A 55,287-nucleotide genomic window follows, 5' to 3' on the forward strand; every position below is an offset into this window, starting at 1 on the left:
CCATCACACCGCCGATGCAGAAGAACGCGAACGACGTGACCAGATAGAGCGTGCCGATCGTCTTGTGGTCAGTGGTGGTCAGCCACTTGATGACGGCGTGTCCGGGGCGACGGGGCCGGGGCGCCGAACGCACGGGCACGGAATCGGGGTCTGAGGCGCGCGCGGGCGGCGGCACCACGGTGTTGCTGTCCATGCCCCGCCTGTGTCCGGCGGGGCCCGTTCTGTGACAGGTGAGCGAAGCGACATGGATCACACCCCGGGGGTGTGACGATCACGGCGGTGCCGGACACTTCGTAACCGTGAGCGACGACGAAACCTTCGCCGCTGCCTATCGCGAGCACTACTGGGCGGTCAGCCGCTACGTGGCACGGCGGCTCGGCGGCCCGACGAACGACACCGAGGAGGTGGTGGCCGACGTGTTCGCCGTCGCCTGGCGGCGCCGCGCCGACCTGCCACCGACCCCCCTGCCCTGGCTCTACGGGATAGCGCGGCGCTGCCTGGCCAACGCGGTCCGCGGCTACGGGCGTCGCCGCCGCCTGCTCGAACGGATCGGCCACGACGAGAGCCGCCACCGCAGGGACGTCGTGGCGGGACCCGACGCCGAGCGCCCGGGGGACTGGGTGCACGACGCGCTGAACCGGCTCTCCACCGCCGACCAGGAGGTGCTGCGCCTGACCGCCTGGGAGGAACTGGACACCGACGAGCTCGCGACCGCCCTCGGCTGCGGCACCAGGGCGGCGGCGATGAGGCTGCACCGCGCCCGCCGCCGGCTGAGAGCCGAGATCGACCGCATGCGGCCCGCACCGGCCGCACGGCCCGCCCCTGAAGCGACCCGCGCCACCGTTCCGGAGGACCACGGCCATGGCTCATGACGACGAACTCGCCCTGCTGCGCGGCGCCGACCCCGTCCCGGGCGACGACATCCGGTACCGCGACCGGCCCCTGCCCACCCACGCGGAACGGCAGCTGAACCTGCTCCTGCACAGCGCGCCCGCGGCACGCCGCCGGCCGGCACGCCAGGTGCGCCGCCTGGTCTGGGGCATCGAGATGGTCTCCCTGGCTGTGGCGGCCGCCCTGGCCCTCGTCCTCGCGGGGTCGAGCGGCGCACCCGCCGCCGCGGCCCCCCACCCCCTCACCCCGCGGGCCGGATCCACGCCGCTGTCGCTCGACCGGATCGCCGACCGGGCGACGGCGTCGGCGGCGGCCGACGGCGCGCCGCGGCTCCGCCAGGGGACGCACGTGCGGACATGGAGCCTTGCGCTGGGGTCGGGACCCGGCGCCGAAGCGCCGATCACCCTGCCCGAGGAGCGGATCACCCGCTGGCGGCCGGACGGCAGCCACACGGAACTGGTCGTGGCCACCGACCCCCGCCGCCCCGGCAGACCGGTCATCGCCGACAGCGACGAGGGGCCGCGCACCGTCCACGACGGCAAGGTCCTCAGCGACCGCACCTACCCCCCGAGCCGGGGCACGGCCCCTCCGCGGTCCCGGCCCCCGCACACGCCACGGGCCCTCCGCGACTACCTGGCCGAGCTCAGCCACCCGAGCGACCCCGCCCCGCTCACCGGCACCCGCGAACTCCTGGACGCCGTCGCGATGTTCCTCCGCCACTGGACACCGGGGGCCCGCGAGAACGCCGCGCTCGCCCGCATCCTCGCCGACGCCGACGGCCTGCGACCGGCGGGGACGGTCACCGACCGGCTCGGCCGCACCGGTCAGGCGTACGTCCACGAGAGCGGCGGTCTGCGACGGATGCTGATCCTGGACCCGGCCGGCGGCGCCGTCCTGGGCCTGGAGGACACGGTCACCAGGAACGACCGCACGTACGGAATCAAGGCGGGGGACGTCATGTCGTACAGCGCCTGGGTGCGCTGACCCCGGCTCTACTCGGGCGCCGCGAGCGGGGCGCCGAGCGGGCGCGCCAGACCCACGATGCCCTCGTCGAGACGTTGCAGATGCCGGAGCACGCGGAACGCCACCGAACCGGTCCGCAGCACCTCGTGGCGGCCGCTGTCCAGCATCGAGGCGATGCTGGACCCGGACTCGATGACGCCGTCGGTCTCCTCGTCACGCACCTTCGCCGCGATCAGGTCGATGTTGTGCGTGATCCGCCGCCCGGCGAGCGCGAGGCGCGCGTCGGCGGCGACGCTCTTGCTGGAGGGCACCAACTCGGCCGTCGCCGCCAGCGAACGCGCGTGGTAGGCGCACGTCTCCAGGAGCGCGACGATGTAGCGGGCCGTCTGCCGACGGGCCCGCAGCGGCGCGATCGGATGCGTCAACGGCTTCGTCGAGCTGCGCAGGTCGTCGAGCGCGGTGTCCAGGTCGCGCGCCAGGTCCACGAGGTCGACCGGTGGCCCACCGCTCAGCTGGGCCACCGCCGCCGACACGACGTCCCGCAGCCGTGCGAGAACGGTGCCGAGCTCCTCGTCGGTCCGGTGCGACGTCCGCACCGGAAGCACCAGGACCGCCGCGATGATCCCGCAGGCCGCGCCGAGCGCCGTCTCCTCGATCCGCAGCACGAGGACGTCGAGGCTGTAGGTGTTGAGCAGCGTGTACAGCAGGCCCAGCATCGCCGTGACGAAGAACGACATCATCGCGTAGGAGAGAGGTGCGGTGAAGAACATGCCGAACACGCACAGGACGACCAGGGCGAACGCCGCCCACGTGTGGTTGCCGACGGCTCCGGCCAGCGCCACTCCGGCCACCACACCGAGCACCGTGCCGACCAGACGGCGATAGCCCTTGACCATGATCTCGCCCGTGGACGCGGTGTTGAGGAACACCACCCAGCAGGTCAGCACCGCCCAGTACCACCGCTGCGTGGACAGGAACTCACCGCCCACGATGGCCAGCGCCGAGCCCACCGCCACCTGCACGGCCGCCCTGGTGGTGGGCCGCCGCAGCCCGGTCTGCTCCTCCGCGTCCGAGTCCGCGGCCTCACCGGAGATCGAGATCTCCTCCGCCTCGAACTCCTCACGCGAACGCAGGACCTCCGGGCTGTCGTACTCCTCGTCCGGCGCCCCGTCCGTCGCGAGGCGCAGACCCAGAATGGCGCGCGCCGCCTCACCGATCGCACGGAAGCAGTCCTGGATGGCGGGGGAACCCTGCGGAAGGCCCTGCTCCTCGCGGTAGCCGAGCAGCCTGTTGCGTACGTAGGGGAGCGCCGTGCCGTGGTCGTCGGGCACCAGGCGCACCACGAGCAGGTGCAGCGCCCGCAGGTCGCGGCGGAGCGCGGTGCCCGCGTCCGGCCCGATCCGGCCGCGCCGCGACAGAGGCACGTGGGCGCTCGGCAGGTGCAGGGTGAGGGTCTCCACGCGCTCCGCGCTGCGGGCGTTGAGGAGCAGGACGCCGAGGCGCTCCGCGGCGATCTCGGCGTCGGCCACCCTGCGTTGCAGGAGCGCCGCCGCCGCCGCGTCGCGGGTGCCCTCCTCCAGGCGGCCCTGGATCATCAGCGCGGCCTCGTGCAGCCGGGCGGTGCTGCGCCGCAGGTCGTCCAGGATCTTCTCCGGTCCTTCGGCGGAGCCGACGTCCGCTTCCAGGAGCTCGATCTGGTGGGCGATCAGCTGGGCGAGCCGGGCCCGGAACGCCTCACGCAGCCGCGCCAGGGTGCGCTCCGGCGTCTCCGGCACCACGGCGAACCGTACGACCGCACTGCACACGAAGGCGACCGTCAACGTCAGGTAGAGCGTGGGCAGCGCCGACGTGGACGCGCTGACGAAGAGCGAGACGAAGTAGACCTGAAAGCCGATCAGGCCGAGCGCGGTGCCCCGGTCGCCGAAGCGGCGGCAGTAGACGGCGCCGAAGATCAGGAGGACGAAGAACAGGTCCCCGGCCACCACACGGGAGTTGAGCAGCGCCCCCAGGGAGATCGCCGTCAGCGCCACCGGCAGCCCGAGTGCCAGCGTGACGGCCTGCCCCCGGACCTCCTTCTCCTGGATCGCGAACGTGGCGACCATCGCTGTCATCGCGCCCGCGACGAGATGGGTCACCGACGTGCCGAGCGGAGCGAGCACGGCGAGCGCGAGGAGGATCGCCCCGACCGTGCGCAGTCCCGCCATGAGCCGCAGGAGTCCCGGGTCGGATGCCGAGAAACGGTCCCAGACGCCCTTCGCTGTCCGTCGTGCCGATGCCATCGTGATGCCGTACTCCCCGTCTGTCTCTCGGTGCCTCCCGGCGTGCCCCAGCATTGCACGAGGACGTTTCAGGAGGTCAAGGGTGGTAGGGAGGGCAGCCGTCGGCGGCTCCCGCGCATCGAGTAGGGTTTCGCTCCCGCCGATCGAGGAGGCACCGTGTCGCCGATGGACCGAACGTCGTACAGGAGCCGGGCATGACGGCGCGTGTGGCGGTCGGTGACACCGTCGAGGACTTCACGCTGCCGGACGAGACCGGCACCCCGCGCCGGCTCTCGGAGCTCCTCGCGGACGGCCCGGTGGTGCTGTTCTTCTATCCGGCGGCCCTCACGTCCGGCTGCACGGCGGAGGCCTGCCACTTCCGCGACCTGGCCGCCGAGTTCGGCGCCGCGGGCGCGCGTCCCGTCGGGGTCAGCGGTGACGAGGTCGAGCGGCAGCGGGAGTTCACGGAGCGGCACACTCTCGGGTTCCCGCTGCTCTCGGACCCCGAGGGCGTGGTGCGCGGCCGGTTCGGTGTGACCCGCGGCTTCTCCCTGGCTCCCACGAAGCGCGTCACGTTCGTCATCGCCAGGGACCGCACCGTCGCCGAGGTGGTCCGCAGCGAGCTGCGCATGAGCGCACACGCCGACCGGGCGCTGGCGGCCGTACGCAGGCTCGGGGCCGCCTGAACCCCCGGACGGGTGAGGGAAGCCGGCATCAACTCGGACGGCACGGATGCCTTTCGTGCCTTTAGCGGTTACTGAGGTGAACTCGTGGAGTCGTAGGGGCTGATGAGCCGAAGCCTGATAGCTGTCACATAGGCAGGATTGCTGTCACCGCGAGGCCATAGGCGCGTACAGATGAGACTTTGGCAATGACGACTTCGTCGCACTCACGGCATGAACGACCGGCCTGCGGGCCTGAGGTGAGCCGGGGGTGTGCGGAACCGGGCGCTCGGGGCCGCACGTGTTCGCGTACATGCTGACTGCCCTGGGGGCACTCTTTGCCGTCGCGCCCGCCGTCGTCTGGATGACGATCGCCCGTACCCGCCCCGTCGGCTTCGCGATCGGCGGCACGCTGCTCGCCGGAGCCAGTGTGCTGATCAGTGTCCAGCAGGGCTGGATCGACGCCCCCGGGCCCGACGCCCATCTCGTGTTCACGGTTCTCGCGCCCCTGCTCATCGCCTGCGGCGCGGGACTGGAAGGACGGCACGAGAGCTTTCCTCCCCCGCAATGGGTCTCCCGCCGCAACGGAGCGATCGGCTTTCTGGGGATGCAGTTCGCCCTTACCCTCGCGGCCGGCCTCCTGCACGCGCTGATGATCAGCGACGGCTCGGACGCCCCGCCGTCCAAGGCCCTCCCATCATTGCCGCCAGGCATCACGATGACCGAGGAAGGCACCAGCTGCGGTTCCGGCGGCTGCTGGCGCGCCGCGACAGTCGTCAGCGAGGATGGCCTGTCCCGCCCGGAAATCATCCGCGAACTGGGCCTCCAGCGGGAGAAGTGCCACTCCAGCGGCTGGCTGCTCGACTGGCGAGACGTGTGCGTCGCAGCCAGGGAGAACGGCGAGAACGTCACCGTCTACGCCAGCTGGGAATACTGAGAGGCCGATGTGGCCATGGTGGGCGGCCGAGCGGTTCCGGCGTCACTGCCGAGGCTGAGCGAGAAGCAGTTCGCTCAGCTGGAGCCGTAGCTGGCGGGTTTGTAGCAGGTCAGCGCTGCGATGGAGACCCGTCTGCGGGAGCGGCCGCGGACCTGCGTCATGGAGAAACCGGCTTCGTCCTCGAAGACGAGCCACGCTCCACGGGCCGCCGCGAGCCTTCCGCGCAGGGCCACACCTCCCTGGCCCACCCGGCCACCGCCTCGTCGTCCCGCTCGATCGCGCGTCGGGCCGGGACCTGGCAGGACCACCCGTTACGCACCAGCAATTTGCGCACGCCCTGGATGGTGCAGCCACCGGTCGAGGCTGGTCTGCCGGCCCCGCTGGGACGACGGCAGCCGGGACGGGCACAAGAGTTTCTCCTGGCGCGACTACCGTGACCTGCTGACCTCAACCCCGTCTAAGGGATCTGGTCCCTCCTGCGACGCGGCCGGCTCTCCCACGTCGCCTTCCACCTGAGCAAGGACAGACCCCACGAGTTCAACCTCAGTAGGGCGTCTACTTCGCGAGCTTGACGATTACGCTGCCGATCTTCCACCCCACTACGCCGGTCGTTCCGGCCTTCTTTCCGAGGGATCGAACGCGCGCCCGGTCTTCTGTCGGTGCCGCGCGGTACGAATCCTGAGCTTTCACGCCCAGGAGCGCGCCGCCAGTAGCGCAAGCACCCAGAGCGAGGATGCCTACCGGGCCACTGATCAGCACTGCCGCAGCACCCCCGACGCCACCTGATACACCTGCTACGGCCGGGGCCGTGAGGTTCGCCACCGCGACGTCCGGTGCGGCTTCCACGATTGTTTCGACACAGTCAATGTATTGCTTGTCTGCGAATTGCTTGCGCAGCATGCGCCGACGCTCTTCCTGGTCTTCCTCGTAATTTCCCACGTTGGTTCCTCCGCCAGACCGATGAAGCCTTATGATCCCCGCGTCGCCATTCGAGATTGCCGCACGGTTGAAATTAAAACAAGGCGGAATTGATTAAATTTAACGTTCTGTAAAGGGGGAACGTTTCTCTAACGAGGCATCAATTCGGTAGCCGTGTGACCTGCGGGCGGGCCGCACAGCGCCCGCGTGCGCCTCAGGTGAGTCACGTCTCACCTGCCCGGTGCCGCTTGTCTATGCAACGAGTTGCATAGAAGGATTCGGGGCATGGCGCTTGAGCACGCGATTCTCGTCTCCCTGCTGGAGAAGCCCGGCTCCGGATATGAACTGGCCCGGCGGTTCGACCGCTCCATCGGCTACTTCTGGGCCGCCACGCACCAGCAGATCTACCGCGTCCTCAAGCGCATGGAGAGCGACGGCTGGATCGGCGCCCGCGAGGTGGCACAGCAGGACCGGCCGGACAAGAAGGAGTACTCCGTCGCGGCCCAGGGCCGCTCCGCGCTCTCCGAGTGGCTGCAGGAACCGATCCAGCCCGAGAGCGTCCGGCACGAGCTCGCCGTGAAGATCCGCGGCGCGGCCTTCGACGACCCCGCCGCGCTGATCCACGAGGTGGAACGGCACCGCCAGGCGCACGCCGACCGGCTCGCGCACTACCTCGCGGGGGAGCGGCGCGACTTCACAGGACCCGACGCCCCGGCCCCCGAAGGACCCACATCCCCCGACGCCGGACGGGAGCTCCAGCACGTCGTGCTGCGCGGCGGCATCGCGTACGAGCGGATGACGCTCGCCTGGCTGGAGGACGTGCTCGCCACCCTCCACCGGCTCGCTCCCGAGCACTGAACACCCGAAGACCACCCTCCTCCCTCACTCCCGAGCCGGAAAGGCGAACCGCCATGGCCGACCCGCTGCTGTTCAACCCGACCACCTACGACCCGACCCATTTCGACCCGGAGACCCGCAGGCTGCTGCGCGCCACCGTCGACTGGTTCGAGGCGCGCGGCAAGCGCAAGCTGATCGAGGACTACCGCTCCCGCGCCTGGCTCGCGGATTTCCTCGAGTTCTCCGCGAAGGAAGGGCTGTTCGCGACCTTCCTCACCCCGGCCTCCGCCGCCGGCGAGGGGCAGGACGACAAGCGCTGGGACACCGCACGGATCGCCGCGCTCAACGAGATCTTCGGCTTCTACGGCCTCGACTACTGGTACGCGTGGCAGGTCACCATCCTCGGCCTCGGCCCCGTCTGGCAGAGCGACAACGCCGCGGCCCGCACCCGCGCCGCCGAACTCCTCTCCCAGGGCGAGGTGTTCGCGTTCGGCCTGTCCGAGAAGAGCCACGGCGCCGACATCTACTCCACCGACATGCTCCTTGAGCCGGACGGCGAGGGTGGTTTCCGGGCCACCGGATCGAAGTACTACATCGGCAACGGCAACGCCGCGGGCCTCGTCTCCGTCTTCGGCCGCCGCACCGACATCGAAGGCCCCGACGGCTACGTCTTCTTCGCCGCCGACAGCCGCCACGAGGCGTACCACCTGGTCAAGAACGTCGTCGACTCGTCGAAGTACGTCAGCGAGTTCCGCCTGGAGAACTACCCGGTCGGCCCGGACGACGTCCTGCACACCGGCCGTGCCGCCTTCGACGCCGCCCTCAACACCGTCAACGTCGGCAAGTTCAACCTGTGCACCGCCTCCATCGGCATCTGCGAGCACGCGATGTACGAGGCCGTCACGCACGCCCACAACCGCGTCCTGTACGGCCGCCCCGTCACCGCCTTCCCGCACGTGCGCCGCGAGCTGACCGACGCGTACGTCCGGCTCGTCGGCATGAAGCTGTTCAGCGACCGCGCCGTCGACTACTTCCGCTCGGCCGGGCCCGACGACCGCCGCTACCTCCTCTTCAACCCCATGACGAAGATGAAGGTGACCACCGAGGGCGAGAAGGTCATCGACCTGATGTGGGACGTCATCGCCGCCAAGGGCTTCGAGAAGGACAACTACTTCGCGCAGGCGGCCATCGAGATCCGCGGCCTGCCCAAGCTGGAGGGCACGGTCCACGTCAACCTCGCCCTGATCCTGAAGTTCATGGGCAACCACCTGCTGAACCCGGCCGAGTACGAGCCCGTACCGACCCGCCTCGACGCGGCCGACGACGACTTCCTCTTCCGGCAGGGGCCGGCCCGGGGCCTCGGCGCCATCCGCTTCCACGACTGGCGCACCGCCTTCGACGCGTACGCCGAGGTGCCCAACGTCGCCCGCTTCCGCGAACAGGCCGACGCGCTCTGCGAGTTCGTCACCACCGCCGCCCCCGACGAGAAGCAGAGCCGCGACCTCGACCTGCTCCTCGCCGTCGGCCAGCTCTTCGCGCTGGTCGTGCACGGCCAGCTGATCCTGGAGCAGGCGCGCCTGACCGGCCTGGAGCAGGACGTGCTCGACGAGCTCTTCGCCGTTCTCGTACGGGACTTCTCCGCGCACGCCGTCGAGCTGCACGGCAAGGACTCCGCCACCGCCGACCAGCAGAGCTGGGCGCTGGGCGCGGTCCGCCGCCCGGTCGTCGACGACGCCCGCTCGGCCCGCGTCTGGGAGCGTGTGGAGGCGCTGGCGGGGACGTACGAGATGGCGCCCTGACCGATCCGGCGCCCCTCAGAAGCTGAAGAGCCCCTCAGAGGAAGCTGACGTTCTGGGCGAGGGAGAGCCGGCTGGAGTAGTTGACCGTGTTCGTGGCCGACCGCATGTAGGCGCGCCACGCGTCGGACCCCGACTCACGGCCTCCGCCGGTCTCCTTCTCGCCGCCGAACGCGCCGCCGATCTCCGCGCCGGACGTCCCGATGTTCACGTTGGCGATGCCGCAGTCGGAGCCCTCCGCCGACAGGAACCGCTCGGCCTCCTGCTGGTCGCGGGTGAAGATGCTCGACGAGAGGCCCTGGGGCACGTCGTTGTGCAGGGCGATCGCCTCGTCGAAGGTGTCGTACGTCATGACGTACAGGAGCGGCGCGAACGTCTCCTCGCGGACGGCGTCGGTCTGCCGGTCCACGCGTACGACAGCCGGTTCGACGTACGCGGCATGTGGCGCCGAGGGGGCCGGGCGGCGGGCACCGCCCGCGAGGAGCTCGCCGCCCTCACCGCGCACCCGCGCCAGCGCGCCGCGCATGTCGTCAAGTGCCCGTGCGGAGATGAGCGGCCCGACCAGCGTCGCCCGGTCGAAGGGATCGCCGATGGGCAGCTTCTGGTAGGCGGCGGTGAGACGGCCGACGAGGGTGTCCGCGACGCCGCGGTGCACGATGAGGCGCCGCAGCGTCGTGCAGCGCTGCCCGGCGGTGCCGACCGCGGCGAACACGATGCCCTGGAGGGCGAGGTCCAGATCGGCGGACGGCGCGACGACCGCCGCGTTGTTGCCGCCGAGTTCGAGCAGGCAGCGGCCGAAGCGGGCGGCGACGCGCGGCCCGACCTCGCGCCCCATGCGCGTCGATCCGGTGGCGCTGACCAGCGCGACCCGCGGATCGTCCACGAGCCGCTCCCCGACGGCCGCGTCGCCGAGCAGCAGCCGGTGCACGTCGCGGGGCGCCCCCACGTCGTCGGCCGCCCTGGCCAACAGCCGGTCGCAGGCCAGGGAGACGAGCGGGGTGAGCTCGGAGGGCTTCCACACCACGGTGTCGCCGCAGACCAGCGCGACAGCCGTGTTCCACGACCACACCGCGGCCGGGAAGTTGAACGCGGAGACGACGCCGACGACCCCCAGCGGATGCCAGGACTCCGCCAGGCGGTGCCCCGGCCGCTCCGAGGCGATGGTGCGGCCGTAGAGCTGCCGGGACAGGCCGACGGCGAAGTCACAGATGTCGATCATCTCCTGGACCTCGCCGAGCGCCTCGGAGCGAATCTTGCCCGCCTCGATGGTGACGAGGTCCGCGAGGTCCTCCTTGTGGCAGCGCAGCAACTCGCCCAGACGTCGCACCAGTTCGCCCCGGCGCGGCGCCGGTGTGGTGCGCCAGTCGAGGAAGGCCGCACGGGCCGCGGCGAGCGCCTCCTCGGTCCCTGCCGTGCCCGTCGCCGCCAGGGCGAAGAGGTCTTCGCCTGTGATGGGCGTGCGGGCCCGCAGCCCGTTGCCCTCGGGCAGCGTGACGCCGATATGGTCCAGTGCGGCCCGCGCGCGGGCGCGCAGCTCGTCGGTGGCGGGCAGGGTGATGCCGGTCATGACGCTCCCTGGGGACGTAGTGCGCGGGGAATCCGGGCGAGGGAGCGGTCCCGCTGCCGCTCGTAGAGCGTGAACGGGTCGAGGACGTCCCGGCCCATGACGCCGGAGAGCCGGTCGGCGTCGTACGAACTGCCCTCCTGGCCGCTGTCCCTCGAACCGGTGTCGGAGAGGTTGGACTGGAAGATGCCGGCGGCCGACCGGGGCAGGAAGTCCTCGTACACGATCGGCTCGGCGCGCAGCCAGCCCCGGTCCAGGAGGCCCGCGAGGTCCGAGGGCGGACGGCTGCCGTCCGCCGGCCGCCCGGCGACGGCGTGGTAGGTGAAGAACCCGAGCCCGCGCACGGCCAGTTCGCGTTCCGTCGGGGGCAGGTGCTCGCTCCACACGGCGCGGGCGACATCGCCGCGCTCGCCGGCCGGCCGCTGCGCCGCCCGCTCGTCGACGACGCCGAGCAGCCGGTCGTAGAGGGCGCGGCCCTCGCGGGTCAGGGCGATGCCGCGGGCCTCGACCTCACCGAACCGCACCCGCAGCGCGCCGAGGGTCACGCTGCCGTCCGCGGTGCGCAGCGCGCGCGGCTCGTCGAGCGCGCGGAAGGAGGTCTGGCGCAGCAGCACGTCGGGGCCCGCCCAGCGCGGCGGCCCCTGAATGGTGTCGATCATCTCGATGCCGCGCTCGGTCATGCGGCGGTAGAGCTCGTCGATGTCCAGGACGCGCGGCGTGAGGTGGTTGATGTGGGTGCTGCGTACGCCGCCGATGTCCGCGGCGACGGCGGAGACGCGCTCCAGAGCCGCGTACCACTCCCTGTCGATGGGTTCAGGGGACAACTCGAAGGCCCGTACGGCCAGGTCGAGGAACCGTTCGGCGTCCGCTGCGGGCAGTTCCCGTTCCGCCTCCGCCCGGTCGGCCAGCGCGAGCAGCTCCGGTGGGAACAGTTCGCGGTCCGCGAGGAACGCGGCGAGGCGCGAGCGCAGGTCCGTGCCGAAGAAGCGGGGGTCCGAGACGGTGAGCATCGATGTGAAGACCCGGAACGGGTTGCGGGCGAGCTCGTCCTCGTCCACCGGGCGGAACGCCGTCGACACGACGGGGAGCGCGCTGCCGGGCGTGTCGCGCAGGTCGTAGAAGCCGACCGGGCGCATGCCGAGGGCGCCGAAGACGCGGGCGACCTGCCGCAGCTCCTCAGGGGTGCCGACGCGGATCGCGCCGTGCCGTTCCGCGGTGACGCGCCCGATGGAGCCCAGGCGCTCGGCTTCGGCGCCCCGCGTGCGCAGGACGTCCTCGTTGACCTCGCGGGACACGTCCACCAACGTCGTGTACGCGGGAACCTCGCGCCCGTACATCCGCGAGAGCCGCGCGGCGAACGCGGCGCGCAGCCGCCACTGTCCGGTCATCGGCACGTCGTCCTTTCGGGATCACACCACATGGGCTTCCGGACGGCTCTTGGAGCCCGGGTGGAAGCGGTCCGCGCCGAGCGGCGTGACGTCGACGCACGGCCGCCGCCCCAGATGCAGGTCGCGGACGATCTCGCCCACCGCGGGGGCCTGGAGGAAGCCGTGCCCGGAGAACCCGGTGGCGTAGAGGAAGTTGGCCGGTGCGGCGCAGCGGCCGATCAGCGCGTTGTGGTCCGGCGTGACCTCGTACAGGCCCGCCCAGCCGCCGGACACCGCCATCTCCGCGAGGGCGGGCGCCCGTCGACGCGCCACCTCGCGGAACATGTCCAGCCATCCGGGCGTCCACGTGGTGTCGAAGCCCTCGGCCTGGCCGGGGTCGGCGAGGCCGAGGAGCAGTCCGTCGTCGCTGTTGTGGAAGTAGGCCGACGAGGAGAAGTCGATCGTGAAGGGGATGCGCGGCGGGGTGGGCACGAGCGGGACGGTGAAGGCCAGTTGGCGGCGGAGCGGCCGCACCGGCAGCTCCACGCCCGCCATGGAGCCGATCCGCGCCGACCAGGCTCCGGCGGCGCAGACGACCGCGGAGCACGACACGGGGCCGCGGTCGGTGTGTACGGCGGTGACGCGGTCGCCGGCCGTGTCCATGCCGGTCACCGCGGTGTGCGTCGCGAAGACGGCACCGGCGCGCGCCGCGGCACGCGCGTACCCGCGGACGACGAGGGCGGGCCGTGCGTGACCGTCGGCGGGGGAGTGGGCGGCGGCCACCAGGCCCTCGGTGCTGAGGTAGGGGCATAGTGCGCGGGCCTCGCGGGGGCCGATCATGCGGCTGGGCACGCCGAGGGCGTTCTGCGTCCGCACGCTCTCCTCGAATCCGGTCGCCTGAGCGGGGCCGGTCAGCAGGAAGAGATAGCCGACGGTGTCGAGCCCGATGTCCGCGCCCGGCCGGCGCCAGAAGTCCTGGAAGGCGCGCAGACTGCGGCGGCCCAGCTCGATGTTGAGCGGATCGGAGAACTGCGCCCGCACTCCGCCGATCGGTTTGCCCGAGCTGCCGCCGCCGAGCTCGCCGCGCTCGACGACGACGATGTCGCGTACACCCGCCTCGGCGAGGTGGAAGGCGATGCTCGCGCCCATCACCCCGCCACCGACGATCACGACATCCGCGGTGGCCGGGAGAACGCGGTACGCGGAGGTCAAGGGGCCGCTCCCTTCCAGGCGTCGGCCTGGGCTGTCATCGCGTGGCGTGTCATGGCATGGAGAGTCGTGGCATGCGTGGAACGCCGAACAGTTGTCTGCCCGCCATGGTGCAGTACGCCACCCGCCGCGGTCCATGAGCCGTCACCACATCGGTTCCGGCAGCCCGGCGCGCACCTGGCCCACCTCACTCATCGCGTGGCGGCCGCGCGATGACCAAGGGGTGCGGGCGCGGGCGCGGCCGAGCCACCGTGTCACGCCGCTTCGCCACCCGCCGCCACACCGCGAACCCGGCCATGGCGACCAGCAGATACACCGGTACGAGGAGTTCCACGTCCGGGGAGGACAGCGCCACGGACCAGCCGGCGCCCCGCTCGTCCCCCTCGAACACGACCCGGTTGACGGTCAGAAAGGCCAGATGCGCCCCGATGGCGGCGCACAGCGGGGCGCGCCGCACCGCGGTGCGGGCCGCGACGAGCATCAGGCCGAACACCGTCAGGAGGATCAGGTAGTCGACCGGCGCCTGTCCGCCCGGCGCGAGTCCGACGGGCCCGGCCTCCCCGCCGACCAGGGGCGCCACCCCGGCCTCCACCACCGTCGACAGACCGGGCACGACCAGGAACACGGCCGTCGTGCCGAGCGCCGACACCAGGGCGCCGAACCGGCCGCGCAGCGCGGTCCACGTGTGGCCGCGCAGCGTCGTCTCCTCGGGCAGTGCCTCCAGGAGCAGCGCGACCACTCCGTTCGTCACCAGGAACCCGGCGAGCTCGGGCAGATCGGGCCGTGACCAGCTCAGCAGCCCCGCGGCCGTCCCCGCGCCGAGCACGAGCGCCGCGGCGCCCACTGTCACCCCCGCCCCGACGAGCAGGGCCCGCAGGCTCTCGCCGGGACCGCCGAACCCGATGTCTCTGAGGGAGCCGCCCCGGCGGCGCAGCGCGAACACGACGAGCGGCACGGCCACCGCACTGACCAGCGCGGCCGGGATGAGCCGGACCACGAACCCGCTCACCCCGACGGCGTCGGCGAGCACGGGCCCCACCGCCGTGCCCGCACCGAGTGCCACGGCCATGACGAGACCGCCGCCGAGCGCCCGGCCCAGGGCTCCGGCCGGCGAGGGGGCGGGTGTTCGGGAGTGCGGGCCGGCCATGTGTCTCTCCTCGATATCGCTCGATACCGCCACGTCAGGGGCTCACTCACCATCCTCGGTGCCCGCGTGATCTTGAGAGTCGTAGCCGTGGATGAAATGCCCGTACATCTTTCGATGCAGAGGAGGCGGGCTCAGGCGGGCTCAAGCGGGCTCAAGCGGGCTCACATCGGGGGAGTGGCGGGTGCGGGCCCCAGCGTGGTCGTGCCGGGCGCGGCCCGGTGCCCGAGTCCCGTGCGGTACGCGTCCATCGCGGCCTCCACCCGCCCGGTGCGGCGCAGCAGATCGCCCAGGAGACGGCAGAGGTCAGCCAGATCGCCGACGGCGCTGGAGCGTTCGAGGAGGGACAGCGCGGCGCAGTAGTGCTCCTCGGCGCGCTCGGTGTCGCCCCGCTCCTCGGCGATCAGGCCGAGCAGCCGGTGCGCGCCACCCGCGTGCACCGCGCCGCGCCCGGCCCCGAGCGCCCCCGCGCCCTCGTCCTCGTCGTCCGCGGTGAGCAGTGGTCGCAGCAGCGCCTCCGCCTCCTCGGCCTTGCCGCGCCGCCGCAGCACGTCCGCCAGCTCGACCTCGACCTGTTCGGTGAAGAGCGCGGCCCTCTTGGAGGCGAGGATGTCGCGGGCCGTGCGCAGTTCGGTCTCGGCGTGTTCCAGGTCGCCGTCCTGGGCGTGCACGTAGCCGCGCATCCAGTGGCAGTGCGCGAGTTCGGTGCGGATGTGCAGCCGGCGGTAGAGCTCCTGGGCCTTGGCGAGCGACGCGTCGGCCTCGGCGATGCGGCCCTCGGCGATGAGCGTGCGGGCCACACCGCGGTGCATCCCCGCGACCAGCGCAGGATCGTCGACGCGCGGCGCGAGCGCGAGCGCCAGCTCGGCGGCGTGCGCGGCCCGCGCGTGCGCGCCCATGTCCATGTAGGGCGCGATGGACGCCGTGTAGAGGAGCAGCAGGGCGTCGGGATCGTGCAGGTCCGAGGCGTCGAGCTCGTCGAGGGTGCTCTCCAACAGGTAGCAGGCGTAGCGCAGTTCACCTGTCAGGAGGTGGGCGGTGGCGCGGCCGCGGATGGCCGGGACGCGGCGGGGGAGCGGCTCGTCGGCGAGGAGCCGCTCGGCGGCGGCGAACCGGTCGCGGGCGTCGGTGAGTTCACCGGACTCCAGGAGGCAGTCGCCGAGACCCAGGAGGGCCTCGGCCCGCTCGTCCACGAGCGCGTGCTCGACGGCTTCCTCGTGGAGTGCGTGGAAGAGTCCGGCCGCGTCCTCGGGGGCGCCGGTGGCCAGGGCGCGCCGGGCGTCGGTGAGGCGCAGGCGCAGGCCCGCGGCCAGGTGGGCGGGGCGGCCCGTCGCCAGCTCCTCATAGCTGACGTCGAGGCGCTGGGCGAGATGCCGCAGAGCGGTCTCCGAGGGGCGCACCTTTCCCGACTCCAGCGTGGAGACGTACGCGGGGGTATAGGCGGGCTCGGCCAACTGCCGCTGGGTGAGGCCGCGTTCGCCGCGCAGGCGCTGGACGCGCCGCCCGATCTCCGCCGGATCGTCGGGTCGCACGCCCTCGGAACTCTTCTGCGTCACCGCTGCCTCTCCGCCATCTCTCCGGACGTCTGTCTCCGCGCACGCCTGCCTCTTCGTACGTGGAGTCGGGTCCACGTACTCACGGCGGCGCGAACTCGTCGGCCCCACAGGCAACTTGCGGCACACCCATTGCCTGGCGTCCCGGAAACCCCTACGTTGAGCCGCGCCTTAACCATGCTTAACCCGCCATTTATATCGCGGACTTCGGAAGGACGCCCATGCCCCCCACGTACCGAATACCCGGTCGCACCGGACGAGCGCCCCTGCGCATCGCCCTCGCCACCGGCATCACCCTCACCGCGGCGGTCGTCGCCACCGGCCCCGCGGGCACGGCCGCCGCGGCGGACCCCGAGCCGGCCGCCGCCCGGACCGAGCACGTCGAGTACTTCACCGGACCCGACGGCCACCCCCGGCACACCGAGGTCCCGGCCTCCCCGAAGCTCTCCTCGAAGGAGCGCGCGGAGATCAAGGGCGACGGCGACGTCGTCCCGATCGTCGAGGCGGGCCCCACCGACAGCAAGCTCGACGTCGTCTTCCTCGGCGACGGCTACACCGCCTCGCAGCAGGAGGACTTCCACGCCGACGTGCGCGCCAAGTGGGCGAAGGTCTCCGCCGTCGAGCCGTACGCCTCGTACAAGGGTCTCTTCAACGTGTGGGCCGTCGACGCGGTCTCCCGGCAGTCCGGCGTCTCCGGCGACCCGACGAACGGCACCGTCAAGGACACCGCGCTCGGCTCGGCCTTCTACTGCGACGGCATCGAGCGCCTGCTGTGCGTCGACACCAACAAGGTCGAGTCGTACGCGAAGAAGGCCGCGGACCCCGACCTCGTCATCGTCCTCGCGAACTCCACCAAGTACGGCGGCGCGGGCTACAACGACATCACCTCGCCCTCCGGCTACGACGGCATCGCCACCGCCTCCTCGGACAACGCCCAGTCCGACCAGGTCGTCGTCCACGAGACCGGCCACTCGCTGGGCAAGCTCGCCGACGAGTACTGGTACGACGAGTACGGCACGTACCCGGGGGCCGAGCCCTGGGAGAGCAACATCAGCAAGCTGCGGGCCGACCAGCTGACCGCGCAGAAGAAGAAGTGGTACCGGTGGATCGGCCAGACCTCACCGGACGGCGGCACGGTCGGCGCCTACGAGGGCGGCGGCTACCACCCACGCGGCCTGTACCGCCCCACCACTAACTCGATCATGCGCACGCTCGGCCGCGAGTTCAATCTCCCCGGGCGCGAGGCGATGATCGCCGGCTTCCACCGGCACGCGTCCGTCGTCACCGCCGTCACGCCCACCGACCGTGCCGTCCGCCGCGACACCAAGGTCGGCGTGCGGGTGGCGGACGGCATCCGGCTGCGCTGGAGCGTCGACGGCCGCGAGGTCCGCCGGGCCAGGGACGAGCCCGTCGTGACGCCCCGCTCCCTCGGCGTCCCGTCCGACGGACGCCCCCACAAGCTCTCCGTCCACGCCACCGACCCGACGAACGCGGTCCGCGACCCGAACCTGCGCACCCTCCTGACGGACTCCCTCACGTGGCAGGTACGACGCTGACCACCTGAGGCCCCCGGGCACCGATTCGAGGCACCACCTGACCGACCCCACCCGGCGCTCCGCTGACTCGGGAGCCGGGCGACTTGCTCATGTGGTGGGTGAGGTGTCCGGGGGACGGCCGACGTACTGGCCCGCGTGGCTCCCAGTCGTGGGGCCGCGCTGCGCTAACTCGGTCCCGGGCGACTCGCTGGTGTGGTGGGTGCGGCGGTGACTGGCTGGGGTGTCCGGGGGACGGCCGACGTACTGGCCCGTCCGGCTCGCGGGGGTGGCGCCGGGCCGGGGTGTCTCGGCTCCGGGTGACTGGCTGGTGTGGTGGGTGCGGCGCTGACCGACTGGGGTGTCCGGGCGACGGCCGACGTACCGGCCGCGCGGCTCGCGGGGATGGCGCTGCGCCGGGGTGTCTCGGCTTCGGGCGACTGGCTCGTGTGGTGGGTGCGGCGGTGACCGACTGGGGTGTCCGGGCGACGGTCGACGTACCGGCCCGTCCGGCTCGCGGGCGTAGGGCCGGCGTCCCGCTGTCTCGGGTCGAGGCCGAGTCGCTCACGTGGTGGGCGCAACGTGGGCCCGACCGGGTGCTCGAGCGCCGGTCGGCGCACTGTCGGGCCGCGCCCCTCGGGCGTGTGGGTGGGGCCGGGCTGTCTCGGGCCTGGGGGACCCGCTCCCGTGTTGGGGCGGCGTCGACCGATTGAGGTGGCCGGGTGGCGGTCGGCGCACTGTCGGGCCGCGCCCCTCGGGCGCGCGGGTGGGGCCGGGCTGACTCGGGCCCCGGGCGAGCCGCTCCCGTGGTGGGTGGCCTCGGGCCCCGGGCGGCTCGGTCACTGGTTGGTGCGGGGTTTGTCGGCTGGGGTGTCCGGGCGAGGGGCAGTGCACCGGCCCGTCCCGCTCTCAGGCGTAGGGCCCCGTACCGCTGCCTCGGGGCGAGAGCCGCTCGCTCACGTCCCGCGCCCGGCCCTGACCGACTGAGGGGCCCGGGCGGCGGGCGGTGTGCCGATCCGCCCGGGGCCGGGCGCGGGAGCCGTGACGGCCGGGGCGCTCGACTCGCGTACGACGAGTTCGGGAGCGAGCCGTATCGCGCGGCGCGGGCCGTCCTCGCTGTCGGACAGGCGTCGGCCGAGGAGGCGCGCCGCCTCCGCGGCCAGCTCGGCCACCGGCTGGCGGACCGTGGTGACGCCCGGCGCGGAGAGCGCCGCCATGGGGATGTCGTCGAAGCCCGTGACGGCGACCTCGCCGGGTACGTCGGCGCCGAGCTGGTGCAGGCGCTGCAGCGCCCCGATGGCGATCAGGTCGTTGGCGCAGACCAGGGCGTCGGGGCGGGCGGCCCACACCTCGTCGACCGCGGCCCGCCCCCACTCCACGGAGAAGTCGCCGAGGGCGACACGGTCCGGCGCGCCGGGATCGAGCGCCCCGGCCCCGGCCGCGTACGCACCCCGCCGCTCGGCGGCCGCCGAGACCGTCCCCCGCGCGCCGAGGAAGCAGACGCGGCGACGGCCCGTGGCGGCCAGATGGTCGAGGACGAGGGCCATGCCCGCCGTGTTGTCGACGGCGACGGAGTCGGCGATGCCGGGACCGCAGCCGCGGTCCATCAGGACCAGCGGCACCCGCGCCGCCGCCGCTGCCACCGCCTCCCGGCTCCGGTCCTCGTCCGCCGGGATCACGAGGAGCGCGTCCACCTGCCGGCTCAGCAGGTCGGCGATGTACTCCGCCTCGGCCACCGGGTCGTCGTCGCAGTCGGCCAGCAGCACGGCCCGCCCGTCGGCGTGCAGGGCGTGCGTCAACTCGCGGACCAGCGCAGGGTAGAAGGGGTTCGTGATCTGCGGCAGGACGAGCCCGACCGTACCCGTGGTGCGGCTGCGCAGGGCGCGGGCCGCGTGGTTGGGGCGGTAGCCGAGCGCGTCGGCGGCCGCACGGACACGCCGGGCGGTCTCCGCTCCGACGGGCCGCGTACCGGCCAGCACCCGCGAGACCGTGGCGACGGAGCAGCCGGACACCCGGGCCACGTCCCTCAGCGTCACGTCCGCCACGCCGCGCCCACCCCTTCCCGCAAGCCGATCAAATTTCGGCAAACGTTATCAGCGGGCCTCCGTCACGACCAGACCCTTTACGCAGGGCAAATTCCGCTGGTTGCGTAGCAGTTGCCCGCCCTTGGCCCCGCTCCGTTCCCTGTCCGTTCCGGGCGCGTTTGCCGGGGTGTGGTTTCGGCCATTGACATAATTCGCACCTGTGCACAGAGTCTTCGGAGAACGTTTTCCCGAGCCGGCGCCGCGCAGCGCCGGCTCAGCCGAACAAAGAGGTTCCGCGATGCCCCGAAAGATCATCCTGGACTGCGACCCCGGACATGACGACGCGATCGCCATGCTCCTGGCGCACGGCAACCCGGATGTCGACCTGGTAGCCGTCACCACCGTGGTGGGCAACCAGACCCTGGAGAAGGTCACCCGCAACGCCCTCTCGGTGGCCCGCATCGCGAACATCACCGGCGTCCCCTTCGCCGCGGGCTGCCCCCGCCCCCTCGTGCGTGACGTCGAGAACGCCCCCGACATCCACGGCGAGAGCGGCATCGACGGCCCCGTCATGCCCGAGCCGACCCTGGCCCTGGACGAGCGCCACGCCGTCGACCTCATCATCGACACGGTGATGGCCCACGAGCCCGGCGAGATCACCATCGTCCCCACCGCGGGCCTGACCAACATCGCCCTGGCCGCCCGCAAGGAGCCCCGCATCGCCGAGCGCGTCCGCGAGGTCGTCCTCATGGGCGGCGGCTACCACACGGGCAACTGGAGCCCCGTCGCCGAGTTCAACATCAAGATCGACCCCGAGGCCGCGCACATCGTCTTCAACGAGAGCTGGCCCGTCACCATGGTCGGCCTCGACCTGACCCACCAGGCCCTCGCCACGCCCGAGGTCATCGAGCGCATCGGGAAGGTCGGCACCAAGCCCGCCCTCTTCGTCAACGAGCTCCTCGACTTCTTCGGCGCCATGTACCTGGAGGCGCAGGGCTTCGACGCGCCGCCGGTCCACGACCCGTGCGCCGTCGCGTACGTCATCGACCCGAGCGTCATGACCGTCCGCAAGGCCCCCGTCGACGTCGAGCTCACCGGAACCCTCACCCTCGGCATGACCGTGACGGACTTCCGCGCCCCCGCCCCGGACGACTGCACCACCCAGGTCGCCGTCGACCTGGACCACACGCGCTTCTGGGATCTGATCGTGGACGCCCTCGAGCGGATCGGCGACGTCAGCGCATGAACGCCCTCACCGAACCCGCCGCCGCCCCGGGCGGCGCCCGCGGCTCCCGCCCGGTGCGCATCGGCGTCCTGGTCACCGCGCTCCTCGCGGCCTGCTTCGCCTTCCAGCTCAACGCGAGCATGCTCAGCCCCGCCCTGAAGAACATCGAGGACTCCCTCGGCGCGACCTCCGCCGAGATCGGCCTCACCCAGACCGCGTTCTTCACCTCGGCCGCGCTCTTCTCGCTCTTCCTGCCGCGCCTCGGCGACCTCGTCGGCCGGCGCAGGGTGCTCACCGGCATGCTGGCGCTCATGGTCGTCGGCTGCGTCGTCGCCGCGCTCGCCGAGAGCGTGCCCATGCTCTTCGTGGGCCGCGTCATCCAGGGTGTCTCCGGGCCCACCGTGCCGCTCTGCCTGATCATGCTCCGCAACGAGGTCCACGAGCCGAAGAAGTACGGCACGCTCCTCGGCGTCATCACCGCCGTCAACGGCGGCATCGCGGGCGTCGACTCCCTGGCCGGCGGCTACCTCGCCGACCACCACGGCTTCCAGTCGGTGTTCTGGGTCATGGCCGGCGTCGCCGCGATCGCCACGCTCCTCGTCGCCACCCTCACCCCGGAGTCGAAGGCCGCCCCGTCCGCTGACAACGCTGACAACGCCGACAACGCCGACAGCGCGGACACCCGCATGGACTGGCCCGGAGTCACCCTCCTGGTCATCTCCGTCGGCGCGGCCCTCATCGCCCTGAACGAGGCGGGCAAGCTCGGCAACGCGAACTGGCCGCTCGTCATCGGCCTGTTCGTCGTCGCCGCCCTCGCCTTCGCCCTGTTCTGGCGCGTCGAGGACCGCAGCAGCCACCCCCTGGTCGCCACCCGCCATCTGCGTCAGCGCTCCACCTGGGCCCTGCTGCTCACCACCGTCCTCACCATGACCGGCGTGTTCGCGGTGATGAACGGCATGATCCCGGCCTTCGCGCAGGACGCGCGGGCAGGGTTCGGGATGAGCGCCGAACAGTCGGCCTGGTGGACCCTGACGCCGTACGCCCTCGCCGGACTCGCCATGGGCCCGCTCGCCGGACGCCTGGCCGCCACGTACGGCTACGGCCGCATCCTGCGCCTCGGCCTCGTCGGCTCGGCCGTGACGGTCGCCCTGATGCTGTTCACCCTGCACGCCGACTCGCGGCTGCTGCTCCTCGCCGCGTCGATCCTCATCGGCGTCACCTACGCGGGCGTGGGCAACATCGTCCTCAACGGCCTCGGCATCGTGCTCTCCCCGAAGGAGAACCCGGGCTTCCTGCCGGGACTGAACGCGGGCGCCTTCAACCTCGGCGCGGGCCTCAGCTTCGCCGTCCTCTACGCCGTGCAGACCGCCGCTGAACCCGCAGACAAGACGTCGCCCGCGGGCTACACGGCAGGCATGATCGCCGGAGTCGCCCTCATCGCGGCGGCCTTCGCGGCGTCCTTCCTCATCCCCAAGCCGGTGGAGGCGGAAGCCACGGAGTGAGCGGAGCGGGCGCACCGGCGGATGGAGTCCCGTCGCCCGTCACCCGTCGGCCGGGGCGTCGGCCGACGGGGCTCCATTGGTATGGACATGCCCAACGCGTCGGACTAGTCTCGAACTTGGTCTAGACCGCGTCGGACGTGTGCCCTCCGGTTGTTCCCGCGCTGCCGCCCCGCTCCTCACGGTTCGATCGGCAGGCTCCAGAGGTGTGCGTTCGGCCCCACCGCATCCTCGGACCACGGGAGCACCTCATGCGCAAGAAGCTCACTCCATTACTCCTGGGCCTCGGCCTCGCCGGCTCGGCCATGCTGGCCACCAGCGGCAGCGCCCAGGCCCACGGCTACACCGACTCGCCCGTCAGCCGCCAGCAATTGTGCGGCAACGGCACCGTCCGGAACTGCGGGCAGATCCAGTGGGAGCCGCCGAGCGTGGAAGGGCCCAAGGGATTTCCCGCGCGTGGGCCCGGCGACGGCCACATCTGCTCGGGCGGCATCGGACGCTTCTCCGAACTGGACGATCCGCGAGGCGGAAAGTGGCCGACGAGCAAGCTGACCGCGGGCCAGAACCACACCTTCGTCTGGCGCATCACCGCTCGCCACGCGACGACCGACTTCCGGTACTACATCACCAAGGACGGCTGGGACCCGACCAAGCCGCTGACCAGGGCCGACCTTGAGCCGCAGCCGTTCCTCGCGGTGCCCTTCGGCGGCCGTCAGCCCGGCTCCACGGTCACCCATGACGGTGTCCTGCCGCGGAAGACCGGCCAGCACATCATCCTCGGCGTATGGACCATCGCGGACACCGGCAACGCCTTCTACGCCTGCTCCGACGTCCGCTTCTGACACGCCGCGTCCCCGGGGGCGCGCCGCCGGGCCAGGGCTCAGCGCAGCACGCGCGGCAGCCCGGTGACGGCCATGACCAGTGAGTAGAGCGAACTGGTGGCCGTGATGAAGAGCCGGTTGTTCTTCGGGCCACCGAAGGCGATGTTGGACACCGGCTCCGGCACCCGCAACCGCCCGATGAGGGTGCCGTCGGGGTCGTAGCAGTGCACCCCTCCCTCGATGGCGGCGGCCCACAGACGGCCGCCGTCGTCGAAGCGGAGGTTGTCGAACCGGCTGAGGTCGTCCTTCGCCTCGGCGAACACCCTGCCTTCGGAGAGCGTGCCGTCCTCGCGCACGTCGAAGACCCGGATGCATCCGCCCCTCGTGTCGGAGACGTACAACTGCCGCTCGTCGGGCGAGAAGACGAGCCCGTTCGGCGCCCCGAATCCGTCCGCGGCCAGGCGCACCTCACCGGTCGACGGGTCGATCCGGTACACGTTGCGGCCGTCGAGCTCCGGTTCGGCGCGGAAACCCTCGTAGTCGCTGGTGATCCCGAAGTCCGGGTCCGAGAACCACACCGAGCCGTCCGAGCGGACCACCGCGTCGTTGGGGCTGTTCAGCCGCTTGCCCTCGAACCGGTCGGCGAGCACGGTGATCCGGCCGTCCGGCTCGGTGCGGGTGACCCGGCGGTTGCCCTGCTCGCAGCTGATCAGCCGCCCCTCGCGGTCCAGGGTGTTGCCGTTGACGTGCCCGGCGGACGAGCGGAAGACGGAGACCGCGCCGCTCTCCTCGTCCCAGCGCAGCAGCCGGTCGTTCGGGATGTCGCTCCAGACGAGCTGACGCCAGGCGGGCAGATAGAGCGGACCCTCGGCCCACCGGCAGCCCCCGTACAGCTTCTCCAGCCGGTCGTCCCCGTTCGCGCACCGGCCGGTACGGAACCGCTCGTCCAGGATCTCGTACAGAGAGGTGCTGTCGTCGCCGGACATGAATACCCCTTAGCGGTCAGAAACCGAATGTCATTCGGACGATCATGACTATGCCAGAACGCTGTATGGTTGCGCCATGGTGACTGTGGATGACATGGACCGTCGGCTCATCGCCCTCCTCCAGGAGGACGCGACGATCTCGTACGCCGCCCTCGGCAAGGGGGCCGGTCTCTCCGCGGGCGCCGCTCACGAGCGGGTCCGCAAGCTGCGCGAGCGCGGCGTCATCCGCCGCACGACCGTCGAGGTGGACCCCGCCGCGCTCGACCGCGGGGTGCTCGCCTTCGTGATGGTCGACTCGACGGTGTGGATGGGGGAGTCCGCGGACGCGTTCGCGGCGATCCCCGAGATACAGGAAGCGCACGTCATCGCGGGCAGTGCCTCGGTCCTGGTGAAGGTCCGGACGGCCACGACCGAGCAACTGCAGGACGTGCTGCGCCGGCTGTACGCGATCGAAGGGGTCAGCGGCACGCAGGCCACGGTCTCCCTGGAAACGTTCTTCGAACGCCCCGTGTCGCCCCTTCCCGGCTCCGGCCCGGTCGTCTCACCGTAGGGGCGTCGTCCCGCGGCGGTGCACGACGGCGACCGAGCCGAAGGCCACGCCGACGGCGAGGACGATCAGGCCGCGCACCCACACCTCGGCCTCGACCTGCGTGGCGAGCAGCACGCAGGAGGCCGCGCCGAGGACGGGCAGGACGGTGTACGCCCGGAAGTGCGGCCGCTCCACACGGTCGCGGCGCAGTACGAGCACGGCGGTGTTGACGAGGAAGAACACGACGAGGAGCAGCAGGACGAGGGTGGAGGCGAGCGTCTCCACGTCTCCCGTGAGGGCCAGCAGGAAGGACAGGACGGTCGTGACCGCGATGGTCGCCCACGGAGTGCGCCGTCCGGGCAGCACCCGGGTCAGGAAGCGCGGCAGCAGGCCGTCCCGCGCCATGCCGTAGGCCAGCCGCGAGCTCATGATGCCGGTGAGCAGCGCACCGTTGGCGACGGCGACCAGGGCGATGGCGCTGAACAGTTTCACAGGCACGCCGCCGGCCTCCTTCACCACTTCGAGAAGCGGGCCGCTGGAGTCAGCCAGCGTCTCGGTGGGAACGGCCACCGATGCGACGATCCCGACGAGGGCGTAGACGGCCCCGGCCGTCACCAGCGCGCCGAAGAGCGCACGGGGGTAGGAACGGCGCGGGTCGCGCGTCTCCTCGGCGACGTTCACGGAGGTCTCGAAACCGACGAAGGAGTAGTACGCGAGCACGGTCCCGCTCAGGACTCCGGCCGCGGCCCCCTTGTCGGAGGTGCCGAGCTGGACGAGCCGCCCGGCGTCGCCGTCGCCGCGCAGGAACAGCCACACACCGAGGCCGATGACGATCAGGAGACCGCCCACCTCGATGACCGTCGCGGCCACGTTGGCCCGGGTGGACTCACTGATGCCGCGGGCGTTGAGCAGGGCCAGGGCGCACAGGAAGAGGGCCGCCACCAGGACGACGGGCAGGCTGACGAAGGCAGTCAGGTACTCGCCGGCGAAGCCCCGGGCCAGCGCGGCCACGGAGACGATGCCCGCCGCGAGCATGCAGAAGCCCGCCAGGAACCCGGCGAAGGGTCCGTAGGCGAGCGTCGTGTAGTGGGAGGCGCCGCCTGCTTTTGGATACTTCGTGGCGAGCTCGGCGTACGAGGCGGCCGTCAGCAGCGAGAGCAGCAGGGCGAGGACCAGGGGCACCCATACGGCGCCACCCGATTCCGCGGCGACCTGCCCGACGAGGACGTAGACCCCCGCCCCCAGTACGTCGCCGAGGATGAAGAAGTAGAGCAGCGGGGTCGTCAGGGCTTTCTTCAGCCCGACGGACTGCTCGCCGGACTGATCGGTGAGTTGCTCGGCCACTCGTTTTCCGCTCCTCGGTGTGGAATCCCTCGTTCAGTCTGTCGAACGCCGCCGCGTGACGCATGCGGGGCGGCGTTCGACACGAGGGTTCCCCTCAGACGCTGCCTCCACCGTCGACGGTCAGCACGGTGCCCGTGACGAAGCCGGCGTCGGGACCCGCGAGGAAGGCGACGGCCGCGGCCATGTCCTCGGGCGTGCCGATCCTGCCCAGCGGCCGGTCCGCGGCTTCGGCGAGGAACTCGGCGTCGGACTGGCCGAGTTGGCGCGCCTCGCGGGCGAGCATGGGCGTGCGGGTGTCGCCCGGGGCGACACAGTTGACCCTGATGCCGGCGGGACTGTGGTCCAGCGCCATGGCCTGGGTGAGCATCACCACACCGGCCTTCGCCGCGCAGTACGCGGCCGCCTTCGCCCCGGCGCGCAGGCCCCAGCCGGAGGCGACGGTGACGATGCTCCCGCGCCCGGCCCGCTCCATGAGCGGGATGACCTCCCGGCACACGAGGAAGACCGAGTCGACGTTGTCGGCGAACGTGGCGTGCCAGTCGCCCAGGGACAGCTCCCGCACCGTCCCGCGCCGGATGCTCCCCGCGACACAGCACACGTCGGTGATGTCGCCGAGCCTGCCGACGACCTCCTTCACCAGGGCCGCCACCTCGGCCTCGTCGGAGACGTCGCACACGAAAGGCTCGGCGTGCCCGCCGCCGGCGCGGATGTCGCGGGCCACGGCCCGCGCTTCGTCGTCCCGGTCGACGACCGCGACGGCCGCGCCCTCGTCGGCGAGGCGCCGCGCGACGGCACGGCCGATGCCGCCGCCGCCCCCGGTGACCAGCGCGACCCGCGCCGCGGACCGTGCCGCCGTCATCGCGGGGCCCCCGCTCCCGAGAGCGTTCCGTCGAACAACTGGGTGAGCAGGGCCTTCTGGGTGTGCAGACGGTTCTCGGCCTGCTGGAAGATCTTCGACCGGGGGCCGTCCTTCACCTCGGCGTCGACCTCCTCGCCGCGGTTGGTGGGCATGCAGTCGAGGAAGACCGCCTCGTCGTCGGCCAGCCGCATCAGCGGTGCGGTGATCCGCCACCGGTCCGCGAGCCGGGTCCGTGCCTGGATCTCCTCCTGGCCGACGAGCGTGGGCGACTTCCAGCTCAGGGTGTACACCGCCGCGCAGCCCCGGACGGCCTCCTCCAGGTCGTGGGTGAGGTCGATGCTCGCGCCGGTGCGGGCGGCGACGGCCCGGGCGGCGCTCGTCACCCGCTCCTCGGGGGCGAAGCCCGGCGGGTGCGCGACGGTGACGCGGTGGCCGAGCAGGGCCGCGGCCATCATGGAGGAGTGCAGCACGCCGGGGGTCTTCTGCCGCGGCGAGTAGGACCAGGCGTACACGATCCGTTTGGCCGGGACCCGCGCCCCGTACAGCTCTCGCAGCGTCATGAGGTCGGCGAGGACCTGGCAGGGGTGTTCTTCATCGTCGAGCGCGTTGATGACGGGGATCGTCGCCCGGTCGGCCATCGCGCGCAGGCGGCGGTGCCCCGCGCCGTAGTCGTTCATGTCGTACCAGCGGACCACGAGCGCGTCGAGGTAGCGGTTGAGTACGCCGATGGTGTCCTCGATCGACTCGCGGTTGGCGAGCCGCAGTTCCTCCACCCCGTACGGGTAGCTGTCGGCGCCCAGCTGGGAGGCGGCCACCTGGAAGGAGACTCGGGTTCTGGTGGAGGGCACGTTGAAGAGCAGGCCGATGCAGCGGCCCGCCAGGTGGGCGCGCGTGTCGTCGCCGCGTTTCATCGCTTCGGCGAGGTCGAGCAGGGAGCACATTTCCTTGGCTGTGAGGTCCTGTATTCGCAGGATGTGTCGCGCGGTCACGTGAGTACTCCTGTGTCGGTGGGCGGGGAGACGCGCTTGCGCAACCACCGTTCGGCGATGACGGCGACGAGGAGCATGGCCAGCGCGATGAGGACGCTGACGCCGAAGAACGGCAGCATGGCGAGGGTGGCCGCGGTGACCGCAAGGTTGAGGCGGGCGGTGCGGCCGCGGGGGAGGAGCCGGGCGGCGGAGAGAAAGGCCATGAGGAAGATGAGCAGGTAGGTGGCCGACGACGCCTTGATCAGTGTGGTCTCGCTGGAGTCGGCGGCCAGGAGGATGACGACGGGCACGGCGTAGCCGGGCAGGAGCGCCAGAACGGCCCGGGCCGGGACCTTGCCCGGGGTGAGCCTGCTGAGCCCGGTCGGCAGGAGGCCGTCGCGGGCGAGCGCGAAGACGACCCGCGAAGTGCCCAGGCACCAGGCGTTGGTGGTGAGCAGCAGCAGAATTCCGGCGACGAGGTATCCGGAGCTCCGCAGCCCGGAACCGGTGGCCACCTCCAGGAGCCGTACGAACGCCGTCAGATCGGACTGGCCCGCGGAAGTCGGGGGCAGCGCCACCGAAACGGTGAAGGCCATGGCGAAGTACAGCAGTCCCACACAACTGACGGCGTAGAGAATTCCTTTGGGGAAGGTGCGCCCCGGGTCCCGCACCTCCTCGGCCACCGGCGCCGCGTTCTCCCAGCCGATGAATCCGAAGAAGCAGATGAGCAGCGTACTTCCGAGGGAACTCCAGCCGTGCGGCGCGAACGGCGTGAGGCGCGCGTAGTCCCCTTTCGGCAGAGCCAGACAGATGACGGCGGCCAGCAACAGCACCACGGCACCGAGAACCGCCATCTGAGCCCGTGTACTCACCTTGATTCCCCAGAGGTTGAGTGCCACACAGAACACGATGACGGCGGCGCCCGCGAGGAGCGCGGCCCGGTTCGAGGCCGTGGGGTCGACCGCCGCGAGCAGATAGCGGCCGGCCGCGAGACCCAGGACCGGATTGCCGGCGAGCAGCGTGATGAGGAGGAAGACGGCGGCGATCCGGCCCGCGCGGGGGCCGAACGCCGCTTCCACGAACTGTGCGACGCCCTTGCTCGTGGGATGCCGTACGGACAGCGTCGCGAAAACCAGCGCGAAGGGGTAGCTGTAGAGGATCAGCATGCCCCACGCGACCAGCGACAACGGTCCGGCCTCGGCCCAGGCGAGCGCGGGGATCAGGAGCACGCCCGCACCCATCACGGAGGTGACGTAGTGGGCCACGAGACCCGAGGTGCCCAACTGGCGCGGCAGCTGAGGGGGCCCGGGCGCTCGGCCGCGGGCCTCCTCGGCTGGGGTCATACGGTGTGCCCCGGCTGTCCCGGCTGCTCCGCCTGCTCGTCGCGCGAGCCGTTCCAGAGCCCGTCCATGGTTTCGTGGCTGATCTGTTTGTGCAGGTCGGCGCGGGACGCGTAGCCCATGTTGATGATGAGACGGCGACCGCTGCTGAGCGGATAGACCCGGTGCAGGGTGGTGTCCGTGCGCATCAAGTAGAGATCTCCCGGCCGCAGTTCGAAGGAGTGGATGGGCTGCGCGATGAACTGACGGTGCAGCTGCGGGTCCTGCTTGTTCCAGTGCGTACGGGGCACGCACTGGACGAAACCGCCGTGTTCGGCGGGCGGACAGTCGACGACCCACACGAGCGCGAAGCTGTAGTCGTCCCAGTGCCACCCGTGGGTGTCACCGGACTGCTCCAGCTCGGTGATCACATACCGCTCGGGTTCGTAGGGGCACATGAGCACCGGCTCGTCCGCGACCTTCCCCAGCGCGCCGAGGAGCGCCGTGGAGGCGTACACCTTCGGGATGACGGATCCGTGCTCGGTGATTTCCTTGTGGCGGACATTGCGCATCAGCCGAGGCGTGCCGCCGGTTTCCCTGAAGCTCATACTGCGGCGGACACCGTGTTCGGTGACGAGGCTCTCGATTTCGTCTGCCACCGATGATTTGACATGGTCGGGGACCAGGAAGGGCAATTTGGCGAACCCGAGCTGAAGGAAGTCGCGTCGCGCACTCTCCAGCAGGTGTTCCTCGACATTTTGTACGAGGTGTTCCGAGAGGGACTGAACGAGGCCCCCGATCCGAACGTCCGGTCGCATGGCCGGCTCCCCACGTGGTCGGCAGGAGGTTTACCGCTTCGGTCTTTTCGAAGACGGAAGCCTACCGGGTCGACCTGTGGGCACCAAGGAAAGCGATACGTTCAAGCCAGTGCGGTGAACGGGGCTTTACAGAGCGCGAAGCTCCGTTTTACATGATTCACGTGAAACGGCGCGGCGCTGTTTTGACGCGACGAATACTTTTGTCACATAGCCGAGTCCCTGCCCGTGTTCCTGTCCGTATCCGAATCCGTGTCGGCGACCCGCACCGACAATCCGTAGTCGAGCTCGGCACCGTCGACGAGCAGCGCCTCGACCGACCGGGTCGCGGGGTCGATGTCGGCCTCCATGCCGTCCCCCACGTAGCGCGGATAACCGGACGCGCCGGTCTCCCCGGTGGCCACCACCACCGCGGAACGCAGCGCATTGTCACCACCGATCGTCCCTGTCCCGCCCTCGGTGAACTCGGGCACCAGCAGAAGCTCGTAACTCCGCGGATCAGTGTTCATGCCAGTGACGCTAGACAGATCTCGCGCACACCGCACGTCGTGCCCACCGCCGGTCACTGATCCAGGGCCCGGGCGGCCGCGGCCACCACCGCGTCCGCCATCGCGGCGAGCGCGGGGGAGTCGAGCTTCCACTGCTGCCAGAAGAGCGGTACGTCCATGACCCGGTCGGCGTCGAGCAGGGTCAGCGTCCCGGCGCGCAGCAGGGGTTCGGCCTGCGCCTGCGGTACGACGCCCCAGCCGAGACCCGCCTCGATCGCCTCGACGAACCCGCGCGACGACGGGACGTAGTGCCGCAGCGGGCTCGCCCCGCGACCGCCCGTCACCTTGCGCGCGAAGTCGTCCTGCAGACAGTCGCGGCGGTCGAAGAACACCACGGGCGCGTCCGCGAGAACCTCCGCGAGCGGCACCCGCGGCCAGTCGCCGAGCCGCCGCGCCGCGAACTCGGGCGAGGCCACCGGCAGATACCGCATCCGCCCCAGCCGCCGCACCGTGCAGCCCGACACCGCGTCCGGCGACGACGTCACCGCGGCCATCACCGAGCCCTCGCGCAGCAGCGACGTCGTGTGGTCCTCGTCCTCGCGCCGCAGCTCGAAACAGATCCGCAGCTCGTCGGGGATACGGGCCAGCGCGGACAGGAACCACGTCGCGAGGGAGTCGGCGTTCACCGCGACCGGCAGGACGGCGGGCTCCCCCGTGTCGCTGATGCCGAGCTCGGCGCGCGCGTCCCGTTCGAGGCGGGCGAGCTGCCGGGCGAACCGCACGACGACCTGCCCCGACTCGGTGGGCCGCACCGGTTTCGTACGCATCAGCAGGACGCGGCCGGTACGGCGCTCCAGCGCCTTCACGCGCTGGCTGACCGCGGGCGGCGTGACGTGCAGGGCGGCCGCCGCGGCGTCGAAGGTGCCCTCGTCGACGACGGCGAGGAGCGTCCGCACGTGCTCGAGCGGCAGCTCCGACAGCGTCCCGGACGCAAGACTCGACTCCCGACCCGTCTGTCGGCTCGTCTCGCGGTCCGTCCCTCGGCCTGTGTCTCCGGTGCGTGACATCACGATTGCTTAAGCTACATGAGAATCTTTACCTGTACTTAGCGCATCAATGATCCTTAACGTCGACGTCATGGGAACAGCACTGACCGCCGCAGCTGCCGGATTCGGCACCGGCCTCTCGCTCATCGTCGCCATCGGCTCGCAGAACGCCTTCGTGCTGCGCCAGGGAATCCGACGCCAGGCGGTGCTCAGTGTCGTGGCCATCTGCGCCGTGTCCGACATGGTGCTCATCGCGGCGGGCGTCGCCGGAGTCGGCACCGTGGTGACGGCCTGGCCCCCGGCCATGACCCTCGTCGGCCTGATAGGCGGAGGGTTCCTCCTCTCGTACGCCGTACTCGCCGCACGCCGCGCCCTGCGCCCCACCGCGATGACGGCGACCGGCGAGACCGCCGGGTCACGGCGTGGCGCGCTGCTCGCGTGCCTGGCCATGACCTGGCTCAACCCGCACGTCTACCTCGACACGGTCCTCCTCCTCGGCTCGGTCGCCGCCGGCCACGACGGACTCCGCTGGGCCTTCGGTATCGGCGCGATGCTCGGCAGCGTGTGCTGGTTCGTGGCGCTCGGCTACGGGGCGCGTCTGCTCAGCGGCTTCTTCGCGCGCCCCGCTTCCTGGCGGGCACTGGACTTCCTGATCGCCGCGACGATGACGGTCATGGGCGTGACGCTGGTCGTCGGCGCGCTCTGAGCCGTGCCGTCCGCCGCGCTCAGGCGGCCCACAGCTCGGCCCGGTGCGCCCCGACGAGGGCACCGATGCGGGCCAGGGTTTCCGCGGCGGGCAGCGCGTCGAGGCGGCGCCCGTCACGCAGCCGCAGGGCGACCAGGTCGTCGGCGTCCTCCTTCGCTCCGATGACGGCCTGATACGGCACGAGACGGGCGGCCCGGATGCGGGCACCCAGGCTCCCGTGCTCGGGCCCGGTGAGCTCAGCCCGCAGCCCGAGCTCCGCGCACCGCCGCAGGAGCCGCTCGGCGCCGGGCATGTGTGCTTCCGAGACCGGCAGGACCACCAGCTGGGTCGGTGCGAGCCAGGCGGGGAACGCCCCGCCGTGCTGTTCGATGAGGTGGGCGACGGCTCGCTCCACACTGCCGATGATGCTGCGGTGGACCATGACCGGGCGGTGCCTGGCGCCGTCCGCCCCGACGTAGCGCAGATCGAACCGCTCCGGCTGGTGGAAGTCGACCTGGACGGTCGAGAGGGTCGACTCGCGGCCCGCTCCGTCGACGACCTGGACGTCGATCTTCGGTCCGTAGAACGCGGCCTCGCCCTCGACCGCCTCGTAGGGCAGCCCGGACCGGTCGAGCACCTCGGTCAGCAGCGCGGTGGACCGCCGCCACTTCTCGGGGTCGGCGACGTACTTGCCGCCGGGGCCGGGAAGCGACAGCCGGAAGCGGGCCGGTCGGATGCCGAGTGCGTCGTACGCGCGGCGGATCATCGCCAGAGCGGCGCCCGCCTCGTCGGCGACCTGGTCCAGGGTGCAGAAGATGTGCGCGTCGTTGAGGTGGATGGCCCGTACCCGGCTCAACCCGCCGAGCACGCCGGAGAGTTCGGCGCGGTACATGCCGCCGAGCTCGGCCATGCGCAGGGGCAGCTCACGGTAACTGCGGGCGCGGGAACGGTAGATGAGCGCATGGTGCGGGCACAGGCTCGGCCGCAGCACCACCTGTTCGCCGCCCAGGTCCATCGGCGGGAACATGTCGTCGCTGTAGTGCGACCAGTGCCCGGAGACCTCGTACAGTTCCCGCTTCCCGAGCACGGGCGAGTACACGTGCCGGTAGCCGGCGCGCCGTTCGGCGTCGCGGATGTACTCCTCCAGGGCGTGCCGCACGGCCGCCCCGTCCGGCAGCCAGTACGGCAGTCCGGCGCCGATCAACGGATCGGTGCCGAACAGGCCGAGTTCGCGGCCCAGTCTGCGGTGGTCGTGTGAGGCGTCGTGCGGGTCATGGTCGGCAGCGTCGTCCGGACGGGTCACGTCGTCCGGACGGGTCATGTCGTTCATTGCGGTCTCCTCGCGGACTTCGCGCATCGGCGTCGGGCGAGTGGGCTACCGCAAGCCGAAGCCCCCGGGGCACTCGCCCCGGGGCTTCGAACTGAGCACATCGATCAGCGCGCCGGGACACTCTCCGGCGTCGTCGTCATCGCGGCGCGCTTGTTCATGCGGCCGACGGTAACAGGACGCGTCCCGTCACGGCATCGGATTTAGTGTCTGTTTTCCGTGCCTGTTGAGCGCGGCGCGGGACGCTGCGGAAGCCGGACGCGCTACTCAACCCCGTCGGCCATCGGCCCAGGGCCGCCGATCAGAGAGCCCGAGGAAAGCGGCCCGGCTAGGTCGGCTCGTGGCTGATCAGGTCCCCCGGCTGGCACTGGAGGACATCGCAGATTCTGGACAGGGTCGAGAAGCGGATGGCCTTGGCCCGCCCGTTCTTGAGCACGGAGAGGTTGACGACGGTGATGCCCACCTGAGCGGCCAGTTCGGTGAGCGTCATGCCACGCTCGGCGAGGAGCCGGTCGAGGTGGATCCGGATCGCGTGAAGTTCCTCTTCGGGCATCAGATGGTCCCTTCGAGGTCCTCCCGCATACGCACACCCTCGCGCATGATCTTACCCATGGTCACTGCGGCGAGACCGGCGAGGACGAGTACCTGCGACCCGGAGATCTCGGGCCCCGAACCCACGATGGGCGCCATGCTCCCGACGAGCCAGGAGTGCGACCAGCCGACGACGAGGCCGGCCAGCGGTGTGCCGATGGTGACGGACCAGCCGAGAACGGTGAGGCGCTGCGACACCGCGTCGGTGAACGGGCCCTGCAGCACGACGGCCTTGAACAGCCGGGAGAGGAGCAGCAGCGCGAGGGCGGCGAACAGGAGCCAGGGCAGGGTGCCCCCGAGGTCGGCGGCACGCTGGCCCATGGAGGGGTTGGTCCTGACAGAGGCGTGTGGCGGTGCTGGACGCCTTCACGCCCTCGCTGATCGGCAGGTCGTGTGCCAGTGAGGCATTGGCCCAGAAGCCCGTCTGCACGCAGACGGCCCCGTCGTCGAGCATGTGCGTGAACGCCGTGCCGGCGAAGGCGAGTCCACTGAGCACGGCCAGTACAGAGGTCACCGAGGCCAGGGCCCTCGTGAGTCGCGTGTTCACCGCAGTCCTTCCTATCGATTTTCGATATGCTCGAAGTTAGCGGGCATATCGATATTCGACAAGTTCATGGATGTCGGTGACGCCGCGCAACAGCCCCCTCCGTCGTGCGCCCCGGACGGCCCGTGTGCGTGACGAGCTCGTTTCGTCAGCGACGCTTCGTCGTACGCCGCCAGCCGAACGGGCCCGGCAGATCCATCGACGTCGTGCGCCGGCCGGTGCTGCTGTGGGTGCGCCGGGGGCCGTGACGGCCGCCCGTGGTGAGAGACCACGAGCGCTTGTTGATGTTCAGCCGCAGCCCGGGAAGTATCCGGAAACTCTTGCGGAACGTGAGTGGCATGGGCTCCTCCTTGCGTCCGTTCGCGCGTCCGTCCGCGAGTACCCGCATCGGGGCGCCCCTCACGGGCCGGCGTCCCTTAGGTGTCCGGTCGGGGTAAACCCTTATGCGATTGGACCAGTTGGGAGGATGCGGTGGCTCCGGTGCGGCGGCGAAGATCCTCCGTATGACGAAGATCAAGCGGAACGCCGCCCTGCTCGCCGCCTCCACCGCGGTCCTCACCCTCACCGCGCCACTCGCCGCGTCCGCCTCCGCGTCGGCAAACTCAACTGACGCCTCCACCGCAGCCCCCGCCACGACCGCGGCGCTCGACTGGTCGAAGTGTGAGGGCCAGGGCCCGGACTCGCGTCAGGAGTGCGCGACGCTCGACGTGCCGATGGACTACGCCCACCCCGAGGGCAAGAAGATCGAGATCGCGGTCTCCCGCATCCCCAGCGAGAAGCCCGCGGCCCGCCGCGGCGCCCTCCTGCTGATCGCCGGCGGGCCCGGCGGGTCCAGCATCAACGACCCGTCAGGCAAGGGCCAGAAGCTGCCGCAGAGCGTGCGGGACGCCTACGACCTGATCGGCTTCGACCCCCGCGGCCTCGGCCGCTCCACCCCGGTCGACTGCGGCTTCGAACACGCCGACCTCGCGCCGTCCCGGCTGCGCCCCTGGACCGCCCCGGACGGCTCCGTCACCGAGAACATGGTCACGGCGAAACGCCTGTCCGACGCCTGTGCGCGCAACGGCGGCGAACTCATCCGCCACATCAGCACGGCCGACAACGCCCGCGACATCGACCGCATCCGTGCCGCACTCGGCGAAGAGAGAGTCTCGGCATGGGCGGTTTCCTACGGCACGTACGTCGGCGCCGTCTACAGCCGCCTCTTCCCGCACCGCACCGACCGCATCGTGCTCGACAGCAACGACGACCCCGATCCCACCCGGGTCGGCCGCGGCTGGCTCGCGGCACACGAGCGGGGCGTCGAGGACACCTTCCCGGAGTTCGCCGCGTGGGCCTCCGCACCCGGCAACGAGTACCGCCTCGCGGACACGGCAGCCGAGATACGCCCGCTCTTCCTCCGCCTCGCCGCCCGCCTGGACCGCGAGCCGATTCCCTGGCCCGGCGCCCACCCGGCGGAACTGAACGGCAACGTACTCCGCCAGACCATGCTCAACGCGATGGCCGACACCGACGACTTCCCCGGCCTCGCGCGGCTGATCCTCGGCGCCAGGACCGGGGACCTGCCGCCCGCGCCCCCGGCACCGCCCGAGAAGATCCTCCAGAACTCCGTCGCCGTCGGCTCCGCGACCCTCTGCAACGACGTCGCGTGGCCCACATCACCCGCCTTCTATCAGAAGGGCGTCATCGAAAGCCGCGCAAAGTACCCGCTGACCGCGGGCATGCCCAGGAACGCGATGCTCTGCGCCGCCTGGCCCTTCAAGCCGAAGGAGGCTCCCGTGCGCATCGACGACCGCGGCCCGTCCAACATCCTCCTCGTCCAGAACGAGCGCGACCCCAACACTCCGCTCAGCGGCGCCCTGAAGCTGCGCGAGGCACTCGGCCGCCGCGCCACGATGGTGACCGTCGACGCCACCGGCCACGACGCCTACCTCGCCAACGGAAACGCGTGCGGCGACCGCACGGTCTCCCGCTTCCTGGCCACGGGCAAGAGGCCGGGTCACGACACCCACTGCCCCTGAGAGGCCCGCCGCGTGTGAAGGTGGTCACAAGCGGCCGTCTCATGATCGGGGTCGGGTGCCATCGGACCACCGAGTTCGCGTAAGGTCGCGGGTCGGCCGCACACGGCCGACCCGAGTACCGCAGTCACCGAACAAGGAGCCGCAGGTCATGCCGGCCAATGACGCCACCCAGGCGCCGATCTATCACACCCTCGTCCAGGAGCACGGCGACGTCGTCGCCACGGCCCGCAAGGCCGCGGAGGAGACGCAGCAGACGGCCGAGGACCTGTTGGACTTCAGCACGCCCACCCGGGCGGGCACGCCCGCCGGGCCCGCGTCCTAGGGACGTGGGCGCGGTGCCGGCGGACGGGGCGGGCCGCCACTCGCGTCGGCCGCGGTCGATCCGCCAGGATGGCGCGATGGATTACGAGTTCTGGAAAGAGATCCACGACCGCGGCGGCATCCCCGCGGTCAAGAGCGCGCTGGAGGACCTCCCGGGCGACCTGGCACCGCAGGACGCGGACGCCACGACCGCCCTGGCCCTGAAGGTCATCGAGGACGACATCGCCCGCATCAACGCCCGGGCGGACCGGGCCGAGGCGCGGGCCCGTGAGCTGGCCGAGCAGACCCGCGAGGTGAACCAGCAGCTCACCGAGCACGCCGCGCTCGCGACGGACGCAGCGGACGCGACGGACGACGCCGGCACACCGGACGCTCGTACACCGGACGCTCGTACACCGGACGCCCGCACGCCCGACGACGCCCCGCCGGGCACGTGACACCCGCCGGGCACGTGACGCCCGCCGGGCACGTGACGCCCGCCGGGCACGTGACGCCCGCCGGGCACGTGACGCCCGCCGGGCACGTGACGCCCGCCGGGCACGTGACGCAGCGCCGGGCACGTGACGCCCCGCCGGGCACCTGACGCCCGCCGGGTACCTGACGCTCCGCCGGGCACCTGACGCAGCGCCGAGCACGTGACGCCCGCCGGGTACCTGACGCCCCGCCGGGCACCGGACGCGGCACCGCCCCCGCAGCTTCCTCACGTGCGGGCCATCAGCCGCACCATCGCCGTGTCGTACCGCGCCTGCAGCCCCGCGTCCGCGGACACCCGCAGCAGCGCCCCGAGCGCGCGGACGGCGCCGTCGTCGTAACCGAACGCCTCCGCCTCGCGGGCCGCGCTCTCCAGGCGGCGGATGCCCTCGGCCTCGTCGCCCATGCCGAGCAGTGCCTCCCCGATGACGGTGCGCAGCAGCACCCGGGCGGCCGCGGACGCCTCCGACGGGCTGTCGAGGTCGAGCGCGGCGACCGCCGTCTCGAACGAGGCCTGCCACTCCCTGGCGTCGAGGCGGTGCCGGGCGAGGTGGTAGAGCGCGAGACGTTCGGTGTTCCGGTCGCCGACGCTGTGCGCGAGCTCGGCCGCGAGCGCGCACCCCTCGGCGGCCTCCTCGGGGCTGCCGAGTTCGGCCTGCGCGAGCGACAGGTTGATGAGCGCGGTCGCCTCGCCGCGCGCGTCGCCGGCCCGAGCGGCGAGCAGAGGCGCGGCCTCCAGATGGACCAGCGCCTCTGTGGTGCGGCCCTCCTCCGTCAGGACCCACCCGAGCAGGGCACGGACCCGCGACTCGGCGCGCGCGTCACCGTCGGCCCGCGCCGCCTCAAGTGCCGTCCGCAGCAAGGGAGTCCAGTCGTCCCGCACCCGCCACACGATCTGCGGCCACAGCGCGAGGACGATCCGCCACGTCCTGGCGTGCAGCCCGGCGGCGTGCGCGGCGGCCGCCGCCAGCGTCAGGTCGTCCCGCTCGGCCGCGTACCACTCCATGGCCTGCTCGCGGTCGGCGAACTCCCTTGTCGCGCGCGGCGAGTGGAAGTCCGTCGGCAGCGTGAAGCACGACTCGTCACCGGGCTCGGCGGCGTCGGCGGCGGCCAGCGCCGTGGCCACGCTGTGGTCGAGCCCGCGCACCAGGGCGTCGGGCCCGGCGTCCAGACCGCGCGCGAACAGCCGTACGAGGTCGTGCAGGGTCCAGCGGTCCGGCGCGGTCCGGATCACGAGGTGCGCCGCGGTGAGCTTGTCCAGCGCCGCCTCGGCCGCGCCCGGGTCCGTACCGGCGAGAGCCGCGGCCGTGTACCGGTCGACATGCGTACCCGGGTGCTGTCCGAGATGGGCGAAGTGGTGCGCGGCGTCGTCGGGCAGCCTGCGCACCGTCATCCTCAGCGCCGCACGAACCCCCGTGTCCTCCACGTCCAGCAGGCTCAACCGGCGTGACTCGTCCGACAGTTCGTCACACATCGCACTCAGGGACCAGGCCGGCTGGTCCGCCAGCCGTGCGGCGGCCACCCGCAGCGCCAGCGGAAGCCCGCCGCACAGCTCCGCGAGCCGCCGCGCCGCCACCTCTTCCGCGAGGACCCGTTCCTTGCCGAGCACCGCGGCGAGCAGGGCGGTGCTGTCCTCCGGTTCGAGTACGTCCAGGGGGACCGGCCGGGCGGCGTCGGAGGCGATGAGCCCGCGCAGCCGGTAGCGGCTCGTGACCACGGTGACGCACTCGGCGCCGCCCGGCAGGAGCTCCCTGACCTGCTCGGACGCCCGCGCGTTGTCGAGTACGACGAGGAGTCGGCGGTCGGCGCACAGGGACCGGAACAGCGCGGACGCGCCGCCGGCCGACTCCGGGACGCGACGTGGCGCGACACCGAGCGCCAACAGGAACTCCCGCAGCACTTCGAGAAGCGCCGGATCGCCCGTGTCGCTGAATCCGCGCAGGTCGGCATAGAGGAGGCCGCCGGGGAACAGCTCACGGTTGCGGTGCGCCCAGTGCGACACGAAAGCCGTCTTCCCCACGCCGGCGGGCCCGGTGACCAGGCAGACGGGCGCTTCCCCTGCGGCGGCCCGGGACAGCGCGGTGAGCTCCCCGGCACGCCCGTGGAAGCCGCGCGGCATACGCGGCAGGAGATCGACCGTGGCGGGAGAGGGCGACGGCGAGAGGCCGTGGACCGGCGGAGGAGCGACGGGGGCCGGGGCCACGGTCGGGGCCTGTGCGGGGACCGACGCGCGCGCCGCGTCGTCACCCTCGCTCTCCCCGCGCAGCACGTCCGTGTAGGCGTCCGCCAGTTCCCGGCCGGGGTCGACCCCCAGTTCGTCGGCGAGCAGCCGCCGGGTGCGGTGGAAGCAGTCGAGCGCCTCCGAGCGGCGCCCCGCACGCTGCAGCTCCCTCACCAGCGCGGCGGCCAGCGACTCGCGCAGCGGGTGGACGGCGGCCTCCGCGCGCAGCACGGCCGCGGCCCGGGCGTGCTCGCCCATCCGCGAGTAGGCCGTGGCCAGCGACTCCACAGAGGCGAGGCGGAGTTCCTCCAGCGCCTGGGCGGCCGCCTGCAAGGGCTGGCTCGGGTACGCGCCGGTCAGTGCGGGCCCCTGCCACAGCGACAGCGCCTCCTGGTACATCGCCACGGCGTCGGCGGGCTCACGCTGACTGCGGGCCAGCGTCACCAGCTCCTCGAACCGGTGGGCGTCCAGGAGCGACTCCGGCATCCGCAGGACGTACGCCGTGCCCTGGGTGAGCAGCTCGACACCGAACATGTCGGCGTCCGCGCCGGCGAGCAGGACCCGCAGCCGCGACACATGCCCCTGTATGACCCCGCGGGCCCGCGGCGGCGGCTCGTGGTCCCACAGTGCGTCCGTCAACTGGTCGACGGGCACGGGGTGGTTCGGCCGGAGCAGCAGAGCGGCGAGCAGGCTGCGCCGCTTGGCGGGACCGAGCGGCAGCACGCCGACCTCAGTGGCGACGGAAACCGCGCCGAGCAGCCGGAACTCCACTGATGCAACTCCTCTGGCGGGAAAAGATCCAGATTACCGCCAGGGGCCGAGTATCTTCCGTGCAGGAGCGGGTCGACGGTACGAGAGATGGCGAGCGGACATGGCGGCGGGCTGGGAATGGGACGAGACGCTGTTCGCGGGAGCCGCCGCCCACTACGCGCGCGGACGGCTTCCCTACGCGCCCGGCCTGGCGGACGAGCTGGCCGGGGTGCTGCGCCTCGACGGACGGGGACGCCTCATCGACGTGGGTTGCGGACCGGGAACCGTCGCGTTGAGCCTGGCACCGCTGTTCGGCGAGGTCGTCGGCGTGGACCCGGACGGCGAGATGGTCGCCGAGGCCGGCCGTGACGCCGCCGGGAGAGGGCTGGCCGAGCGGACACGATGGGTGCGGGCCCGGGCGGAGGACCTGCCGGCGGACCTCGGCACGTTCGACGTCGCGACGTTCGCCCAGTCCTTCCACTGGATGGACCGCGACCTGGTGGCGGCGACCGTCAAGAGCATGCTTCACCCAGGCGGGGCCCTGGTGCACATCTCGGACCTGAAAACGGAACCGAAGACGGAACCGAAGACGGGATCGAGGACGCAGCCGAGGACGGAACCCGGCCCCCTCGAAGGCCTCCCCCACCCGGCACCACCCCACGAGGCCGTGGCGGACCTGATCAGGCGGTACTTGGGGCCGGTCCGCCGGGCGGGACGCGGAGTGCTGCCGCAGGGCACGCCGGGCGGCGAGGCGGAGGTGTTCGCCCGGGCCGGCTTCTCCGGCCCGCAGCGCCATATCGTCCCCGGCGGACCGCCTCTGGAACGCTCGGCCGACGACCTCGTCGCCGAAGTGTTCTCGATGTCGAGCTCGACCCCGCACCTGTTCGGAAGCGCCCGCGACCGCTTCGAGGCGGACCTGCGCCGCGTGCTGCGGGAAGCGTCCCCTACGGGCCGGTTCTCCGAACCCGCCCCGAGCACCGAGGTCTTCGTCTGGTGGAACGGGACGCCGCACTGAACACCGCCTGAAGGCGGCCGCCTCGACTCCGCTCAACCTCGCACGCCCCCGCGTGGTCTTGCTGCGCGAGGGGCGGCTGGGTCTCTCGCGTACGACTGGACGACTGCGAGGAGTGCGGCATGACGTTACGGAAGAGCTCGAAGGCGGGCGTGGTGGGTCTGGTGGCGGCCGCGATGGCCGCCACCGCCTTTGTCGCCCCCGCCCAGGCGGCACCGGACACCAGGCCCACGGCACCGGACACAGCGGTGTCGGGCAGGGCTTCCACGGCGGTGAAGGACGCGGATTCCGCGGCGCGGGGCCACCGGGCCACCCAGCGGGCGATGGACGCGGCCGTCCGGGCGGGCACCCCCGGCGTCACGGCGCAGGCACGCGACCGGCACGGGGTGTGGGCGTCGACATCAGGCGTGGGGGACCGCACGACGGGCGCGCCGCGCGGCAAGAACGACCGGTTCCGTGTCGGCAGCATCACCAAGACGTTCGTCGCGACCGTGCTCCTCCAGATGGAGGCGGAGGGCGGACTCGACCTCGACGACAAGGTGGAGCGTCACCTCCCCGGTCTGATCCGAGGCAACGGCAACGACGGACGCAAAATCACCGTACGGCAGCTCCTGAACCACACCAGCGGCCTGTTCGACTACCTCACCGACAAGAAGTACTCCGAGACGTACCTGCGGGGCGACGGCTACCTCAAGCACCGCTACGACACCCTGCCGCCCGAGAAGCACGTGCGCGTGGCCCTCGCGCACCAGCCGTTGTTCGAGCCCGGCGCCAGACACTCGTACTCGAACACCAACTACGTCCTGGCCGGGCTGATCATCGAGAAGACCGGCGGCAGAACGTACGAGGCCGAGGTGCGCGACCGTATCATCAAGCCACTGGGGCTCAAGGACACCACCAACCCCGGCAACAGCATCCACCTGCCGCGCCCCAGCAGCCGCGGCTACTCCAAACTCTTCGCGTCGGATCCCGCCCGGATCGACGACATCACCGAGATGAACGGCTCGCAGGGGTGGGCCGACGGCGACATCATCTCCACCACCGGCGACCTGAACCGCTTCTACAGCGCCCTGCTGCGCGGCAGACTCCTGCCGCCGAAGCAGCTCAAGGCGATGCAGACGACCGTCTCGTCCCCCGACTCCCCGGACACGGCCTACGGCCTCGGCCTCACCCGGCTCAGAACGAGCTGCGGAACCACGCTCTGGGGGCACGGCGGAGGCATGGTGGGCTGGCTGTCCCTGGCCGTCAGCACGGCGGACGCCCGGCACCAACTCGCCTTCAGCTTCAACGGCGACTGGGACGGCGAGTCCGTGCGGAAGGTCGCGGAGGCCGAGTACTGCGAGTAACTCGCCCCCGTCCTGGCCGGGTTGGCGTGCCTCATGGTCGGCGCCCTTGACACATGAGTACGGTTTCGCGACCTTTGAGCCTCGCGGGCCAGGGGTCGGGGAGCGGGGGAGCGGTCAGCCATGAGAGCCGTCAGATCAGCAGAGCCGGATTCCGGTGCGGATCCATCGGAGGACGGCCGGCCCGAGATGGACATCACGATCCACGGACTCGACGGACTGAGCGCTTCGCTGCGGGCGGCCTGGCACGGGGCGATGGACGAGTCGCCCCGGTTCGCCAACCCCTTCCTGGCACCGGAGTTCGCGATGGGCGTCGCCAGACACCACGGCGGTACGCGGCTGGCGGTCCTGCGCGAGAAGGGGCAGCCCGTCGGCTTCTTCCCGTACGAGCGCAACTCCTTCGGAGTGGGCCGGGCCATCGGTCTCGGCCTCTCCGACTGCCAGGCCCTCGTGCACCGCCCCGGCGTCACCTGGGACACCCACGAACTGCTCCGGGCCTGCCGTCTCTCCGTCTTCGAGTTCGACCATCTCATCGAGGACCAGCAACCCTTCGGCGCGTACGTCACGGGCACGTTCGCCTCGCCCGTGCTCGACCTGAAGGCAGGCGAGGAGGAGAGCTACGCGCAATGGCTGCGCGGCGCCTACCCGGGCCTGGCCAAGACGACGCTGAAGAAGGAACGCCGCCTGGGCCGCGACCTCGGCGAGATACGGTTCGTCCACGACGAGCGCGACCCCAGGATGCTGCGCACGCTCATGCGCTGGAAGTCCGCCCAGTACCGCAGGACCGGCCGCATGGACCGGTTCGCGCGGCCCTGGATCGTCGCCCTCGTGGACGACCTGTTCCAGGTCCGCGAGGAGCACTTCACCGGTGTGCTGTCCGTGGTGTACGCGGGCGACCGGCCGGTGGCCGCCCACTTCGGGCCGAGGTCGGCAACGGTGTTCGCCGCCTGGTTCACCGCGTACGACCCCGAGCTCAGCTACTACTCGCCCGGGCTGATGATGCATCTGCGGATGGCCGATGCCGCTGGTCGCGACGGCGTGCGGATCATGGACATGGGGCGGGGCGACAAGGAGTACAAGGACTGGCTCAAGACCCGGGAACTGCGTGTGGGAGAAGGGTTCGCGACCCGCCCCCACCCGGTGGCGACGGCCCACCGGCTGTGGCGCAGACCGGTGCGCGGCCTGCGCAACACGGTCCTGGCCCACCCCCGCCTGAGGGAGCCGGCCGACCGCCTCCTGAAGACCGTCGGCACGCTGCGCACATCGCGGCGCGGGGACGGCCGGGACGCGGGGAGCGCCCGCTGATGCCGTACGGATCAGGTCTTGCCACGGGAATGGCGCGCCGACTGGGACGCGAGTGCGTCTACACGCCCTCGGCGCGCCTCGCGCTGTACCTGGCGCTGCGGCACTGGTGCAGGCCCGGCGCGCGCGTACTGATGTCGCCGGTGAACGACGACGTGATCCTCTTCGTGGTCCTCGCGGCCGGACTGCGCCCCGTGCAGGCCCCGGTGTCCGCCCGCGACGGCAACATCGACCCCGCCGCCGTACCGGAGGAGACCTGGCGGAACGTGGACGCCGTCCTGACCACGAGCCTGTACGGCCTGCCCGACCGGGTCGTCGAACTGCGCCGCCGCTGCGATCAGTTGGGCATACCGCTCTTCGAGGACGCCGCCCACGCGATCGGCACCCACGTCGACGGACAGCCGATCGGTACCTTCGGGAAGGCCGCGGCGTTCAGCCTCTCCAAACACGTGGCGGGGCAGGCCGGCGGCTTCCTCGCCGTCGAGGACGAGCGCACCCGCCGCAGACTCGAACTGCTGCGGGACGAGCTCCTCGTGCCCCGCAGTCTCCGCGCCGACCTGTCCACCACGCTGCGCCCGCTGGCGCGTTCGGTCGTACGCGGCCTCCACCTCGTGCGCCCCGTGTGGCGCACCATGCAGCGCCTCGGGATGCTGGAACGCGACAGCTTCCGCATGGACCTCCACGCGCCCCGACTCGCCCGCTGCGCCTCGCAGGCGCCGAGCCTGGACGCGTACGAACCGTGGATACGCGTCGACCTGCACGGCTTCCGCTCCCGCCACGGCGCCCTGGTCCGCGGCCAGTTGACGGCGCGGATGGCCCGCCTCGACGACGACCTCGCCCGGCGCAGGGTCGGCACGTCACTGCTGGCGGGCACCGGCTGGGCGTCCCCGGCACTCCGCGACCGGCCGATGGACAGCGGCGCCCTTCCGCTCTTCCGCGTGCCGCTCCTCGTCCACGACCGGGACGTCCTGGTGAACCGCCTGGTGCGCCACGGGGTGGTCGCCGGGTACATCTACGACCCGCCGCTCGACGACTACGCGGGCGAGGAGTTCGTGGAGCCGTCCCCCGACCCGACGGCGGCCCGTTGGTTCGCCGCGCACGTGCTGCCCGCGGACCCGCTGCTCGCCCGCAAGATCGCCAACGCGCTGACGAGGGAGGGGGCGAGACCGGCGCGACCGCCGCTCGGCTCTCGCGACGGACAGGCGCTTCCCGCCGGACCTACTGACGGGTAAGGTCGGGGGCCGTCCAGGAACGGAGCATTCCTCATGGCCCGCACGTTCACCGTGTCCCGCAGCATCGTGGTCCAGGCGCCGCCGTCGGCGGTGTACGAGCAGCTCAGCCGGCCCGCGCGGATGGGCCGCTGGAGCCCGGAGAACCTCGGCGCCACCGTGCCCGGCGCGGACGAACCGGCCACGGTCGGCCTGGTCTTCGAGGGGCACAACAAGCGCGGCGCCTTCCGCTGGACCACCCGCTGCACGGTGACCGCGGCGGACCCCGGACGCCGCTTCGCCTTCCGGGTCCACGCGATCGGGCTGAAGCGCCCGCGCCTGCGGGCCCCCATCGCCACCTGGGAGTACCGCTTCGCGGAGGTGAAGGCGGACGCCCGCACGGCGGGGGTGGCGACGCGGGTGACCGAGACCTGGACGGACGACCGGCGCTCCTGGCCGGATGTCGTCGCCGGCGCCTTCGACCGGATCGCCACGGGAGGACATACCTTCGCGGCGTTCCAGGTGAGGAACATCGACAAGACCCTGCGCAACCTCAAGAGGGAACTGGAGGCCGTGGGCAGTCACTGAGCCCGCATCCCCGGGCCCGCGTTCGCACCGGTGCCTCAGCCGCCGCTGAGGGTGCGGCCGAGCAGGGGCAGCAGGCGGTCCCAGTGGCGTTGCAGCGCGGCCGGGCTGAAGGCGTCGGTGTCCGACATGGTGAAGCCGTGGGCGGAGTCGGGGTAGATCTCGGTGGTGTAGCCGACCCCGGCGGCGTCCAGCGCCTTGTTCAGCTCGCTGATCGCCTCGGGCGTGAGGTCGCCTTCGGCGAGGCCGAGGTGGACTTCGGCGGCGAGCTCGGGAATGAGCCGGTGCGGGCTGTCGGGCGCGTCGGTGACCAGGAATCCGGGGTGGAATCCCGCGACGGCGGTGACCCGGTCCGGGTGGGCCGTGGCGGTGCGCATCGCCAGGGCGGCGCCCAGGCAGTAGCCGATCACGCCGACCGGCCCGTCGGCGACCTCCGGCTGGGCGGTGAGGAACGTGAGGTAGGCGTCGGCGTCGCTCAGGACGCGTTCGGTGGTGTGCGTCTCGACCAACGGCATCACCTGGGCGAAGACCGCGGGCCGCGCCTCGTCGCTGATGTGCGCGGGCAGGTCGATCACCGGTGCGGGGCCGTGCCGGTAGTAGAGGTTGGGTACGAGCACGTAGTAGCCGTGCCCGGCCAGCTCGCGGGCCTTCTTCTCCAACTCGGGCCGCACGCCGAAGGCGTCCGGGTACAGCAGCACGCCCGGGTGCCGCTCACCACGGTCGGGGAACGCGGCAAGAGCGTCGGCGTGGCCGTCCGCGGTGGGAATCCGCACTGCCTTGAGCACTGTCTCGATGGGCACGTTCTTCCTTCTTCCAAAGATCAATCCGTTCCGTACGTCACGGTATGCGCTGCGCTGCCACGAGGTCGCCACCGGGGTCTCCGGTCGCCGAGCAGGTTGCCCCGCGCCGGAGATGACGGGCGCCGCTAACCTGCACGGGTGACCACCGACCTGACCCTGCTGCCGCGTGTCGCCTACCGGGGGCAGGAGGTCACCGCGCCCCGACTCCGCGCGCTGCTCGCGCTGCTCGCGGGTGATCTGCGCACAGGCTGCGGCGTGGCACGGCTCGTGGCGGGCCTCTGGCCGGACGCGCTGCCGGAGCGGCCGGGAAAGGCGGTGCAGGTCCTCGTGTCCAGGGCGCGGACGCACCTGGGCGCCGACGTCATAGTGAGCACACCGACCGGATACCGGCTCGGCCTCGCGGAGGACCAGGTCGACAGCTCCGCGCTCCTGCTGCACGCAGCCGCGAGTGCCGAACGGGCCAGGGCCGGTGACCACGCGGCGTCGCTGGCCGCCGCCGAGGCCGGGCTCGCCCTCTGGGAGGGCACACCGGACGGCATCGGCGACACCGGCGACCCCCTGGCCGCGCTCCGCGCCGAACGCGCACCCGTCCACACCGCGCTCGTCCGCGCACAGGCCCTCGCCCTCGCCCGCCTCGGACGGCACGCGGAGGCCGCCGAGCCGCTGGCCGCGGCCGCCTCGGCGCACCCGCGCGACGAGGAGGTGCTCGCCGAACTCCTGCGCGGCGAGGCCGCCACAGCGGGCCCGGCCGCGGCACTCACACGGTACGAGACCTACCGCCGCGAACTGCGCGACGAACTCGGCACGGACCCGGGCGCCGCACTCAGGGCCGCACAGCGCGAACTGCTGAACGGCGAGGCACCGGTGAGCAGGCACGGCCTGCCGCACGAGCCGAACCAACTCCTCGGCAGGGACGAGGACATCGCGGCCGTGCGAAGACTGCTCCGCGACTCCCGCGCCGTCACCGTCATCGGCCCCGGCGGCCTCGGAAAGACCCGCCTCGCCCATGCCGTCGGCCGCACGGCCGAACAGAGAGTGGTGCACTTCGTGCCGCTCGCCGGCGTCACCGAGGACGAGGACGTGGCCGCGGAGGTGGCCTCCGCGCTCGGCGCGGGAGGCAAGGGAGGCGCGGGGGAGAGCCGGTACGGCACGATCGGCGCCCACGCCAAAGCCGACCCGGTGTCCGGCATCCGCGCCGCACTCGGAACCGGGCCCGCACTGCTGATCCTCGACAACTGCGAGCAGGTCGTCCGGGGCGCCGCCGACCTCGTACAGGCCCTGATCGGCTCCTGCGAGAACCTGCGGGTGCTCGCCACCGGCCGGGCACCACTGGACCTCACATCGGAGGCGCTCTACGCCCTGCCGGAGCTCGGACCCGACACATCCGCCGAGCTGTTCACGCAGCGCGCCCGGGCCGCCCGGCCGGGTGTGGAGCTGCCACCGGACGCGGTGGCCGAACTCTGCCGCCACCTCGACGGGCTGCCGCTCGCCGTCGAGCTGGCGGCCGCGCGCGTGCGGGTCCTTTCCGTGCCGCAGATCGCCCACCGCCTCGGCGACCGGTTCGCGCTCCTCCGCGGCGGCGCCCGGGACGCACCGGAACGCCACCGCACGCTGCACGCGGTCGTGGAGTGGAGCTGGAACCTCCTCACGGACGAGGCGCGGGCGGCGATGCGCACACTGTCCGTCTTCCCCGGCGGATTCTCCGGCGAAGCGGCGGAACACGTCCTCGGCCCGGAGGCGCTGTCCCTCCTCGAGCAGCTGACCGATCAGTCGCTGCTCACCGTCACCGACACCCCGACCGGCGTGCGCTTCCGCATGCTGGAGACCGTACGGGACTTCAGTGCGGCCCGGCGCTCAGAGGCCGACGAGGAGGACACGGCCGTCAGGCAACTCCTTTCCTGGGCGCGAGAGTTCGGAGTCGCGCACCACGACGCGCTCCTCGGCCCCGAGCCCCTGCCGGCCAGGGAACTGATCAAGGCCGAACAGGACAACCTCGTCGCGGCGCTGCGACACGCCCTGTCCCGTACGGACGGCCCCACCACCGCCGCCGCGACCGCCGTCCTCGCCGCCCTGTGGTCGACCGACTCCGACTTCTCCCGCCTCACCGCACTGGCCGCCGAGACCGGGCCGCCGCTGTCGCACTACCACCCCGAGCCGGAATACGTCGAAGTCGCCCGCGCCGCCGCCGTGTTGTGCACCCCCAGCCTGTTCACGGGTTACGGCGCACAGGTCGTACGCCAGCTCGTCACCCTGCGGCGGCTGCCCCCGGCCCCGCCGGACACACTGCTGCGCGCCACCGCCGCGGTGCTGAGAGCGGTTCCCGACATGCTCCCTCCCGACTACGACGTGCTGCGGAAGCTCTGCGACAGCGGGCAGCCGCTCGTCGCCGCTGTCGCCGAATGCGTCGGCACGTACGTCTGGGAGTACGAGCACGACATCGACCGCGCCCTCTCGTCGGCCCGGCGGATGGACGCGGTACTGGCGCCGGTCGACAACCCGTCCCTGCGGCTCCTGGCCCACTCCCGGCTGAGCGAGCTGTACTTGAAGACGGGGCAGGGCGAGGCCGCGTACGGACATCTCAAGGCCGCGCTCGCGATGCTGCCGCGCCTCGGGGACGAGAACGACTACATCGGCATCCGCTCCGGCCTCGTCCTCGCCTGCCTGCAGCGTGGCGACCCGGACGAGGCCGAGTACTGGCTGACGCAGGCGGAGGGCGGCAACACCCCGGCGCAGGACGCCTTCTACAGCCCCGACCTCGGCGGACGCGCCGAGATCGCGCTCGCCCGCGGGCTGACGGAGGCCGGGCTCGGCCTGTGGCGGCGCGCCGTGGAGCGGCTGCCGGAGGCGTGCCCGAGGCCGGGTGACGATCCCTGGATCGATCCGTGGGCCCTGGGGATCCAGTCGGCGTCGGTGACGGCGCACGCGCACGCCGGCCGTCCCGGGCCGGTCGAGGACCAGGCCGACCGGCTCCGCCGACGGCTGCGGACGCTGCTCGGCGGTCCGCCCCGCTCGCCCATGGAGCTGACCTTGCACGGAACGGTGCTGCACGCGCTCGGCATGAACGGGCTCGCATCCGGGGACACCTCCGCCGTACGGATGATCGCGCTGGCCGAACGGCTGCGTGTGCTGCGCGAGTTCCAGCCGACGATGTCGGCGGCCCGCGCCCGGCAGGCGGCCGAGGACGCCGACGGGGCGGCGTACGCCGACGCGGTGTCGGAGTACGCCGCCCTGGACCGCGACGAGCTGCGGGAGGCGGCCCGCGCGCTCGTGCCCGCTACTTGGGGTCGCGGTTGAACAGCGACGTCGACCAGCGGTAGCCGAGTCCGGTCAGGCCCAGACACCAGGCGACGGTGGCCCACCCGTTGGCGCCGATCTCCGTGCCGAGCAGCAGGCCGCGGAGGGTCTCGATGGCGGGGGTGAAGGGCTGGTACTCGGCGACCGGCCGGAACCAGCCCGGCATCGCTTCGACCGGCACGAAGGCGCTGGAGACGAGCGGGAGGAGCATCAGGGGCAGCGCGTTGTTGCTGGCCGCCTCGACGCTGGGCGAGGCCATGCCCATCCCGACCGCGATCCAGGTGAACGCGAGGGCGACCAGAGTCATCAGGCCGAACGCCGCCAGCCACTCCAGCACAGTGGCGTCGGTGGACCGGAAACCGATGGCCACGGCGACGGCACCGACGACGACCACGCTCGCGATCGCCTGCAGCACGCTGCCCACGACGTGCCCGATGAGCACGGAGCCACGGTGGATGGCCATCGTGCGGAAGCGGTCGATGATGCCTTCGGTCATGTCCATGGAGACAGCCACCGCGGTCCCGGCAGGTGTGGCACCGAGGGTCATCAAAAGGGTGCCCGGGACCAGATAGGCGATGTAGTCGGAGCGGTCGGCGCCGCCGCCGCCGATGCCGACGCTCATCACGTCGCCGAAGACGTAGACGAAGAGCAACAGCAGGACGATCGGTGTCAGCAGGATGTTCAGGGTGAGGGACGGGTAGCGCCTGGCGTGCAGGAGGTTGCGGCGCAGCATGGTGGACGAGTCGCGCACGGCAAGGGAGAGAGCGCTCATCGGACGGCCTTCCGGGGGCTGGGCGGGACGTCGGTGCCGCCGGTCAGGGCGAAGAACACGTCGTCGAGGTCGGGGGTGTGCACGGTCAGCTGGTCGGCCTCCACACCGGCCGAGTCCAGCCGGTCGAGAAGGGAACGCAGCTCGCGCTGGCTGCCGTCGCAGGGAAGTTGCAGCGCCAGAGCCTCGTCGTCCGCGGTGACCTCACGCAGAGCTGCGGTGGCGGACCGATAGGCGGCCGGGTCGGTGAAGCGCAGCCGTACGTGCCCGCCCCGCACGATCCGCTTCAGCTCGTCGGCGGTGCCTTCCGCGACGAGCTCGCCGCCGTGCAACACGGCGATGCGGTCGGCGAGTTGGTCGGCCTCCTCGAGGTACTGAGTGGTGAGGAAGACTGTGACGCCACCGGAGACCAGCTCCCGGACGACGCCCCACATGGTGTGGCGGCTGCGCGGGTCGAGGCCGGTCGTCGGCTCGTCGAGGAAAATGATCCGCGGGGCGCCGACCAGCGTCATGGCGATGTCGAGGCGGCGCTTCATGCCGCCGGAGTAGCCGGCCGCGGGCTTCTTGGCGGCCTCGACCAGGTCGAACCGCTCCAGCAGCTCGGCGGCGACCCGCCGCCCCTCGCGCTTGCCCAGGTGGTGCAGGTCGGCCATGAGGAGCATGTTCTCCTCGCCGGTGATGAGTCCGTCGACGGCGGAGAACTGGCCGGTGACGCCGATGGCGGCGCGTACGGCCTGCGGGTCGGTAGCGATGTCGTGACCCGCGATGTGGGCCTGTCCCGCGTCGGCGGAGATGAGGGTGGAGAGGATCTTCACGGCGGTGGTCTTGCCGGCGCCGTTCGGACCCAGCAGCGAGAAGACGGTGCCGGCCGGCACGGTCAGGTCGATGCCGTCGAGGACGCTCTTGTCCCCGTAGGACTTGCGCAGCCCGTACGCCGCGATGGCGAGAGAGTGCGGAGCGGCTGATGCGGTGGTGGGTGTTGTTGCCGTTCTCGTCATGCGGCAGAGGCTGTGGCACACCGCGTTCAGCCCGGTTTCACGACGGTTTCAGGATGCTGGAACCGTGACGGGCTCGCGGCGCGCGCTCTGAGTCGGGAACGCCCATCCGACGGGTGGGGGCGGCTCACCTGGAGGGAGGGGCGCGCCAGGGAGCTCACGGCCCCCACCCGTCGGGCGGGCCCCGGTGGTGGGCAGGTGGCCGGGTTCTCCCGCTTCGGCTGTCCTGCCGGTTGGTGCGTACACCGGGACCTGTGATGGTGGTTGGGGCGGAGGAACACTGACCGGCAGCGGCAGAAAGACCGGTCTGTCTTGTGGGCCTCTTCCCTAGACGATGGCAGCGGGCGGCGGCTCTGTCCAGGGCTATTCTGGACGGTGATGGACAACAGCTCGCCGACTGAGACGGACCAACTGTCGCCTCGTGAACGGATACTGAGGACCGCGTACGAGCTCTTCTCGCGACGCGGTATTCGCGATGTCGGCGTGGAGGAGGTCATCGCGCGTTCCGGAGTGGCGAAGGCGACGCTCTACCGGCACTTTCCCTCGAAGGACGAACTCGTGCTCGCGTTCCTCGCCCGCCGCGAGCGGCAGTGGACGCTGGGGATGGTCGCGGCGGGAGCCCGCAGCCGGGGCGGCACCCCGGAGGAACAACTGCTGGCCATATTCGACGTGTTCGACGACTGGTTCCGCAGCGACGAGTTCGATGCCTGCACGTTCATCAACGTCCTGCTGGAGATGGGCTGGGAGCACCCGCTGGGGCTGGCCTGCATCAAGTACCTGGGAAACATCCGCTCTTTCGTGCGCGACATGGCGGAGGAGGCGGAGCTCCGGGACGCCGACTCGTTCGCCAGGTCCTGGCACATCCTGATGAAGGGGGCGATCATCTCGGCGGCCGAAGGGGACAGCGACGCGGCGCTGCGGGCGCAGTCGATGGCGCGCATGCTGATCGCTCACCACCGCGGACCACGGCCGGGAGCCGCGACCGTGGTCGCATAGGTTGCCGTCATGACGAGTGACTGGCGTACGGACCGCATCACAAGCGCCCTGCGAGGCGAGAACCCCACCGTGATGCGGCGGTTGAGGGCAGGGTTCGCGGCGATCGGGGACGTCCAATTCCTTCCGGGCTACTCGGTACTCCTCGCCGACGATCCGCGAGTGGAGCGGCTCTCCGATCTCCCGAGGACGAGACGGCTGGAGTTCCTGTCCGACATGGACGCGCTCGGAGAAGCGGTCGAGCGGGCCTGCCGCCGCCTCGATCCGGACTTCCGGAGAGTGAACCTGGAGATCCTCGGCAACACCGACGGATTCCTCCACGCGCACGTGTGGCCGCGCTTCGAGTGGGAACCGGCCGACCTGATGCGGCTGCCGGTCTGGCTCTACCCCCGCGAGAACTGGCAGGACGGACAGCACGCGCTGGCTTCCCGGCACGACACACTGAGGGCGGAAATCACCGGCGAACTCGACCGGCTTCACTCGCCTTGACGCATGCCCATATCGGCATATGATGTTGCCCATGGCACGAGCAGCGACGACATCGGACGTCTTCAACGCGATCGCCGAGCCGCAGCGCCGGGAGATCCTCCTGCTGCTGCGGACGGGTGAGCGGCCGGTGACCGAGCTGGCCCGGGAGCTGGGGATGACCCAGCCGCGCGCGTCCAAACACCTGCGGGTGCTCCGGGAGGTCGGGCTGGTGCGGGGCCGCACCGCAGGCAAGCAGCGCCTGTACGGCCTTGACGCCCGCGGGCTGCGACCGGTCCACGAGTGGACCGGCGGGTTCGAGCGCTTCTGGAACGAGAGTTTCGACCGGCTGGACGCGCACGTACAGGAACTGAAGCAGGCAAGGCAGGAGGAGTAGCTGATGAGAGCGACGGGACGAGGAGCGCCGGTGGAGTCCGCGACGGACGACCGCGAGATCGTCATTTCCCGGGTCATCGACGCCCCACGGGAGCTGGTGTTCGAGGCGTTCACCGAGGTCCGGCACCTCTCGCGGTGGTGGGGGCCGGACGGGTTCACCACGACCACGCGGGCGTTCGAGTTCCGCGTCGGCGGGGCGTGGGACTTCGTGATGCGCGGACCGGACGGGACGGACTATCAGGAGTGGATCTCCTGGACCGAGATCGATCCGCCGGAGCGGATCGCGCTGCTCCACGGTGAGTCCCGCGACGACCCGAACGCCTTCGAGTCGACCCTCACCTTCGCGCCGGTCGGCGCGGCGACCCGAATCGAGATGCGCACGGTCTTCCCCACCAAGGAACTGCGCGACGAGGCGGTCGAGAAGTACCACGCTGTCGAGGGCGGCCGGCAGACCCTGGGCAACCTGGCTGCCTACGTCACCGAGATCGTGCGGAAGGGAGCTGAGGGCTGATGGCCGGGAAGGTGTTCTTCCATGTGTCGATGTCGCTGGACGGGTTCATCGCGCCCGAGTCCCTCGGGGACTTGATGGGGCGGCAGTGGATGGAACTGCAGCACTGGATCTTCCCGCAGCGGTTCTTCCGGGAGAACCTAGGGCTCGGCGAGGGCGGCGAGGAAGGGCGCGACAACGACATCGTGCGGGAGACGTTCGAGCGCACCGGCGCGAGCGTGATGGGCAAGCGCATGTTCGACGCCGGCGAGCAGATGTGGCCGGAAAAGGCGCCGTTCCACACGCCGGTCTTCGTCGTGACCCACGAGAAGCGTGACCCCTGGAAGCGGCCGGGCGGGACCACCTTCCACTTCGTCAACGACGGCATCGCGACCGCGCTCGACCTGGCCCGCGAGGCCGCCGGCGGCCGCGACGTCCGCATCGCCGGCGGCGGCGCGACGATCCTGGAGTACGTGAACGCGGGCCTGATCGACGAGTTCTCGATCGCGCTGTCGCCCGTGCTGTTCGGTTCCGGGATCCGCCTGTTCGAGGGCGTGGACGCGTCCAGGGTCGCGCTGGAGCCGATCCGTTCGGAGCCGTCGCCGCGGGTGACGCACCTGACCTACGCCGTGCGCCCACGGCGTTAGCCCGCACCACCACTCCCCCCGGCTTTCAGGCGGCTCGGCTGACGTCCAGCCGTTCGGGCGACGCCTCGTATCCAGCTGCCCTGTAGGCGGCGACGGCGGCAGCGTTCGAGGTCGGGGTGCTGACGACTGCGCTTGACGCACCCAGTTCACGCAGCGCCTCCGCAGCGGCGACACTGATAGCCGTCCCGTAGCCGCGACCGCGATGGTCGGCGTGCACGCCCACAGGCTCCAGCAGGCCGGGCTTGCCGGGCCCGGCCGACCAGACCGTCGCCGCGGCCACCGCGTTGTCCTGGTCGTCGTAGCCGATCAGGCAGCGGGCGTCGGCGTAGACCGGCCCGGCCGCGAGGACGTGCCAGATCTCCTCGGTGAAACTCGGGCTGGCGAACGCCGAGCGGTGCACTGCGGTCCGCACCCCCGCCGTCTCCGGACCGGCTACCTCGATCCGCAGGCCGGAGTCCTTCACCGGCTCGGCGAGGTCGCGGCGCAGCGGCGTCCACGGCTCGTCC

General features: G+C 71.7%; 54 protein-coding genes and 1 pseudogene (1 of these 55 only partly in view). 27 read left to right on the forward strand and 28 right to left on the reverse strand.

Annotated features, from left to right (window positions below; translation table 11 throughout):
• Positions 1-193 (reverse strand): annotated as a pseudogene (locus AB0N81_RS36420) (cytochrome ubiquinol oxidase subunit I); the annotation flags it as partial.
• Positions 194-299: 106 nt separating this feature from the next.
• Here AB0N81_RS36420 and AB0N81_RS36425 point away from each other — a divergent pair.
• Both AB0N81_RS36425 and AB0N81_RS36430 read left to right on the forward strand, forming a co-directional pair.
• Complete coding sequence (locus AB0N81_RS36425) at positions 300-872, forward strand: sigma-70 family RNA polymerase sigma factor (protein ID WP_365366192.1); 573 nt, start codon at positions 300-302, stop codon at positions 870-872.
• Complete coding sequence (locus AB0N81_RS36430; RefSeq protein ID WP_365366194.1) at positions 862-1,875, forward strand: CU044_5270 family protein; 1,014 nt, start codon at positions 862-864, stop codon at positions 1,873-1,875. Before AB0N81_RS36425 ends, AB0N81_RS36430 begins: the two co-directional genes overlap by 11 nt.
• A gap of 8 nt (positions 1,876-1,883) precedes the next feature.
• Here AB0N81_RS36430 and AB0N81_RS36435 read toward each other — a convergent pair whose 3' ends face one another.
• On the reverse strand, positions 1,884-4,133 hold the full coding sequence (locus tag AB0N81_RS36435; protein WP_365366196.1) for an FUSC family protein: 2,250 nt from the start codon (positions 4,131-4,133) through the stop codon (positions 1,884-1,886).
• A gap of 194 nt (positions 4,134-4,327) precedes the next feature.
• On the opposite strand from AB0N81_RS36435, the gene AB0N81_RS36440 reads away from it, so the two are divergent.
• Positions 4,328-4,798, forward strand: a complete 471-nt coding sequence (locus AB0N81_RS36440) for a peroxiredoxin (RefSeq protein WP_365366198.1) — start codon at positions 4,328-4,330, stop codon at positions 4,796-4,798.
• A gap of 277 nt (positions 4,799-5,075) precedes the next feature.
• Complete coding sequence (locus AB0N81_RS36445; RefSeq protein WP_365366200.1) at positions 5,076-5,711, forward strand: hypothetical protein; 636 nt, start codon at positions 5,076-5,078, stop codon at positions 5,709-5,711.
• Between the two features lie 74 nt (positions 5,712-5,785).
• Here the strand turns inward: AB0N81_RS36445 and AB0N81_RS36450 are convergent, their stop codons facing one another.
• The 3 genes from AB0N81_RS36450 to AB0N81_RS36460 form a co-directional block, all read right to left on the reverse strand.
• Complete coding sequence (locus AB0N81_RS36450; protein ID WP_365366364.1) at positions 5,786-5,944, reverse strand: hypothetical protein; 159 nt, start codon at positions 5,942-5,944, stop codon at positions 5,786-5,788.
• A complete protein-coding gene (locus AB0N81_RS36455; protein ID WP_365366202.1) occupies positions 5,869-6,045 on the reverse strand; it encodes a winged helix-turn-helix domain-containing protein in 177 nt (58 codons plus the stop codon). The genes AB0N81_RS36450 and AB0N81_RS36455 overlap by 76 nt, the downstream gene beginning before the upstream one ends.
• 221 nt (positions 6,046-6,266) lie before the next feature.
• Positions 6,267-6,650, reverse strand: coding sequence for a hypothetical protein (locus tag AB0N81_RS36460; protein WP_365366204.1), 384 nt, complete (start codon positions 6,648-6,650; stop codon positions 6,267-6,269).
• 264 nt (positions 6,651-6,914) lie between these two features.
• Here AB0N81_RS36460 and AB0N81_RS36465 point away from each other — a divergent pair, with 264 nt between their 5' ends.
• Complete coding sequence (locus AB0N81_RS36465) at positions 6,915-7,487, forward strand: PadR family transcriptional regulator (protein WP_365366206.1); 573 nt, start codon at positions 6,915-6,917, stop codon at positions 7,485-7,487.
• Between the two features lie 53 nt (positions 7,488-7,540).
• Positions 7,541-9,265, forward strand: coding sequence for an acyl-CoA dehydrogenase family protein (locus AB0N81_RS36470; RefSeq protein WP_365366208.1), 1,725 nt, complete (start codon positions 7,541-7,543; stop codon positions 9,263-9,265).
• Positions 9,266-9,299: 34 nt separating this feature from the next.
• Here AB0N81_RS36470 and AB0N81_RS36475 read toward each other — a convergent pair whose 3' ends face one another.
• The 5 genes from AB0N81_RS36475 to AB0N81_RS36495 form a co-directional block, all read right to left on the reverse strand.
• A complete protein-coding gene (locus tag AB0N81_RS36475) occupies positions 9,300-10,829 on the reverse strand; it encodes an aldehyde dehydrogenase family protein (protein ID WP_365366210.1) in 1,530 nt (509 codons plus the stop codon).
• Entirely contained in the window at positions 10,826-12,214 is a 1,389-nt protein-coding gene (locus AB0N81_RS36480; RefSeq protein ID WP_365366212.1) for a VOC family protein, read from the reverse strand. The genes AB0N81_RS36475 and AB0N81_RS36480 overlap by 4 nt, the downstream gene beginning before the upstream one ends.
• A 21-nt stretch (positions 12,215-12,235) precedes the next feature.
• Positions 12,236-13,405: an FAD-binding oxidoreductase gene (locus AB0N81_RS36485; protein ID WP_365366214.1), complete on the reverse strand. Its 1,170-nt coding sequence runs from the start codon at positions 13,403-13,405 to the stop codon at positions 12,236-12,238.
• A gap of 184 nt (positions 13,406-13,589) precedes the next feature.
• Positions 13,590-14,549 (reverse strand): hypothetical protein, encoded by a 960-nt coding sequence (locus tag AB0N81_RS36490; RefSeq protein ID WP_365366216.1) that lies wholly within the window; start codon positions 14,547-14,549, stop codon positions 13,590-13,592.
• A gap of 161 nt (positions 14,550-14,710) precedes the next feature.
• Positions 14,711-16,102: a helix-turn-helix transcriptional regulator gene (locus AB0N81_RS36495; RefSeq protein WP_365366218.1), complete on the reverse strand. Its 1,392-nt coding sequence runs from the start codon at positions 16,100-16,102 to the stop codon at positions 14,711-14,713.
• 218 nt (positions 16,103-16,320) lie between these two features.
• Between AB0N81_RS36495 and AB0N81_RS36500 the strand changes: the two genes are divergently transcribed.
• Positions 16,321-17,655, forward strand: a complete 1,335-nt coding sequence (locus tag AB0N81_RS36500; protein WP_365366220.1) for a M64 family metallopeptidase — start codon at positions 16,321-16,323, stop codon at positions 17,653-17,655.
• Positions 17,656-17,967: 312 nt separating this feature from the next.
• Positions 17,968-18,099, forward strand: coding sequence for a hypothetical protein (locus tag AB0N81_RS36505; RefSeq protein ID WP_365366222.1), 132 nt, complete (start codon positions 17,968-17,970; stop codon positions 18,097-18,099).
• 488 nt (positions 18,100-18,587) lie between these two features.
• Here AB0N81_RS36505 and AB0N81_RS36510 read toward each other — a convergent pair whose 3' ends face one another.
• Positions 18,588-19,676, reverse strand: a complete 1,089-nt coding sequence (locus tag AB0N81_RS36510) for a LacI family DNA-binding transcriptional regulator (protein ID WP_365366224.1) — start codon at positions 19,674-19,676, stop codon at positions 18,588-18,590.
• A gap of 277 nt (positions 19,677-19,953) precedes the next feature.
• Here AB0N81_RS36510 and AB0N81_RS36515 point away from each other — a divergent pair, with 277 nt between their 5' ends.
• The 3 genes from AB0N81_RS36515 (at position 19,954) to AB0N81_RS36525 (ending at position 23,221) form a co-directional block, all read left to right on the forward strand.
• Positions 19,954-20,901 carry a nucleoside hydrolase gene (locus tag AB0N81_RS36515; protein WP_365366226.1) on the forward strand — a complete coding sequence of 316 codons (948 nt, stop codon included), beginning with the start codon at positions 19,954-19,956 and terminating at the stop codon, positions 20,899-20,901.
• Positions 20,898-22,382: an MFS transporter gene (locus tag AB0N81_RS36520; protein ID WP_365366228.1), complete on the forward strand. Its 1,485-nt coding sequence runs from the start codon at positions 20,898-20,900 to the stop codon at positions 22,380-22,382. The genes AB0N81_RS36515 and AB0N81_RS36520 overlap by 4 nt, the downstream gene beginning before the upstream one ends.
• A 248-nt stretch (positions 22,383-22,630) precedes the next feature.
• Positions 22,631-23,221 (forward strand): lytic polysaccharide monooxygenase, encoded by a 591-nt coding sequence (locus AB0N81_RS36525; RefSeq protein WP_365366230.1) that lies wholly within the window; start codon positions 22,631-22,633, stop codon positions 23,219-23,221.
• Positions 23,222-23,259: 38 nt separating this feature from the next.
• Here AB0N81_RS36525 and AB0N81_RS36530 read toward each other — a convergent pair whose 3' ends face one another.
• The gene (locus AB0N81_RS36530; RefSeq protein WP_365366232.1) at positions 23,260-24,186 is read right to left on the reverse strand and encodes an SMP-30/gluconolactonase/LRE family protein; all 927 of its coding nucleotides are present in this window, start codon (positions 24,184-24,186) and stop codon (positions 23,260-23,262) included.
• Positions 24,187-24,271: 85 nt separating this feature from the next.
• Between AB0N81_RS36530 and AB0N81_RS36535 the strand changes: the two genes are divergently transcribed.
• Positions 24,272-24,736, forward strand: a complete 465-nt coding sequence (locus AB0N81_RS36535) for an Lrp/AsnC family transcriptional regulator (RefSeq protein WP_365366354.1) — start codon at positions 24,272-24,274, stop codon at positions 24,734-24,736.
• On the opposite strand, the gene AB0N81_RS36540 is transcribed toward AB0N81_RS36535, so the two are convergent.
• From AB0N81_RS36540 to AB0N81_RS36570, 7 genes are all read right to left on the reverse strand, one after another.
• The gene (locus AB0N81_RS36540) at positions 24,728-26,059 is read right to left on the reverse strand and encodes an APC family permease (protein ID WP_365366234.1); all 1,332 of its coding nucleotides are present in this window, start codon (positions 26,057-26,059) and stop codon (positions 24,728-24,730) included. The two genes, AB0N81_RS36535 and AB0N81_RS36540, sit on opposite strands and share 9 nt — an antisense overlap.
• A 94-nt stretch (positions 26,060-26,153) precedes the next feature.
• Entirely contained in the window at positions 26,154-26,918 is a 765-nt protein-coding gene (locus AB0N81_RS36545) for an SDR family NAD(P)-dependent oxidoreductase (RefSeq protein ID WP_365366236.1), read from the reverse strand.
• On the reverse strand, positions 26,915-27,907 hold the full coding sequence (locus AB0N81_RS36550) for an ornithine carbamoyltransferase (protein WP_365366238.1): 993 nt from the start codon (positions 27,905-27,907) through the stop codon (positions 26,915-26,917). The genes AB0N81_RS36545 and AB0N81_RS36550 overlap by 4 nt, the downstream gene beginning before the upstream one ends.
• Entirely contained in the window at positions 27,904-29,229 is a 1,326-nt protein-coding gene (locus tag AB0N81_RS36555) for an amino acid permease (protein WP_365366240.1), read from the reverse strand. The genes AB0N81_RS36550 and AB0N81_RS36555 overlap by 4 nt, the downstream gene beginning before the upstream one ends.
• Positions 29,226-29,813, reverse strand: coding sequence for an ArpA protein (locus AB0N81_RS36560; protein WP_365366242.1), 588 nt, complete (start codon positions 29,811-29,813; stop codon positions 29,226-29,228). Before AB0N81_RS36560 ends, AB0N81_RS36555 begins: the two co-directional genes overlap by 4 nt.
• 413 nt (positions 29,814-30,226) lie before the next feature.
• The gene (locus tag AB0N81_RS36565) at positions 30,227-30,529 is read right to left on the reverse strand and encodes a hypothetical protein (RefSeq protein WP_365366244.1); all 303 of its coding nucleotides are present in this window, start codon (positions 30,527-30,529) and stop codon (positions 30,227-30,229) included.
• A gap of 53 nt (positions 30,530-30,582) precedes the next feature.
• Positions 30,583-31,488 (reverse strand): LysR family transcriptional regulator ArgP, encoded by a 906-nt coding sequence (locus tag AB0N81_RS36570; RefSeq protein ID WP_365366356.1) that lies wholly within the window; start codon positions 31,486-31,488, stop codon positions 30,583-30,585.
• Between the two features lie 157 nt (positions 31,489-31,645).
• On the opposite strand from AB0N81_RS36570, the gene AB0N81_RS36575 reads away from it, so the two are divergent.
• Positions 31,646-32,260 (forward strand): LysE/ArgO family amino acid transporter, encoded by a 615-nt coding sequence (locus tag AB0N81_RS36575; protein WP_365366246.1) that lies wholly within the window; start codon positions 31,646-31,648, stop codon positions 32,258-32,260.
• A 19-nt stretch (positions 32,261-32,279) separates the two neighbouring features.
• Here the strand turns inward: AB0N81_RS36575 and thrS are convergent, their stop codons facing one another.
• The 4 genes from thrS to AB0N81_RS36595 form a co-directional block, all read right to left on the reverse strand.
• Complete coding sequence (gene thrS / locus AB0N81_RS36580) at positions 32,280-33,569, reverse strand: threonine--tRNA ligase (protein ID WP_365366248.1); 1,290 nt, start codon at positions 33,567-33,569, stop codon at positions 32,280-32,282.
• A 325-nt stretch (positions 33,570-33,894) separates the two neighbouring features.
• The gene (locus AB0N81_RS36585; RefSeq protein ID WP_365366250.1) at positions 33,895-34,119 is read right to left on the reverse strand and encodes a helix-turn-helix transcriptional regulator; all 225 of its coding nucleotides are present in this window, start codon (positions 34,117-34,119) and stop codon (positions 33,895-33,897) included.
• Positions 34,119-34,478: a DUF2975 domain-containing protein gene (locus AB0N81_RS36590; protein WP_365366252.1), complete on the reverse strand. Its 360-nt coding sequence runs from the start codon at positions 34,476-34,478 to the stop codon at positions 34,119-34,121. Before AB0N81_RS36590 ends, AB0N81_RS36585 begins: the two co-directional genes overlap by 1 nt.
• Positions 34,479-34,849: 371 nt before the next feature.
• The gene (locus AB0N81_RS36595; RefSeq protein ID WP_365366254.1) at positions 34,850-35,041 is read right to left on the reverse strand and encodes a DUF4236 domain-containing protein; all 192 of its coding nucleotides are present in this window, start codon (positions 35,039-35,041) and stop codon (positions 34,850-34,852) included.
• 163 nt (positions 35,042-35,204) lie between these two features.
• Here AB0N81_RS36595 and AB0N81_RS36600 point away from each other — a divergent pair, with 163 nt between their 5' ends.
• The 3 genes from AB0N81_RS36600 (at position 35,205) to AB0N81_RS36610 (ending at position 37,480) form a co-directional block, all read left to right on the forward strand.
• The gene (locus AB0N81_RS36600; protein ID WP_365366256.1) at positions 35,205-36,722 is read left to right on the forward strand and encodes an alpha/beta hydrolase; all 1,518 of its coding nucleotides are present in this window, start codon (positions 35,205-35,207) and stop codon (positions 36,720-36,722) included.
• Between the two features lie 148 nt (positions 36,723-36,870).
• A complete protein-coding gene (locus AB0N81_RS36605; protein WP_365366258.1) occupies positions 36,871-37,044 on the forward strand; it encodes a hypothetical protein in 174 nt (57 codons plus the stop codon).
• A gap of 76 nt (positions 37,045-37,120) precedes the next feature.
• Entirely contained in the window at positions 37,121-37,480 is a 360-nt protein-coding gene (locus AB0N81_RS36610; protein WP_365366260.1) for a hypothetical protein, read from the forward strand.
• Positions 37,481-37,743: 263 nt separating this feature from the next.
• On the opposite strand, the gene AB0N81_RS36615 is transcribed toward AB0N81_RS36610, so the two are convergent.
• Positions 37,744-40,506: a BTAD domain-containing putative transcriptional regulator gene (locus AB0N81_RS36615; protein ID WP_365366263.1), complete on the reverse strand. Its 2,763-nt coding sequence runs from the start codon at positions 40,504-40,506 to the stop codon at positions 37,744-37,746.
• A 100-nt stretch (positions 40,507-40,606) separates the two neighbouring features.
• Here AB0N81_RS36615 and AB0N81_RS36620 point away from each other — a divergent pair, with 100 nt between their 5' ends.
• The 5 genes from AB0N81_RS36620 to AB0N81_RS36640 all read left to right on the forward strand — a co-directional run bounded on the left by AB0N81_RS36620 (position 40,607) and on the right by AB0N81_RS36640 (position 45,938).
• A complete protein-coding gene (locus AB0N81_RS36620; protein WP_365366265.1) occupies positions 40,607-41,500 on the forward strand; it encodes a class I SAM-dependent methyltransferase in 894 nt (297 codons plus the stop codon).
• Between the two features lie 119 nt (positions 41,501-41,619).
• Entirely contained in the window at positions 41,620-42,843 is a 1,224-nt protein-coding gene (locus AB0N81_RS36625) for a serine hydrolase domain-containing protein (protein WP_365366267.1), read from the forward strand.
• A 186-nt stretch (positions 42,844-43,029) separates the two neighbouring features.
• The gene (locus AB0N81_RS36630; protein ID WP_365366270.1) at positions 43,030-44,145 is read left to right on the forward strand and encodes a GNAT family N-acetyltransferase; all 1,116 of its coding nucleotides are present in this window, start codon (positions 43,030-43,032) and stop codon (positions 44,143-44,145) included.
• On the forward strand, positions 44,145-45,374 hold the full coding sequence (locus tag AB0N81_RS36635; RefSeq protein WP_365366272.1) for a DegT/DnrJ/EryC1/StrS family aminotransferase: 1,230 nt from the start codon (positions 44,145-44,147) through the stop codon (positions 45,372-45,374). Before AB0N81_RS36630 ends, AB0N81_RS36635 begins: the two co-directional genes overlap by 1 nt.
• A gap of 33 nt (positions 45,375-45,407) precedes the next feature.
• The gene (locus AB0N81_RS36640) at positions 45,408-45,938 is read left to right on the forward strand and encodes an SRPBCC family protein (protein ID WP_365366274.1); all 531 of its coding nucleotides are present in this window, start codon (positions 45,408-45,410) and stop codon (positions 45,936-45,938) included.
• A 35-nt stretch (positions 45,939-45,973) separates the two neighbouring features.
• Here the strand turns inward: AB0N81_RS36640 and AB0N81_RS36645 are convergent, their stop codons facing one another.
• Positions 45,974-46,735, reverse strand: a complete 762-nt coding sequence (locus AB0N81_RS36645) for a dienelactone hydrolase family protein (RefSeq protein ID WP_365366276.1) — start codon at positions 46,733-46,735, stop codon at positions 45,974-45,976.
• A 138-nt stretch (positions 46,736-46,873) separates the two neighbouring features.
• Here AB0N81_RS36645 and AB0N81_RS36650 point away from each other — a divergent pair, with 138 nt between their 5' ends.
• Positions 46,874-50,029, forward strand: a complete 3,156-nt coding sequence (locus AB0N81_RS36650) for a BTAD domain-containing putative transcriptional regulator (protein WP_365366278.1) — start codon at positions 46,874-46,876, stop codon at positions 50,027-50,029.
• Here AB0N81_RS36650 and AB0N81_RS36655 read toward each other — a convergent pair.
• Positions 50,010-50,801, reverse strand: coding sequence for an ABC transporter permease (locus tag AB0N81_RS36655; RefSeq protein ID WP_365366280.1), 792 nt, complete (start codon positions 50,799-50,801; stop codon positions 50,010-50,012). The genes AB0N81_RS36650 and AB0N81_RS36655 overlap by 20 nt on opposite strands.
• Positions 50,798-51,796, reverse strand: coding sequence for an ATP-binding cassette domain-containing protein (locus AB0N81_RS36660; RefSeq protein WP_365366282.1), 999 nt, complete (start codon positions 51,794-51,796; stop codon positions 50,798-50,800). The genes AB0N81_RS36655 and AB0N81_RS36660 overlap by 4 nt, the downstream gene beginning before the upstream one ends.
• Positions 51,797-52,171: 375 nt before the next feature.
• On the opposite strand from AB0N81_RS36660, the gene AB0N81_RS36665 reads away from it, so the two are divergent.
• From AB0N81_RS36665 to AB0N81_RS36685, 5 genes are read left to right on the forward strand one after another with little or no spacing between them, the layout of a single operon-like run.
• Positions 52,172-52,789, forward strand: coding sequence for a helix-turn-helix domain-containing protein (locus tag AB0N81_RS36665; protein ID WP_365366284.1), 618 nt, complete (start codon positions 52,172-52,174; stop codon positions 52,787-52,789).
• Between the two features lie 9 nt (positions 52,790-52,798).
• On the forward strand, positions 52,799-53,275 hold the full coding sequence (locus tag AB0N81_RS36670; RefSeq protein WP_365366286.1) for a diadenosine tetraphosphate hydrolase: 477 nt from the start codon (positions 52,799-52,801) through the stop codon (positions 53,273-53,275).
• A gap of 31 nt (positions 53,276-53,306) precedes the next feature.
• Positions 53,307-53,648: a metalloregulator ArsR/SmtB family transcription factor gene (locus tag AB0N81_RS36675; RefSeq protein ID WP_365366288.1), complete on the forward strand. Its 342-nt coding sequence runs from the start codon at positions 53,307-53,309 to the stop codon at positions 53,646-53,648.
• Positions 53,649-53,651: 3 nt separating this feature from the next.
• Positions 53,652-54,158, forward strand: a complete 507-nt coding sequence (locus AB0N81_RS36680; RefSeq protein WP_365366290.1) for an SRPBCC family protein — start codon at positions 53,652-53,654, stop codon at positions 54,156-54,158.
• Positions 54,158-54,781: a dihydrofolate reductase family protein gene (locus AB0N81_RS36685; protein ID WP_365366292.1), complete on the forward strand. Its 624-nt coding sequence runs from the start codon at positions 54,158-54,160 to the stop codon at positions 54,779-54,781. Before AB0N81_RS36680 ends, AB0N81_RS36685 begins: the two co-directional genes overlap by 1 nt.
• A gap of 25 nt (positions 54,782-54,806) precedes the next feature.
• On the opposite strand, the gene AB0N81_RS36690 is transcribed toward AB0N81_RS36685, so the two are convergent.
• Positions 54,807-55,287, reverse strand: the 3' portion of a protein-coding gene (locus tag AB0N81_RS36690) for a GNAT family N-acetyltransferase (protein ID WP_365366294.1). 386 nt of this gene lie beyond the right edge of the window; the window shows 481 of its 867 coding nt (coding positions 387-867); the start codon falls outside the window, past its right edge; it ends in the stop codon at positions 54,807-54,809.

Source organism: Streptomyces sp. NPDC093510 (assembly GCF_040683555.1).
GTDB lineage: Bacteria > Actinomycetota > Actinomycetes > Streptomycetales > Streptomycetaceae > Streptomyces.

Bases quoted from the DNA above. Each gene is read 5' to 3' on its own strand.
- AB0N81_RS36685 (WP_365366292.1), top strand. From the start codon at position 54,158: ATGGCCGGGAAGGTGTTCTTCCATGTGTCGATGTCGCTGGACGGGTTC.
- AB0N81_RS36555 (WP_365366240.1), bottom strand. From the start codon at position 29,229: ATGACCCCAGCCGAGGAGGCCCGCGGCCGAGCGCCCGGGCCCCCTCAG.
- AB0N81_RS36525 (WP_365366230.1), top strand. From the start codon at position 22,631: ATGCGCAAGAAGCTCACTCCATTACTCCTGGGCCTCGGCCTCGCCGGC.
- AB0N81_RS36480 (WP_365366212.1), bottom strand. From the start codon at position 12,214: ATGACCGGACAGTGGCGGCTGCGCGCCGCGTTCGCCGCGCGGCTCTCG.
- AB0N81_RS36430 (WP_365366194.1), top strand. From the start codon at position 862: ATGGCTCATGACGACGAACTCGCCCTGCTGCGCGGCGCCGACCCCGTC.
- AB0N81_RS36610 (WP_365366260.1), top strand. From the start codon at position 37,121: ATGGATTACGAGTTCTGGAAAGAGATCCACGACCGCGGCGGCATCCCC.
- AB0N81_RS36560 (WP_365366242.1), bottom strand. From the start codon at position 29,813: ATGAGCTTCAGGGAAACCGGCGGCACGCCTCGGCTGATGCGCAATGTC.
- AB0N81_RS36585 (WP_365366250.1), bottom strand. From the start codon at position 34,119: ATGCCCGAAGAGGAACTTCACGCGATCCGGATCCACCTCGACCGGCTC.
- AB0N81_RS36605 (WP_365366258.1), top strand. From the start codon at position 36,871: ATGCCGGCCAATGACGCCACCCAGGCGCCGATCTATCACACCCTCGTC.
- AB0N81_RS36635 (WP_365366272.1), top strand. From the start codon at position 44,145: ATGCCGTACGGATCAGGTCTTGCCACGGGAATGGCGCGCCGACTGGGA.
- AB0N81_RS36440 (WP_365366198.1), top strand. From the start codon at position 4,328: ATGACGGCGCGTGTGGCGGTCGGTGACACCGTCGAGGACTTCACGCTG.
- AB0N81_RS36640 (WP_365366274.1), top strand. From the start codon at position 45,408: ATGGCCCGCACGTTCACCGTGTCCCGCAGCATCGTGGTCCAGGCGCCG.
- AB0N81_RS36565 (WP_365366244.1), bottom strand. From the start codon at position 30,529: ATGAACACTGATCCGCGGAGTTACGAGCTTCTGCTGGTGCCCGAGTTC.
- AB0N81_RS36630 (WP_365366270.1), top strand. From the start codon at position 43,030: ATGGACATCACGATCCACGGACTCGACGGACTGAGCGCTTCGCTGCGG.
- AB0N81_RS36520 (WP_365366228.1), top strand. From the start codon at position 20,898: ATGAACGCCCTCACCGAACCCGCCGCCGCCCCGGGCGGCGCCCGCGGC.
- AB0N81_RS36660 (WP_365366282.1), bottom strand. From the start codon at position 51,796: ATGACGAGAACGGCAACAACACCCACCACCGCATCAGCCGCTCCGCAC.
- AB0N81_RS36435 (WP_365366196.1), bottom strand. From the start codon at position 4,133: ATGGCATCGGCACGACGGACAGCGAAGGGCGTCTGGGACCGTTTCTCG.
- AB0N81_RS36465 (WP_365366206.1), top strand. From the start codon at position 6,915: ATGGCGCTTGAGCACGCGATTCTCGTCTCCCTGCTGGAGAAGCCCGGC.
- AB0N81_RS36670 (WP_365366286.1), top strand. From the start codon at position 52,799: ATGACGAGTGACTGGCGTACGGACCGCATCACAAGCGCCCTGCGAGGC.
- AB0N81_RS36575 (WP_365366246.1), top strand. From the start codon at position 31,646: ATGGGAACAGCACTGACCGCCGCAGCTGCCGGATTCGGCACCGGCCTC.
- AB0N81_RS36665 (WP_365366284.1), top strand. From the start codon at position 52,172: ATGGACAACAGCTCGCCGACTGAGACGGACCAACTGTCGCCTCGTGAA.
- AB0N81_RS36490 (WP_365366216.1), bottom strand. From the start codon at position 14,549: ATGGCCGGCCCGCACTCCCGAACACCCGCCCCCTCGCCGGCCGGAGCC.
- AB0N81_RS36655 (WP_365366280.1), bottom strand. From the start codon at position 50,801: ATGAGCGCTCTCTCCCTTGCCGTGCGCGACTCGTCCACCATGCTGCGC.
- AB0N81_RS36590 (WP_365366252.1), bottom strand. From the start codon at position 34,478: ATGGGCCAGCGTGCCGCCGACCTCGGGGGCACCCTGCCCTGGCTCCTG.
- AB0N81_RS36600 (WP_365366256.1), top strand. From the start codon at position 35,205: ATGACGAAGATCAAGCGGAACGCCGCCCTGCTCGCCGCCTCCACCGCG.
- AB0N81_RS36500 (WP_365366220.1), top strand. From the start codon at position 16,321: ATGCCCCCCACGTACCGAATACCCGGTCGCACCGGACGAGCGCCCCTG.
- AB0N81_RS36470 (WP_365366208.1), top strand. From the start codon at position 7,541: ATGGCCGACCCGCTGCTGTTCAACCCGACCACCTACGACCCGACCCAT.
- AB0N81_RS36625 (WP_365366267.1), top strand. From the start codon at position 41,620: ATGACGTTACGGAAGAGCTCGAAGGCGGGCGTGGTGGGTCTGGTGGCG.
- AB0N81_RS36620 (WP_365366265.1), top strand. From the start codon at position 40,607: ATGGCGGCGGGCTGGGAATGGGACGAGACGCTGTTCGCGGGAGCCGCC.
- AB0N81_RS36545 (WP_365366236.1), bottom strand. From the start codon at position 26,918: ATGACGGCGGCACGGTCCGCGGCGCGGGTCGCGCTGGTCACCGGGGGC.
- AB0N81_RS36475 (WP_365366210.1), bottom strand. From the start codon at position 10,829: ATGACCGGCATCACCCTGCCCGCCACCGACGAGCTGCGCGCCCGCGCG.
- AB0N81_RS36515 (WP_365366226.1), top strand. From the start codon at position 19,954: ATGCCCCGAAAGATCATCCTGGACTGCGACCCCGGACATGACGACGCG.
- AB0N81_RS36530 (WP_365366232.1), bottom strand. From the start codon at position 24,186: ATGTCCGGCGACGACAGCACCTCTCTGTACGAGATCCTGGACGAGCGG.
- AB0N81_RS36680 (WP_365366290.1), top strand. From the start codon at position 53,652: ATGAGAGCGACGGGACGAGGAGCGCCGGTGGAGTCCGCGACGGACGAC.
- thrS (WP_365366248.1), bottom strand. From the start codon at position 33,569: ATGAACGACATGACCCGTCCGGACGACGTGACCCGTCCGGACGACGCT.
- AB0N81_RS36595 (WP_365366254.1), bottom strand. From the start codon at position 35,041: ATGCCACTCACGTTCCGCAAGAGTTTCCGGATACTTCCCGGGCTGCGG.
- AB0N81_RS36675 (WP_365366288.1), top strand. From the start codon at position 53,307: ATGGCACGAGCAGCGACGACATCGGACGTCTTCAACGCGATCGCCGAG.